General features: G+C 61.0%; 62 protein-coding genes (2 of these 62 cut by a window edge). 58 read left to right on the forward strand and 4 right to left on the reverse strand.

The features are described 5' to 3' along the window. From HKK55_RS04150 to HKK55_RS04260, 23 genes are all read left to right on the forward strand, one after another. Positions 1-979, forward strand: partial view of a sigma-54 dependent transcriptional regulator gene (locus HKK55_RS04150; RefSeq protein WP_169353491.1) — the 3' portion only. It extends 497 nt beyond the left edge of the window; 979 of the gene's 1,476 nt are visible here — the last part of the coding sequence; its start codon lies off the left edge, out of view; the stop codon is at positions 977-979. A 110-nt stretch (positions 980-1,089) separates the two neighbouring features. Beyond that, positions 1,090-2,301 carry a PAS domain-containing sensor histidine kinase gene (locus HKK55_RS04155; RefSeq protein WP_237151356.1) on the forward strand — a complete coding sequence of 404 codons (1,212 nt, stop codon included), beginning with the start codon at positions 1,090-1,092 and terminating at the stop codon, positions 2,299-2,301. Positions 2,302-2,306: 5 nt separating this feature from the next. Next, positions 2,307-3,689 (forward strand): sigma-54 dependent transcriptional regulator, encoded by a 1,383-nt coding sequence (locus HKK55_RS04160; RefSeq protein WP_169353492.1) that lies wholly within the window; start codon positions 2,307-2,309, stop codon positions 3,687-3,689. Positions 3,690-3,820: 131 nt separating this feature from the next. Continuing rightward, positions 3,821-4,150 (forward strand): flagellar hook-basal body complex protein FliE, encoded by a 330-nt coding sequence (gene fliE, locus HKK55_RS04165; protein ID WP_169353493.1) that lies wholly within the window; start codon positions 3,821-3,823, stop codon positions 4,148-4,150. A gap of 16 nt (positions 4,151-4,166) precedes the next feature. Further along, positions 4,167-5,942, forward strand: coding sequence for a flagellar basal-body MS-ring/collar protein FliF (gene fliF, locus HKK55_RS04170; RefSeq protein WP_169353494.1), 1,776 nt, complete (start codon positions 4,167-4,169; stop codon positions 5,940-5,942). Further along, entirely contained in the window at positions 5,935-6,951 is a 1,017-nt protein-coding gene (gene fliG, locus HKK55_RS04175; RefSeq protein WP_169353495.1) for a flagellar motor switch protein FliG, read from the forward strand. Before fliF ends, fliG begins: the two co-directional genes overlap by 8 nt. A gap of 10 nt (positions 6,952-6,961) precedes the next feature. Further along, positions 6,962-7,738 (forward strand): flagellar assembly protein FliH, encoded by a 777-nt coding sequence (fliH, locus tag HKK55_RS04180; protein WP_169353496.1) that lies wholly within the window; start codon positions 6,962-6,964, stop codon positions 7,736-7,738. Further along, entirely contained in the window at positions 7,728-9,086 is a 1,359-nt protein-coding gene (fliI, locus tag HKK55_RS04185; RefSeq protein WP_169353497.1) for a flagellar protein export ATPase FliI, read from the forward strand. The genes fliH and fliI overlap by 11 nt, the downstream gene beginning before the upstream one ends. 3 nt (positions 9,087-9,089) lie before the next feature. Beyond that, complete coding sequence (gene fliJ, locus HKK55_RS04190; protein ID WP_169353498.1) at positions 9,090-9,539, forward strand: flagellar export protein FliJ; 450 nt, start codon at positions 9,090-9,092, stop codon at positions 9,537-9,539. Between the two features lie 128 nt (positions 9,540-9,667). Continuing rightward, positions 9,668-9,973 (forward strand): STAS domain-containing protein, encoded by a 306-nt coding sequence (locus tag HKK55_RS04195; RefSeq protein WP_169353499.1) that lies wholly within the window; start codon positions 9,668-9,670, stop codon positions 9,971-9,973. Continuing rightward, positions 9,970-11,688 carry a fused response regulator/phosphatase gene (locus tag HKK55_RS04200; protein ID WP_169353500.1) on the forward strand — a complete coding sequence of 573 codons (1,719 nt, stop codon included), beginning with the start codon at positions 9,970-9,972 and terminating at the stop codon, positions 11,686-11,688. Before HKK55_RS04195 ends, HKK55_RS04200 begins: the two co-directional genes overlap by 4 nt. 30 nt (positions 11,689-11,718) lie before the next feature. Then, positions 11,719-12,063: an Hpt domain-containing protein gene (locus HKK55_RS04205; protein WP_169353501.1), complete on the forward strand. Its 345-nt coding sequence runs from the start codon at positions 11,719-11,721 to the stop codon at positions 12,061-12,063. An 89-nt stretch (positions 12,064-12,152) separates the two neighbouring features. Further along, positions 12,153-13,493, forward strand: a complete 1,341-nt coding sequence (locus HKK55_RS04210) for a flagellar hook-length control protein FliK (protein ID WP_169353502.1) — start codon at positions 12,153-12,155, stop codon at positions 13,491-13,493. Positions 13,494-13,741: 248 nt separating this feature from the next. Continuing rightward, positions 13,742-14,242 (forward strand): flagellar basal body-associated protein FliL, encoded by a 501-nt coding sequence (gene fliL / locus HKK55_RS04215; RefSeq protein WP_169353503.1) that lies wholly within the window; start codon positions 13,742-13,744, stop codon positions 14,240-14,242. Positions 14,243-14,251: 9 nt separating this feature from the next. Further along, the gene (gene fliM, locus HKK55_RS04220; protein WP_154743732.1) at positions 14,252-15,220 is read left to right on the forward strand and encodes a flagellar motor switch protein FliM; all 969 of its coding nucleotides are present in this window, start codon (positions 14,252-14,254) and stop codon (positions 15,218-15,220) included. A gap of 42 nt (positions 15,221-15,262) precedes the next feature. Next, positions 15,263-15,730, forward strand: coding sequence for a flagellar motor switch protein FliN (gene fliN / locus HKK55_RS04225; protein WP_033900765.1), 468 nt, complete (start codon positions 15,263-15,265; stop codon positions 15,728-15,730). A 16-nt stretch (positions 15,731-15,746) separates the two neighbouring features. Further along, positions 15,747-16,181, forward strand: coding sequence for a flagellar biosynthetic protein FliO (fliO, locus tag HKK55_RS04230; protein WP_169357779.1), 435 nt, complete (start codon positions 15,747-15,749; stop codon positions 16,179-16,181). Further along, positions 16,181-16,924 (forward strand): flagellar type III secretion system pore protein FliP, encoded by a 744-nt coding sequence (gene fliP / locus HKK55_RS04235; protein WP_169353504.1) that lies wholly within the window; start codon positions 16,181-16,183, stop codon positions 16,922-16,924. The genes fliO and fliP overlap by 1 nt, the downstream gene beginning before the upstream one ends. A gap of 3 nt (positions 16,925-16,927) precedes the next feature. Then, on the forward strand, positions 16,928-17,197 hold the full coding sequence (gene fliQ, locus HKK55_RS04240; RefSeq protein WP_071486515.1) for a flagellar biosynthesis protein FliQ: 270 nt from the start codon (positions 16,928-16,930) through the stop codon (positions 17,195-17,197). Position 17,198: 1 nt separating this feature from the next. Next, the gene (gene fliR, locus HKK55_RS04245) at positions 17,199-17,984 is read left to right on the forward strand and encodes a flagellar biosynthetic protein FliR (RefSeq protein ID WP_169353505.1); all 786 of its coding nucleotides are present in this window, start codon (positions 17,199-17,201) and stop codon (positions 17,982-17,984) included. A gap of 3 nt (positions 17,985-17,987) precedes the next feature. Next, complete coding sequence (gene flhB / locus HKK55_RS04250) at positions 17,988-19,124, forward strand: flagellar biosynthesis protein FlhB (RefSeq protein WP_169353506.1); 1,137 nt, start codon at positions 17,988-17,990, stop codon at positions 19,122-19,124. 289 nt (positions 19,125-19,413) lie between these two features. Continuing rightward, complete coding sequence (locus HKK55_RS04255) at positions 19,414-19,617, forward strand: cold-shock protein (RefSeq protein ID WP_169353507.1); 204 nt, start codon at positions 19,414-19,416, stop codon at positions 19,615-19,617. Between the two features lie 349 nt (positions 19,618-19,966). Then, entirely contained in the window at positions 19,967-20,251 is a 285-nt protein-coding gene (locus tag HKK55_RS04260; RefSeq protein WP_336604614.1) for an FKBP-type peptidyl-prolyl cis-trans isomerase, read from the forward strand. A 360-nt stretch (positions 20,252-20,611) separates the two neighbouring features. Here the strand turns inward: HKK55_RS04260 and HKK55_RS04265 are convergent, their stop codons facing one another. Further along, positions 20,612-20,938, reverse strand: coding sequence for a DUF6124 family protein (locus HKK55_RS04265; RefSeq protein ID WP_169353509.1), 327 nt, complete (start codon positions 20,936-20,938; stop codon positions 20,612-20,614). 519 nt (positions 20,939-21,457) lie between these two features. On the opposite strand from HKK55_RS04265, the gene flhA reads away from it, so the two are divergent. The 14 genes from flhA to HKK55_RS04335 all read left to right on the forward strand — a co-directional run bounded on the left by flhA (position 21,458) and on the right by HKK55_RS04335 (position 36,045). After that, positions 21,458-23,587 (forward strand): flagellar biosynthesis protein FlhA, encoded by a 2,130-nt coding sequence (gene flhA / locus HKK55_RS04270; protein WP_169353510.1) that lies wholly within the window; start codon positions 21,458-21,460, stop codon positions 23,585-23,587. An 11-nt stretch (positions 23,588-23,598) separates the two neighbouring features. Continuing rightward, positions 23,599-24,915 carry a flagellar biosynthesis protein FlhF gene (gene flhF / locus HKK55_RS04275; protein ID WP_169353511.1) on the forward strand — a complete coding sequence of 439 codons (1,317 nt, stop codon included), beginning with the start codon at positions 23,599-23,601 and terminating at the stop codon, positions 24,913-24,915. 121 nt (positions 24,916-25,036) lie between these two features. Continuing rightward, positions 25,037-25,870, forward strand: a complete 834-nt coding sequence (gene fleN / locus HKK55_RS04280) for a flagellar synthesis regulator FleN (RefSeq protein ID WP_003192912.1) — start codon at positions 25,037-25,039, stop codon at positions 25,868-25,870. Beyond that, positions 25,867-26,607, forward strand: a complete 741-nt coding sequence (fliA, locus tag HKK55_RS04285) for an RNA polymerase sigma factor FliA (RefSeq protein WP_169353512.1) — start codon at positions 25,867-25,869, stop codon at positions 26,605-26,607. Before fleN ends, fliA begins: the two co-directional genes overlap by 4 nt. A gap of 169 nt (positions 26,608-26,776) precedes the next feature. Continuing rightward, positions 26,777-27,151: a chemotaxis response regulator CheY gene (locus tag HKK55_RS04290; protein ID WP_169353513.1), complete on the forward strand. Its 375-nt coding sequence runs from the start codon at positions 26,777-26,779 to the stop codon at positions 27,149-27,151. Between the two features lie 18 nt (positions 27,152-27,169). Then, positions 27,170-27,958, forward strand: a complete 789-nt coding sequence (locus HKK55_RS04295) for a protein phosphatase CheZ (protein ID WP_169353514.1) — start codon at positions 27,170-27,172, stop codon at positions 27,956-27,958. A gap of 12 nt (positions 27,959-27,970) precedes the next feature. Then, positions 27,971-30,163: a chemotaxis protein CheA gene (locus HKK55_RS04300; protein WP_169353515.1), complete on the forward strand. Its 2,193-nt coding sequence runs from the start codon at positions 27,971-27,973 to the stop codon at positions 30,161-30,163. A gap of 48 nt (positions 30,164-30,211) precedes the next feature. Beyond that, positions 30,212-31,342 carry a chemotaxis response regulator protein-glutamate methylesterase gene (locus tag HKK55_RS04305; protein WP_169353516.1) on the forward strand — a complete coding sequence of 377 codons (1,131 nt, stop codon included), beginning with the start codon at positions 30,212-30,214 and terminating at the stop codon, positions 31,340-31,342. After that, positions 31,342-32,082, forward strand: coding sequence for a flagellar motor protein (locus tag HKK55_RS04310; RefSeq protein WP_155583282.1), 741 nt, complete (start codon positions 31,342-31,344; stop codon positions 32,080-32,082). The genes HKK55_RS04305 and HKK55_RS04310 overlap by 1 nt, the downstream gene beginning before the upstream one ends. A 199-nt stretch (positions 32,083-32,281) precedes the next feature. Next, on the forward strand, positions 32,282-33,169 hold the full coding sequence (gene motD, locus HKK55_RS04315) for a flagellar motor protein MotD (protein WP_169353517.1): 888 nt from the start codon (positions 32,282-32,284) through the stop codon (positions 33,167-33,169). 51 nt (positions 33,170-33,220) lie between these two features. Continuing rightward, entirely contained in the window at positions 33,221-34,009 is a 789-nt protein-coding gene (locus HKK55_RS04320; protein ID WP_169353518.1) for a ParA family protein, read from the forward strand. A gap of 276 nt (positions 34,010-34,285) precedes the next feature. Then, positions 34,286-35,086 (forward strand): CheW domain-containing protein, encoded by an 801-nt coding sequence (locus HKK55_RS04325; RefSeq protein WP_169353519.1) that lies wholly within the window; start codon positions 34,286-34,288, stop codon positions 35,084-35,086. A 77-nt stretch (positions 35,087-35,163) separates the two neighbouring features. Then, on the forward strand, positions 35,164-35,652 hold the full coding sequence (locus HKK55_RS04330; RefSeq protein WP_169353520.1) for a chemotaxis protein CheW: 489 nt from the start codon (positions 35,164-35,166) through the stop codon (positions 35,650-35,652). Continuing rightward, the gene (locus HKK55_RS04335; RefSeq protein WP_169353521.1) at positions 35,653-36,045 is read left to right on the forward strand and encodes a DUF2802 domain-containing protein; all 393 of its coding nucleotides are present in this window, start codon (positions 35,653-35,655) and stop codon (positions 36,043-36,045) included. It begins immediately after the preceding gene. A 155-nt stretch (positions 36,046-36,200) separates the two neighbouring features. Here the strand turns inward: HKK55_RS04335 and HKK55_RS04340 are convergent, their stop codons facing one another. Both HKK55_RS04340 and HKK55_RS04345 read right to left on the reverse strand, forming a co-directional pair. Then, a complete protein-coding gene (locus tag HKK55_RS04340; RefSeq protein ID WP_169353522.1) occupies positions 36,201-36,530 on the reverse strand; it encodes an EscU/YscU/HrcU family type III secretion system export apparatus switch protein in 330 nt (109 codons plus the stop codon). After that, positions 36,527-38,104, reverse strand: coding sequence for a flagellar hook-length control protein FliK (locus HKK55_RS04345; RefSeq protein WP_169353523.1), 1,578 nt, complete (start codon positions 38,102-38,104; stop codon positions 36,527-36,529). Before HKK55_RS04345 ends, HKK55_RS04340 begins: the two co-directional genes overlap by 4 nt. A 198-nt stretch (positions 38,105-38,302) precedes the next feature. On the opposite strand from HKK55_RS04345, the gene ccmA reads away from it, so the two are divergent. The 10 genes from ccmA to HKK55_RS04395 all read left to right on the forward strand — a co-directional run bounded on the left by ccmA (position 38,303) and on the right by HKK55_RS04395 (position 45,655). Beyond that, positions 38,303-38,938 (forward strand): cytochrome c biogenesis heme-transporting ATPase CcmA, encoded by a 636-nt coding sequence (ccmA, locus tag HKK55_RS04350; RefSeq protein ID WP_169353524.1) that lies wholly within the window; start codon positions 38,303-38,305, stop codon positions 38,936-38,938. Next, positions 38,935-39,603: a heme exporter protein CcmB gene (gene ccmB / locus HKK55_RS04355; protein WP_169353525.1), complete on the forward strand. Its 669-nt coding sequence runs from the start codon at positions 38,935-38,937 to the stop codon at positions 39,601-39,603. Before ccmA ends, ccmB begins: the two co-directional genes overlap by 4 nt. A gap of 82 nt (positions 39,604-39,685) precedes the next feature. After that, entirely contained in the window at positions 39,686-40,441 is a 756-nt protein-coding gene (locus HKK55_RS04360; RefSeq protein ID WP_169353526.1) for a heme ABC transporter permease, read from the forward strand. Continuing rightward, positions 40,438-40,614 (forward strand): heme exporter protein CcmD, encoded by a 177-nt coding sequence (ccmD, locus tag HKK55_RS04365; RefSeq protein WP_071487711.1) that lies wholly within the window; start codon positions 40,438-40,440, stop codon positions 40,612-40,614. The genes HKK55_RS04360 and ccmD overlap by 4 nt, the downstream gene beginning before the upstream one ends. Next, positions 40,611-41,066 carry a cytochrome c maturation protein CcmE gene (ccmE, locus tag HKK55_RS04370; protein ID WP_169353527.1) on the forward strand — a complete coding sequence of 152 codons (456 nt, stop codon included), beginning with the start codon at positions 40,611-40,613 and terminating at the stop codon, positions 41,064-41,066. The genes ccmD and ccmE overlap by 4 nt, the downstream gene beginning before the upstream one ends. Positions 41,067-41,069: 3 nt before the next feature. Then, positions 41,070-43,058, forward strand: coding sequence for a heme lyase CcmF/NrfE family subunit (locus HKK55_RS04375; protein WP_169357780.1), 1,989 nt, complete (start codon positions 41,070-41,072; stop codon positions 43,056-43,058). After that, on the forward strand, positions 43,055-43,591 hold the full coding sequence (locus HKK55_RS04380) for a DsbE family thiol:disulfide interchange protein (RefSeq protein WP_169353528.1): 537 nt from the start codon (positions 43,055-43,057) through the stop codon (positions 43,589-43,591). Before HKK55_RS04375 ends, HKK55_RS04380 begins: the two co-directional genes overlap by 4 nt. Continuing rightward, entirely contained in the window at positions 43,588-44,061 is a 474-nt protein-coding gene (locus HKK55_RS04385; RefSeq protein WP_169353529.1) for a cytochrome c-type biogenesis protein, read from the forward strand. Before HKK55_RS04380 ends, HKK55_RS04385 begins: the two co-directional genes overlap by 4 nt. After that, on the forward strand, positions 44,054-45,247 hold the full coding sequence (gene ccmI / locus HKK55_RS04390; RefSeq protein WP_169353530.1) for a c-type cytochrome biogenesis protein CcmI: 1,194 nt from the start codon (positions 44,054-44,056) through the stop codon (positions 45,245-45,247). The genes HKK55_RS04385 and ccmI overlap by 8 nt, the downstream gene beginning before the upstream one ends. Positions 45,248-45,262: 15 nt before the next feature. After that, positions 45,263-45,655 carry a hypothetical protein gene (locus tag HKK55_RS04395; protein WP_169353531.1) on the forward strand — a complete coding sequence of 131 codons (393 nt, stop codon included), beginning with the start codon at positions 45,263-45,265 and terminating at the stop codon, positions 45,653-45,655. A 120-nt stretch (positions 45,656-45,775) separates the two neighbouring features. Here the strand turns inward: HKK55_RS04395 and HKK55_RS04400 are convergent, their stop codons facing one another. Further along, positions 45,776-46,108, reverse strand: coding sequence for a DUF3077 domain-containing protein (locus HKK55_RS04400; RefSeq protein ID WP_169353532.1), 333 nt, complete (start codon positions 46,106-46,108; stop codon positions 45,776-45,778). Between the two features lie 425 nt (positions 46,109-46,533). On the opposite strand from HKK55_RS04400, the gene phnC reads away from it, so the two are divergent. The 11 genes from phnC to HKK55_RS04455 all read left to right on the forward strand — a co-directional run. Continuing rightward, a complete protein-coding gene (phnC, locus tag HKK55_RS04405; protein WP_169353533.1) occupies positions 46,534-47,367 on the forward strand; it encodes a phosphonate ABC transporter ATP-binding protein in 834 nt (277 codons plus the stop codon). Positions 47,368-47,399: 32 nt separating this feature from the next. Then, entirely contained in the window at positions 47,400-48,401 is a 1,002-nt protein-coding gene (gene phnD, locus HKK55_RS04410; RefSeq protein ID WP_169353534.1) for a phosphonate ABC transporter substrate-binding protein, read from the forward strand. Positions 48,402-48,567: 166 nt separating this feature from the next. Then, complete coding sequence (gene phnE / locus HKK55_RS04415; RefSeq protein ID WP_016978496.1) at positions 48,568-49,350, forward strand: phosphonate ABC transporter, permease protein PhnE; 783 nt, start codon at positions 48,568-48,570, stop codon at positions 49,348-49,350. 36 nt (positions 49,351-49,386) lie between these two features. Further along, entirely contained in the window at positions 49,387-50,091 is a 705-nt protein-coding gene (gene phnF / locus HKK55_RS04420; protein WP_169353535.1) for a phosphonate metabolism transcriptional regulator PhnF, read from the forward strand. An 11-nt stretch (positions 50,092-50,102) separates the two neighbouring features. After that, entirely contained in the window at positions 50,103-50,540 is a 438-nt protein-coding gene (gene phnG, locus HKK55_RS04425) for a phosphonate C-P lyase system protein PhnG (protein WP_169353536.1), read from the forward strand. Continuing rightward, positions 50,540-51,130 carry a phosphonate C-P lyase system protein PhnH gene (gene phnH, locus HKK55_RS04430; protein ID WP_169353537.1) on the forward strand — a complete coding sequence of 197 codons (591 nt, stop codon included), beginning with the start codon at positions 50,540-50,542 and terminating at the stop codon, positions 51,128-51,130. Before phnG ends, phnH begins: the two co-directional genes overlap by 1 nt. Beyond that, complete coding sequence (locus tag HKK55_RS04435; protein WP_169353538.1) at positions 51,130-52,206, forward strand: carbon-phosphorus lyase complex subunit PhnI; 1,077 nt, start codon at positions 51,130-51,132, stop codon at positions 52,204-52,206. The genes phnH and HKK55_RS04435 overlap by 1 nt, the downstream gene beginning before the upstream one ends. Continuing rightward, entirely contained in the window at positions 52,199-53,065 is an 867-nt protein-coding gene (locus HKK55_RS04440; RefSeq protein ID WP_169353539.1) for an alpha-D-ribose 1-methylphosphonate 5-phosphate C-P-lyase PhnJ, read from the forward strand. Before HKK55_RS04435 ends, HKK55_RS04440 begins: the two co-directional genes overlap by 8 nt. After that, positions 53,062-53,835 (forward strand): phosphonate C-P lyase system protein PhnK, encoded by a 774-nt coding sequence (phnK, locus tag HKK55_RS04445; protein ID WP_169353540.1) that lies wholly within the window; start codon positions 53,062-53,064, stop codon positions 53,833-53,835. Before HKK55_RS04440 ends, phnK begins: the two co-directional genes overlap by 4 nt. Continuing rightward, the gene (gene phnL, locus HKK55_RS04450; RefSeq protein WP_169357781.1) at positions 53,835-54,554 is read left to right on the forward strand and encodes a phosphonate C-P lyase system protein PhnL; all 720 of its coding nucleotides are present in this window, start codon (positions 53,835-53,837) and stop codon (positions 54,552-54,554) included. The genes phnK and phnL overlap by 1 nt, the downstream gene beginning before the upstream one ends. After that, positions 54,544-54,870 carry the 5' end (the start) of an alpha-D-ribose 1-methylphosphonate 5-triphosphate diphosphatase gene (locus tag HKK55_RS04455; protein WP_169353541.1) on the forward strand. Its footprint extends 819 nt past the window's final position, so 327 of the gene's 1,146 nt are visible here — the first part of the coding sequence; it begins with the start codon at positions 54,544-54,546; its stop codon lies beyond the right edge, outside the window. The genes phnL and HKK55_RS04455 overlap by 11 nt, the downstream gene beginning before the upstream one ends.

Here is a 54,870-nt window from a genome sequence, read left to right on the forward strand (position 1 = left end):
CGACGCCAGCGTGCTGATCCTCGGCGAGTCCGGCACCGGCAAGGAAGTGGTAGCGCGCAACCTGCACTATCACTCCAAGCGCCGCGACGGGCCTTTTGTGCCGGTCAACTGCGGGGCGATTCCTGCTGAGTTGCTGGAAAGCGAATTGTTCGGCCACGAGAAGGGTGCCTTTACCGGGGCGATCACCAGCCGCGCTGGGCGTTTCGAGCTGGCTAACGGTGGCACCCTGTTCCTCGACGAAATCGGCGACATGCCGTTGCCGATGCAGGTCAAACTGCTGCGGGTCCTGCAAGAGCGCACCTTCGAGCGCGTGGGTAGCAACAAGACCCAAAGTGTCGATGTGCGCATCATTGCCGCAACCCACAAGAACCTCGAAAGCATGATCGAGGTCGGCAGCTTCCGCGAAGACCTGTACTACCGCCTCAACGTATTCCCAATCGAGATGGCTCCCCTGCGTGAGCGGGTCGAAGACATCCCGTTGCTGATGAACGAGCTGATTTCACGCATGGAACACGAAAAACGTGGCTCGATTCGTTTCAACTCGGCGGCAATCATGTCCCTGTGCCGTCACGGCTGGCCGGGCAACGTTCGCGAGCTGGCCAACCTGGTGGAGCGCATGGCGATCATGCACCCGTACGGGGTGATCGGCGTGGTCGAGTTGCCAAAGAAGTTCCGCTACGTCGATGACGAAGACGAACAGTTGGTGGACAGCCTGCGCAGCGACCTGGAAGAGCGCGTGGCCATCAACGGTCACACGCCGGACTTCGGCGCTACCGCCATGCTGCCGCCGGAAGGTCTGGACTTGAAGGACTACCTCGGCAGCCTGGAACAAGGCCTGATCCAACAGGCTCTGGACGATGCTAACGGTATCGTTGCCCGTGCCGCCGAGCGCCTGCGTATCCGCCGCACTACGCTGGTGGAAAAGATGCGCAAGTACGGTATGAGCCGTCGTGAAGGTGATGAACAGGCGGATGATTGACGCCTGTTTTTCAACTGACTGAAAACTAAGTCTATTTTTTTAGGCACGGGTATTGCTACAGCACTCGCAACGTTCCGTTTAACTGACGGTCAGCCAAGCGAGAGAGCATGATGCCCCACGCCGCCCAACTATCGCAGGTCCCTGGTATTCAGGGGCCGGCACCTTCCGTAGAGCAGATCAGCCGGCTAGGACTTGAGCAGGCGTTTTCGCTGTTCAATCAGATGTCCAGCCAGTTGACTGACTCCTACAGCCTGCTGGAAGCCCGGGTCTCTGAGCTCAAAGGCGAGCTGGCGGTGGTCAGTGCCCAGCGCATGGAAGAGCTGGCCGAGAAAGAGCGCCTGGCCAACCGTCTGCAAAACCTCCTCGACCTGTTGCCCGGTGGCCTGATCGTCATTGACGATCAGGGCCGCGTGCGCGAGGCCAACCCGACCGCCTGTGACCTGCTGGGCTTGCCCCTGGAAGGCGAGCTGTGGCGTCACGTGATCGCCCGCTGCTTTGCGCCCCGCGAAGACGATGGCCATGAAGTGTCCCTCAAGGACGGTCGCCGACTGTCCATTGCCACGCGCTCCCTGGATGCCGAGCCCGGGCAGTTGGTGTTGCTCAATGACCTGACTGAAACCCGTCACTTGCAGGATCAGTTGGCGCGCCACGAACGGCTGTCTTCCCTGGGGCGGATGGTCGCTTCCTTGGCGCATCAGATTCGCACGCCGTTGTCCGCTGCCCTGATCTACGCCAGTCATTTGACTGACGAGCAACTGCCTGCCGCCACCCACCAGCGTTTTGCCGGTCGCCTCAAAGAGCGTCTGCACGAGCTGGAGCATCAGGTGCGCGACATGCTGGTCTTTGCCCGGGGCGAGTTACCGCTGACTGACCGCGTCACCCCGGCACTCCTGATGCAATCGTTGCAAGCAGCGGCAGCCATCCATATTCAGGACGTCTCGATGCGTTGGCAGTGCGACAGCCGCGTGGGTGAGTTGCTGTGCAATCGCGACACCCTGGTAGGCGCTCTGCTCAATCTGATCGAAAACGCGACCCAGGCCAGCGGCCCAGGGGCGCGGCTCAAAGTGCATCTGTATAACCGTGGCGAAGTACTGCGCCTGTGCATCAGCGACAGCGGCAGTGGGATCGAGCCGGCGGTGCTGCAGCGCCTGGGTGAGCCTTTTTTCACCACCAAGACCAATGGCACTGGCCTCGGACTGACCGTGGTCAAGGCAGTCGCCCGTGCTCATCAGGGAGAATTGCAGCTGCATTCCCGGTTGGGTCGCGGCACGTGCGCATTGATGACGCTGCCGCTGTTTTCAAGCGCGCCAAGCGCGGAGTAAAGGTAATGGCAATCAAGGTTCTACTGGTTGAAGACGACCGCGCCCTGCGCGAAGCCCTGGCGGACACGTTGCTGTTGGCCGGGCATGACTATCGGGCTGTCGGCTCGGCCGAAGAGGCCCTTGAAGCGGTAGGGCAGGAGTCTTTCAGCCTGGTAGTCAGTGACGTCAATATGCCGGGCATGGACGGCCACCAGTTGCTGGGCCTGCTGCGCGCTCGCCAGCCGCAATTGCCAGTATTGCTGATGACCGCCCACGGCGCAGTGGAGCGGGCCGTGGATGCCATGCGCCAAGGCGCTGCGGATTACCTGGTCAAACCGTTCGAGCCCAAGGCCCTGATCGAGCTGGTCGCCCGCCACGCCCTCGGGACTGTGGGAGTGTCAGATGGCGAAGGCCCGATTGCCTTTGAGCCAGCCAGTGCCCAGTTGCTGGAGCTGGCCGCACGCGTGGCCCGCAGCGACTCCACGGTGCTGATCTCTGGCGAGTCCGGCACCGGCAAGGAAGTCCTGGCGCGTTATATCCACCAGCAATCCCATCGTGCCAGCCAGCCGTTTATTGCGATCAACTGCGCAGCGATCCCCGACAACATGCTAGAGGCCACTTTGTTTGGCCACGAAAAGGGCTCGTTCACCGGCGCCATCGCGGCCCAGCCCGGCAAGTTCGAGCAGGCCGACGGCGGCACCATCCTGCTGGACGAAATCTCGGAAATGCCTCTGGGCCTGCAAGCCAAATTGCTGCGGGTGCTGCAAGAGCGTGAAGTGGAGCGGGTAGGGGCGCGCAAGCCGATTCAATTGGATATCCGCGTCGTCGCTACCACCAACCGTGACCTGGCGGGCGAAGTGGCGGCGGGGCGCTTTCGCGAGGATCTGTTCTACCGGCTTTCGGTGTTCCCGCTGGCCTGGCGCCCGTTGCGTGAGCGCCCGGCGGACATCATTCCCTTGGCCGAACGCTTGCTGAGCAAGCACGTCAATAAAATGAAGCACGCCCAGGCGCGACTGTCGGCTGATGCCCAGGCATGTCTGATCAGCTATCCATGGCCTGGCAACGTGCGGGAGCTGGACAATGCGATCCAGCGTGCGTTGATCTTGCAGCAGGGTGGCTTGATCCAGCCTCAGGACTTCTGCCTGGCCGTGGGTGGCAATAGTGCGCCGCTGCCGAGCCTGGCGAGTACCCCTCAGATTGAAACGACGGCAGCCGAATCGGCTGGAGCGCTGGGTGACGACCTGCGCCGCCGTGAATTCCAGATGATCATCGACACCCTGCGTTCCGAGCGCGGTCGCCGCAAAGAGGCCGCCGAGCGCCTGGGCATCAGCCCGCGCACCTTGCGCTACAAGCTGGCGCAGATGCGCGATGCCGGGATGGATGTGGAAGCCTACCTTTTCGCTACCTGATATTTACTTGGGACGACAGGATCAGTCGTCTTTTCTTACGATTAGCCACGGAGCTGGCACCCTTGTTGCTACCACCCCACTAACCGCAGACGTAGTGTCAAAAAATTGCGGGTCGTCGGAGAGAGAAGTTCATGAGCCAAGGTGTTGAGTTCAATCGGTTGATGTTGGATATGCGGTCCATGCAAATGGATGCCATGGCTCGTCCAAAATCCGTCGCCGAAGTGCCGGAGTTGGGCAAGAGCAATTTTGCCGACATGCTTGGCCAGGCCATCAACAAAGTCAGCGATACCCAGCAAGCCTCCACTCAGTTGGCCACCGCCTTCGAGATCGGCAAGAGCGGCGTGGACCTGACCGACGTGATGATCGCTTCGCAAAAGGCCAGTGTTTCCTTCCAAGCCTTGACCCAAGTGCGCAACAAGCTGGTTCAGGCTTATCAAGACATCATGCAGATGCCGGTTTAAGGACGAGATTTAAGTCATGGCAGAAGCAGTCGTGGACAACGCACCCGCCAAGGCAGACGGCAAGCCGCCGCTGTTCGGCCTGTCGTTCCTGGAAAACCTTTCCGAGATGACCATGTTGCGTCAGGTGGGCCTGATGGTCGGCCTGGCCGCCAGCGTGGCGATTGGTTTTGCCGTGGTGTTGTGGTCCCAGCAACCTGATTACCGGCCGCTGTATGGAAGCCTCGCGGGCATGGATTCCAAGCAGATCATGGAAACCCTGGCCGCCGCCGATATCACCTACACCGTCGAACCCAACTCCGGCGCCTTGCTGGTCAAGGCCGATGACGTGGCGCGTGCGCGGATGAAGCTGGCTGCGGCTGGCGTTACCCCTGGCGATGCGAACATCGGTTTTGAAATCCTCGACAAGGACCAGGGCCTGGGTACCAGCCAGTTCATGGAAGCCACCCGCTACCGTCGCGGCCTGGAAGGTGAGCTGGCGCGGACCATTTCCAGCCTGAACAACGTCAAGGGCGCCCGGGTGCACCTGGCCATTCCGAAAAGTTCGGTGTTTGTGCGCGACGAGCGCAAGCCCAGCGCCTCGGTACTGGTTGAGCTGTTTTCCGGCCGCTCCCTGGAGCCTGGCCAAGTGTTGGCGATCATCAACCTGGTGGCCACCAGCGTTCCCGAATTGAGCAAGTCGCAAATCACCGTGGTCGACCAGAAGGGCAACCTGCTGTCCGACCAGGCGGAAAACTCCGCGCTGACCATGGCCGGCAAGCAGTTCGACTACAGCCGTCGCATGGAAAGCATGTTGACCCAACGGGTACACAACATCCTGCAGCCGGTGCTGGGCAATGACCGCTACAAGGCTGAAGTGTCTGCTGATGTGGATTTCAGCGCGGTCGAGTCGACGTCCGAACAATTCAACCCCGATCAGCCGGCCCTGCGCAGCGAGCAATCGACCAGCGAACAACGCACAGCCTCCAATGGCCCGCAAGGTGTGCCGGGTGCCCTGAGCAATCAGCCGCCAGCGCCGGCTTCGGCCCCGCAAACTACCGGAGGCGCAGCCGCTACGGCCGCTGCGATCCAGCCCGGCCAACCGCTGTTGGACGCCAATGGCCAGCAAATCATGGACCCGGCTACCGGCCAACCGATGCTTGCGCCATATCCTGCGGACAAGCGTAACCAGTCCACCAAGAACTTCGAACTCGACCGCTCCATCAGTCACACCAAGCAGCAACAGGGCCGGATCAATCGCCTGTCGGTGTCGGTGGTGGTCGATGACCAGGTCAAGATCAACGCGGCCAACGGTGAAACCACCCGTGCGCCATGGAGCGCCGACGAATTGGCGCGCTTCACTCGTCTGGTGCAGGACGCCGTCGGTTTTGACGCCAGCCGTGGCGACAGTGTCAGCGTTATCAACATGCCGTTTTCCGTCGAGCGCGGCGAAGTGATCGCCGAAGCGTCGTTCTACACCCAGCCGTGGTTCTGGGACATCGTCAAGCAAGTACTGGGTGTATTGTTCATCCTGGTGCTGGTGTTCGGTGTACTGCGTCCGGTGCTCAACAACATCACCGGCCACGGCAAGAAACAGTTGGCCTTGAGTGGCAGCGACGTTGAGTTGGGCGGCATGGGCGGCCTGGATGGCGAACTGCGCAACGACCGGGTCAGCCTTGGCGGCCCGCAAAGCATCCTGTTGCCAAGCCCGAGCGAAGGCTATGACGCTCAGTTGAACGCAATCAAGAGTCTGGTGGCAGAAGACCCGGGTCGTGTGGCCCAGGTCGTGAAAGAGTGGATTAACGCAGATGAATGATCGAGCCGCTGTTGCCAAGCTCTCCCGGGTCGACAAAGCCGCTGTATTGCTGCTGTCCCTGGGCGAAACCGACGCAGCACAAGTGTTGCGCCATATGGGCCCCAAGGAAGTCCAGCGGGTCGGCGTCGCCATGGCGCAAATGCGCAACGTACACCGCGAGCAAGTCGAGCAGGTGATGAGCGAATTCGTCGAGATCGTCGGCGACCAGACCAGCCTCGGCGTCGGCTCCGACAGCTACATCCGCAAGATGCTCACCTCTGCCTTGGGCGAGGACAAAGCCAATGGCCTGATCGACCGCATCCTGCTGGGTGGCAACACCAGTGGCCTCGACAGCCTGAAATGGATGGAACCGCGGGCCGTGGCGGACGTGATCCGCTACGAGCACCCACAAATCCAGGCCATTGTTGTCGCCTATCTGGACCCGGACCAGGCCGGTGAAGTGCTCGGCCATTTCGACCACAAGGTGCGCCTGGACATCATCCTGCGGGTCTCGTCGCTGAACACCGTGCAGCCGGCGGCCTTGAAGGAACTGAACACCATTCTCGAGAAGCAATTCTCGGGTAATTCCAATGCCTCGCGCACCACCCTGGGTGGTATCAAGCGTGCGGCGGACATCATGAACTTCCTCGACAGCTCGATCGAAGGCCAATTGATGGACTCGATCCGCGAGGTCGACGACACCCTGTCCGGTCAGATCGAAGACCTCATGTTCGTCTTCAACAACCTGTCCGATGTCGACGACCGTGGCATCCAGGCCTTGCTGCGTGAAGTCTCCTCCGATGTGCTGGTGCTTGCCCTTAAAGGCTCGGATGAGGGCGTCAAGGAGAAGATCTTCAAGAACATGTCCAAGCGGGCTTCCGAACTGTTGCGCGACGACCTCGAGGCCAAGGGCCCGGTGCGCGTCAGCGACGTGGAAACTGCGCAGAAGGAAATCCTCACCATTGCCCGCCGTATGGCCGAAGCCGGAGAAATCGTTCTCGGCGGGAAGGGCGGCGAAGAAATGATCTAAGGCGCCGCACATGTCGAACAAAGATGAGACGCCCAGCGATCTGATTCGCGCCCGGGACGTCGGCGGGTTCGACGTCTGGTCACTGCCCAGTTTCGACCCGCATCAGCCTGAACCAGAGCCTGAGCCTGTGGAAGAAGCACCGGCGCAGATGGAAGAGGTGCCGCTGGAGGAAGTCCAGCCATTGACCCTGGAAGAGCTCGAGAGCATCCGTCAGGAGGCTTACAACGAAGGTTTTGCCACCGGTGAGAAAGAAGGCTTCCACAGCACCACCCTCAAGGTGCGCCAGGAAGCTGACGCCGCCTTGAGCGTCAAGCTGGCCAGCCTGGAAACACTGATGGGCAGCCTGTTCGAGCCCATCGCCGAGCAAGACTCGCAGATTGAAAAGGCTATGGTCGGGTTGGTGGAGCACATCACTCGCCAGGTGATCCAGCGTGAGCTGGTACTGGATTCCAGCCAGATCGAAAGCGTGATGCGCGAAGCCCTCAAGCTGTTGCCCTTGGGCGTCGGCAACGTGCGGCTGTACATCAACCCCCAGGATTTCGAGCAGGTCAAAGCCCTGCGCGAGCGCCATGAGGAAACCTGGCGCATCGTCGAAGACGCTTCGTTGCAGCCAGGTGGTTGCCGGGTGGAAACCGAACACAGTCGGATCGACGCAACGGTAGAGACGCGCATCAGCCAGATCATGGCCAAGCTCTTTGATCAGTTGCACGAGCAGGCGCTGCATCCGGCGGCGGCGGATCTGCATCTTGAGTTGGGCGACGACCTGGACACCCCTGATGCGCCTTGACCGCACCAGCTTTGCCAAGCGCCTGGGAGGCTACGCTGAAGCCACCCAGTTGCCTGGCCAGCCGATCCTTGAAGGTCGGCTGCTGCGTATGGTCGGCCTGACCCTCGAAGCCGAAGGCCTGCGCGCCGCCATGGGCAGTCGCTGCATGGTAATCAACGACGACAGCTACCACCCGGTGCAGGTGGAAGCGGAAGTCATGGGCTTTTCCGGCAGTAAGATTTTCCTGATGCCCGTGGGCAGTCTCGCCGGCATCGCTCCTGGCGCACGGGTTGTGCCGCTGGCCGACACTGGCCGCCTGCCCATGGGCATGAGCATGCTCGGCCGAGTCCTTGATGGCGCCGGGCGTGCCCTCGACGGCAAGGGTGGGATGAAGGCTGAAGACTGGGTGCCGATGGACGGCCCCACCATCAACCCCCTCAAGCGCAACCCCATCAGCGTGCCGCTGGACGTGGGTATTCGCAGCATCAACGGTTTATTGACGGTCGGTCGCGGTCAGCGCCTGGGCCTGTTCGCCGGTACCGGCGTGGGCAAAAGTGTGCTGCTGGGCATGATGACGCGCTTTACCGAGGCCGACATCATTGTGGTGGGGCTGATCGGCGAGCGGGGCCGCGAGGTGAAGGAGTTCATTGAACACATCCTCGGCGAAGAAGGCCTCAAGCGTTCCGTGGTGGTCGCGTCACCTGCGGATGACGCGCCGCTGATGCGCCTGCGCGCGGCGATGTACTGCACGCGGATTGCCGAATATTTTCGCGACAAGGGCAAGAACGTCCTGCTGCTGATGGACTCCCTGACCCGTTTCGCCCAGGCCCAGCGGGAAATCGCCCTGGCCATCGGCGAGCCGCCGGCCACCAAGGGTTATCCGCCCTCAGTGTTCGCCAAACTGCCGAAGTTGGTGGAGCGGGCCGGTAACGCCGAGGCGGGTGGTGGCTCCATCACCGCGTTCTACACCGTGTTGTCCGAAGGTGATGACCAGCAGGATCCGATTGCCGACTCGGCCCGGGGCGTGCTCGACGGCCACATTGTGCTGTCCCGCCGTTTGGCGGAGGAGGGGCACTATCCGGCCATCGACATCGAAGCGTCCATCAGCCGGGTGATGCCGTCGGTGGTCACGCCCGAGCACATGATCCGCGCCCAGCAGTTCAAACAGTTGTGGTCGCGTTACCAGCAGAGCCGTGACCTGATCAGCGTCGGCGCCTATGTGGCTGGCGGTGATCGCGAGACCGACCTGGCAATCGCCCTGCAACCGCAACTGGTGACCTACCTGCGCCAGGGCCTGAACGACAACATCAGCATGGCCGAAAGCGAGGCGCACCTAGCCTCGATCTTTGCGCCGGCACCTGGCGGTTAAGCCATGGCAACCAGTCGCGCCGCCCGCCTTGCGCCCGTGGTGGAGATGGCCGAAACCACCGAGCGCACCGCCGCCCAGCGCCTGGGGCATTTCCAGGGGCAAGTGCGCTTGGCCCAGAGCAAGCTGGGGGACCTGGAAGGCTTTCGCGGCGAATACCAGCAACAGTGGATCAGTCGCGGCAGCCAAGGCGTTTCCGGGCAATGGCTGATGAACTACCAGCACTTCCTCAATCAACTGGAAACCGCTGTCGGCCAGCAGCGCCAAAGCCTGGCCTGGCACGAGGCCAACCTCGACAAGGCTCGCGACAGCTGGCAGCAGGCCTACGCCCGCGTTGAAGGCCTGCGCAAGCTAGTGCAACGCTACATCGACGAAGCTCGAGCGCTGGAAGACAAGCGCGAGCAGAAGCTGCTGGATGAGCTGTCCCAGCGCTTGCCGCGCCAAGACCACTACTGACCCTGTGCGGTCTTGTAGCCGCTGATGGTTCTGTAGCCGCTGACGAGGTACGAGGCTGCGATGGGTTGCCCATCTTCCCATGAGCTGCTAAACCTTGTGCCTATTGCCAATGACAAGGAAGCAGTCGTATGTCAGTTGATTCAGCAGTGTCCCTGGATGGGAAAAAGTTGACGATCGCGGTCAAGGGGCGGTTCGACTTCGGCAGTCACCAGGCTTTTCGTGATGCTTACGAGCGGTTCTACAAGGTGCCCGAGACCTACGTGGTGGACATGAAAGAAACCACCTACGTGGACAGCTCTGCCTTGGGTATGCTCCTGCTGTTGCGCGATCATGCGGGTGGCGATGAGGCTGAGGTGCAGGTGATCAATAGCAACTCTGACGTGCGCAAGATCCTCGCCATCTCTAACTTCGACAAACTGTTCGACATCAGTTGAGCACCCTGGTGCCAGTCCTTGAAACCCTCACCGTACTGATCGCCGAAGACAGCGCGGCCGACCGGTTATTGCTGTCGACCATCGTGCGTCGTCAAGGGCATGCCGTGCTGACCGCCAGCAACGGTGAGGAAGCGGTGCACGTGTTCACCCGTGAGCGCCCGCAGCTGGTGTTGATGGATGCGCTGATGCCGGTGATGGACGGCTTTGAGGCTGCCCGTCAAATCAAGCAGTTGGCGGGTGAGGAGCTGGTGCCGATCATTTTCCTCACGTCGTTGAGCGAGAGCGAGGCCCTGGCCCGTTGCCTGGACGCCGGTGGCGACGACTTTCTGCCCAAACCTTACAACCAAGTGATTCTGGCGGCGAAGATCAACGCCATGGATCGCCTGCGCCGTTTGCAGGCCACCGTACTGCATCAGCGGGACTTGATCGCCCGACACCACGATTACCTGCTTCATGAGCAGCGTGTGGCCAAGGCGGTGTTCGACAAGGTTGCCCATTCCGGCTGCCTGAACGCGGCCCCCAACATCCGCTACCTGCAATCGCCCTATGCCTTGTTCAATGGTGATCTGTTGTTGGCGGCGTACACACCGTCGGGCGACATACACGTGCTGCTTGGGGACTTCACCGGGCATGGCTTGCCCGCAGCAGTGGGGGCGATGCCCCTGGCGGAAGTGTTCTACAGCATGACGGGCAAGGGCTACGGCCTGGGGCAAACCCTGCGAGAGATGAACGCCCGGCTCAAGCGCATCCTGCCGGTGGACATGTTCTGCTGCGCCACGTTGTTGTGCCTCAGCACGGAGCGACGGGTGGTGGAGGTGTGGAACGGCGGTATGCCCGATGGCTATGTGCATGAGGTGGCTAGCGGGCGACGTACGCCATTGGTGTCACGGCATTTGCCCCTTGGTGTGTTGTCGGCAGAGGCCTTCGATGATCGTACCGAGGTTTGGCCCATGGCCTTGGGTGACCGGATCTTCCTGCTGTCCGATGGCGTGCTGGATACCGCGGATGCCAATGAGCAGTTGTTTGGTGTCGAGCGCCTGCAGCAGGTGTTCGCCGCCAACCGCCATCCGGATCATTTGTTCGAAGAGATTGAGCAGGCGCTGGCACGCTTTCGCGGCCAGGTGCGGGATGACATCAGCATGGTGGAAATCAGCCTCTCGCTGGATCAGCCGTTGCGCTCGCCAACCCTGGTCTATTCCGACAGCGGTCAAGCGAGCCCGCTGGATTGGTCGGTGAGTTTCGAGTTTCGTGCCGAAACCCTCAAGCACTACAATCCGCTGCCGTATTTGCTGCAACTGCTGCTGGAAATCCACGGCTTGCGCGGGCAGAGCGGGGCGCTGTATAGCGTGATGGCCGAAGTGTATTCCAATGCTCTGGAGCATGGCGTGCTGGGCCTCGACTCAAGCCTCAAGCGCGATGCCCGAGGGTTTGCCGATTATTACCGTCAGCGTAATGAGCGCCTGGCGCAATTGAGCAGCGGTTATGTGCGGGTGCATATCCAAGTGCTGCCCACCGCCGTGGGCGGTTGCCTGACATTGCGCGTCGAGGACAGCGGAGCGGGATTCGATGTGGAGAAGGTTCTGGCCCAGCCGCAGGAAGTCGACCGCTTGTCCGGTCGTGGCCTGAGTCTGGTGCGCCAACTCAGCAGCACTGTGAGCTGGTCGGACGGAGGGCGTAGTGTCTGCGTGGAGTTTTGCTGGGAGGCTCTGGCATAATCCGCTGATTCTTGATCAAGGAGAGAGCAAGTGGCTGTGGATCATCTGGACAAAGACGTGTTGACGCATCTACGTGATGTCATGGAAGGCGAGTACCGCACATTGCTGGATACTTTTCTGGAAGACTCGCAAGAGCGTGTCGAAGCCCTGCGCAAGGCCAGGGATACCAAGGTGTTGGGCGAGATTGCCCACAGTTTCAAAGGCAGTAGCAGCAACCTGGGAGCAATACGCCTGGTTGAGTTGTGCCACCGCCTGGAAACCGAAGCGGCGAATCAGTCGCTGCAGGCCCTGGAGCCGCTGGTGGATGAAATTGGCGATGAGTTCGCCTTTGTACGACCGCTCTATGAGCTGGAGCGGCAACGGTATCCGTTCTGATCAAATCGGGCCTGATGCAAAGCTGGCCCGACTTTTGCTCCACCCTCTCTTACTGTGCCCTCGACCCTGTGCAGTGGAGACCCTTATTTATGCCTCTTGCCCCGAATTCGCTCCTTCAGGCTGCCCCTGCGGCCAAGCCTCAAGCCCCCGTTGCCAACTCACCGGCACCGGCTGCGGACCCGCGGAACAAGGCCCCGGCCTTCGCTCAGGTGTTCGCCAAGCAGGCCTCTTTGCCTGTAGCCAAGTCCACCGACATCACCAGCAAGCCTGCGCGTGACAAGGCGGTTGATACTAACGCCAAGCCAGTTGCCAGCAACGATAAGCCTGCCGCCGACGCTCCAGCGGTTGCCGATAGCGGCAAGACCTTGCCTGCCAACCCGCCGGCCAAGACAGACACGTCGGCCAGCAAGGACGATGATGCCGCCACGGATCCAACGGCGGCGCAGCCTCCGGTCGATCCGACGGTCGACCCTGCGCTGATGGCCGCAGTGGTTGCACCGGTCCCCTTGCCGGTGCCGGCTGCAACACCGGCTCCGGTGGCTGCCACCGATGAGAATACCCAGCCTGCTGTCGCGGCGGTGCCGCTGGCACCGTCCGATGAAACCAAGCCAGCCTTCGACCCCGAAGCCGACCCGCTGGATGCATTGCCGGCCGTGCGCTTGGCGATGGAGCAGGGCGGACATGTCTCGGCGAGCAGTCAGGCGCCGCAAAAGAATGCTGCGACTCAGGATCAGCCGACCGCTGCACAGAACTTCACTAACGGCCTGGCTGCCATGGTGGATCAACAGGCCACCAAAGACAGCACCGATCAGGGCGGTGACAAGGCGTTCAGCGGTCTGATCGACGACGGCCTCAAAGACCTGAAAAACGCCAGCAGCGACACCCGTGTCGACGACTTTGCCAATCGCCTGGCCGCCTTGACTCAGGCCGCCACCCCGAAAACCGCCAACGCCTTGCCGCCGGTAGCCAATGCGCCATTGGCCATGCATCAGAGTGGTTGGACCGAGGAGGTGGTGAATCGGGTGATGTACCTGTCCAGCGCCAATCTCAAGTCGGCAGACATCCAGTTGCAACCGGCTGAGTTGGGGCGCCTGGATATTCGCGTGAACATCACGGCGGACCAACAGGCCCAGGTCAACTTCATGAGTGGCCATGCGGTCGTTCGGGAAGCATTGGAAAGCCAGTCGGGCCGCCTGCGGGAGATGTTCGCCCAGCAGGGGATGGGGCAGGTGGACGTGAATGTCTCTGACCAGTCTCGCGGATGGCAGGGGCAAGGGCAGGATCAACAGCAGAGTCAGAGCCGTGGCGTCAGTGGCAATGGCGAACGCGATGATGGGCGTGACGGTGGTATGGCGGCAGATGTGGCTGAAGTCGCAGCGCCTGTTACCCGAACCGTGATCGGCTCCAGTGCTGTGGACTATTACGCCTGATTCCAGGGTAGAGCACCGATCAAAAATGTGGGAGCGGCGGTGCGACGATTCGACTTGCTCGCGAAGGCGGTGGGTCAGTTAATACATGTGCTGACTGACACACCGCCTTCGCGAGCAAGTCGAATCGTCGCACCGCCGCTCCCACATTGGTTTTGTGGTGCTGCCGACATCCGTGACAACTCTGGCATAACACTTGCTCTTGCCTTGCCGTGGATCTGTGAAAACCCGAATAGTGACGGATTATTGGCATGGCAAAGAGTGATGAAGCAGCGCAAGAACCCGCAGGCAAGGGCAAGCTCAAGCTTATCCTGCTGATTGTCCTGGCTTTGCTCCTGGCGATCGGCTTGTCCGTGGGGGCTACCTGGTACTTCATGCACAGCGCCCAGAGCACAGCGCCCGTTGCTGGCGAGGTCAATCCTAACGTCAAGCAACCGGCAATCTTCGAGCCGATGCTCCCGGCCTTTGTCGCCAACTTCAATCAGAACGGCCGTCAGCGTTACTTGCAGGTGAGCATTACCCTGCTGGCACGCAACCAGGCGGACCTGGATGCCCTCAAGGTGCACATGCCAGTGATCCGCAACAACCTGGTGATGCTGTTCTCCGCGCAGAGTTTCGACACCCTGGCCACCCCGGTAGGCCAGGAAATGCTGCGCCAGAAAGCCACTGCCAGCGTGCAGGAAGTGGCTCAGAAGGAAGTCGGTAAAGTCGTGGTCGAGCAGTTGCTCTTCACTAATTTCGTATTGCAGTAGGATCACGACATGGCCGTGCAGGACCTGCTGTCCCAGGATGAAATCGATGCGCTGCTCCATGGTGTCGACGATGGTCTGGTACAGACCGAAATGGCTGCCGAGCCCGGCAGCGTCAAAAGCTACGACCTGACCAGCCAGGATCGCATTGTCCGCGGACGCATGCCGACCCTGGAAATGATCAACGAGCGTTTTGCGCGCTACACCCGCATCAGCATGTTCAACATGCTGCGTCGTTCGGCGGACGTGGCGGTGGGCGGCGTTCAGGTGATGAAGTTTGGTGAGTACGTGCACTCGCTGTACGTGCCGACTAGTCTGAACCTCGTAAAGATCAAGCCGCTGCGCGGCACCGCGCTGTTCATCCTCGACGCCAAGCTGGTGTTCAAGCTGGTGGACAACTTCTTCGGTGGTGACGGTCGTCACGCCAAGATCGAAGGGCGTGAGTTCACCCCGACCGAACTGCGTGTGGTGCGCATGGTGCTGGAACAGGCCTTTATCGATTTGAAAGAAGCCTGGCAGGCGATCATGGAAGTCAATTTCGAGTACATCAACTCGGAAGTGAACCCGGCCATGGCCAACATCGTCGGCCCCAGCGAAGCCATTGTGGTTTCCACGTTCCATATCGAACTCGATGGCGGCGGCGGCGACCTGCACATCACCATGCCGTACTCGATGATCGAGCCGGTGCGGGAGATGCTCGATGCGGGCTTCCAGTCCGACCTGGACGATCAGGACGAGCGTTGGGTCAAGGCACTGCGCGAAGACTTGCTGGACGTCGACGTGCCGCTGAGCGCCACCGTGGCCCGACGTCAGTTGCGCCTGCGGGACATCTTGCACATGCAGCCGGGGGACGTGATTCCCGTCGAGCTGCCGGACGAGTTGATCATGCGCGCCAACGGCGTACCGTCGTTCAAGGTCAAGTTGGGCTCCCACAAGGGCAATCTGGCGTTGCAAGTGATCGAGCCGATCAACCGTCGCTGATCCACCCTAACTCATGAATCAATGCTGCACCGAGGACATGTAATGGCTACCGAACACGAAAACACTTCTGCCGAAGACCAGGCCCTGGCTGATGAGTGGGCGGCTGCCCTGGAAGAAACCGGTGATGTCGGCCAGGACGATATCGATGCCCTGTTGGCGGCCGATGCTGCTACTGCGCCGGCTGGCAATCGCCTGCCCATGGAAGAGTTCGGCAGTGTGCCGAAGAATAACGACCCGGTGACCCTGGACGGTCCGAACCTGGACGTGATCCTCGATATTCCGGTGTCGATTTCCATGGAAGTGGGCAGCACTGAAATCAACATCCGCAACTTGCTGCAGCTCAACCAGGGCTCGGTGATCGAGCTTGACCGCTTGGCCGGCGAGCCGCTGGACGTACTGGTCAACGGCACACTGATCGCCCATGGCGAAGTGGTAGTGGTCAATGAGAAGTTCGGTATTCGCCTGACTGACGTGATCAGCCCGAGCGAACGCATCAAGAAGCTGCGCTGATATGAAGCGTCTGCCGTTGGGTAAAGGGCTGGTGGGGCTGCTATGGGCGCTGCCGTTGAGCGTCCTGGCCGCGGAGCCTGTGGCCCCGGTTGCCGCTGTGGCGCCGGTCAGTGGCATGGCCGGGCAATTGACTCAGTTGGTGCTTGGCCTGCTGCTGGTGGTCGGACTGATCTTCGTCCTGGCCTGGCTGTTGCGCCGGGTGCAGCGCATTGGCCCGGGCAACGCCCAAGTCATCGAGCTGGTGGGTTCGCGAGCCCTGGGGCCGCGTGATCGGTTGGTGCTGGTGCAAGTGGGTGAAGAACAGATTCTGCTGGGCATCACGCCCGGCCGTATTACCCCGCTGCATGTACTCAAGACGCCTGTGGAAGCGGCCCAGACTCAGCCGGCCACGCCGGAGTTCGCCCAGCGCCTGATGGAGCTGTTGGGCAAGGACCAGAAGGATAAGAAGTAATGCGCGTTCTATTGACGCTCATGCTGTTGCTGGCGGCGCCATTGGCGTTTGCGGCAGACCCGTTGTCGATCCCGGCGATCACGCTGGGCACTAACGCGGCGGGCGCGCAGGAATATTCGGTCAGCCTGCAGATCCTGCTGATCATGACCGCGCTGAGCTTTATCCCGGCGTTTGTCATGCTGATGACCAGCTTTACCCGGATCATCATCGTCTTCTCGATCTTGCGCCAGGCCCTGGGCCTGCAGCAGACACCGTCGAACCAGATCCTCACCGGCATGGCGCTGTTCCTGACCCTGTTCATCATGGCGCCAGTGTTCGACAAGGTGAACCAGCAAGCCCTGCAACCTTACCTGGCTGAGAAAATGACGGCCCAGGATGCAATCGACAAGGCCCAGGGCCCGATCAAGGATTTCATGCTGTCCCAGACCCGTTCCAGTGACCTGGAGCTGTTCGTGCGCTTGTCCAAGCGCACCGACATCGCCAGCCCGGACCAGGCACCGTTGACCATTCTGGTGCCGGCGTTTGTGACCTCGGAACTGAAGACTGCGTTTCAGATCGGCTTCATGATTTTCATCCCGTTTCTGATCATCGACCTGGTGGTTGCCAGTGTGCTGATGGCGATGGGCATGATGATGCTCTCGCCGCTGATCATTTCCTTGCCATTCAAGATCATGCTGTTCGTGTTGGTGGATGGTTGGGCGCTGATTATCGGCACTTTGGCGGGCAGTTTCGGTGGGGTATAGGGCATGACACCAGAAGTCGCAGTCGACCTGTTCCGCGAAGCCCTGTGGCTGACCACCATGATGGTCGCCGTGCTGGTGGTGCCCAGCCTGTTGGTGGGACTGCTGGTGGCGATGTTCCAGGCCGCGACGCAGATCAACGAACAGACCTTGAGCTTCCTGCCGCGCCTGCTGGTGATGCTGATTACCCTGATCGTCGCCGGCCCGTGGCTGGTGCGAACCTTCATGGAATACATCCTGCAGCTGTACGGCAGTATTCCGCAGCTGATCGGCTGAGATGAACTCCCTGTTGGCGTTGACCGATACCCAGATCAGCACCTGGGTGGCTTCGTTCATCCTGCCGTTGTTCCGGGTGACGGCGGTGCTGATGACCATGCCGGTGTTCGGTACCACCCTGGTGCCGCGCCGCATTCGTCTGTACTTCGCGGTGGCGATCACAGTCGTCATTGTTCCGGGGCTGCCGCCGATGCCGCCGGTGAATGCCATCGACCTCAGCGCATTGCTGCTGATTGCCGAGCAGATCCTGATTGGCGCGCTGCTGGGCTTCTCCCTGACGCTGTTCTTCCAGGCCTTCGTGATCGCCGGGCAGATCATCTCGATCCAGATGGGCATGGGCTTCGCGTCCATGGTTGACCCCACCAACGGTGTGTCGGTGGCGGTGATCGGGCAGTTTCTGACGATGCTGGTGACCTTGCTGTTCCTGGCCATGAACGGTCATCTGGTGGTGTTCGAGGTGCTCACCGAGAGCTTCACCACTTTGCCGGTGGGGCACGGGTTGGTGGTCAATCAGTTCTGGGAGTTGGTTGGGCGCCTGGGCTGGGTGTTGGGGGCGGCCTTGCTGTTGGTATTGCCGGCCATTACTGCGTTGCTGGTGGTCAACATTGCGTTTGGTGTGATGACCCGGGCGGCGCCGCAGTTGAATATCTTCTCCATCGGTTTCCCGTTGACCCTGGTGCTGGGCATGGGCATTTTCTGGGTCGGCATGGCTGACATTCTCAATCAGTATCAACCGCTGGCCAGTGAGGCCCTGCAGTTTTTACGTGACCTGGCCCGAGCGCGCTGAGCCATGGCCGAGAGCGAGAGTGGCCAGGACAAAACAGAAGACCCCACGGAGAAACGGCTAAAGGACTCCCGGGAAAAAGGCGAGATTGCCCGCTCCAAAGAGCTCAATACCCTGGCGATCATGCTGGCCGGTGCGGGTGGGTTGTTGGTCTACGGCGGCGGCCTGGCCATGGACCTGATGGAGTTGATGAAGCTCAATTTTTCCCTGCCCCGTGAAGTGCTGCTGAGTCCGGGCGCCATGGGCTTGTACCTGCTGCACTCAGGCAAAATCGCGATCCTGGCGGTACAGCCGGTACTGATCACCTTATTGCTGGCGGCATTGATCGGGCCGATCTCCCTCGGTGGCTGGTTGTTTGCGCCTGGCAGCATGGCGCCAAAGTTCAGCCGGATGAACCCGGGTGCCGGGCTCAAGCGGATGTTTTCATCCAAGGCGCTGGTGGAGCTGCTCAAGGCCCTGGCCAAGTTCGCGCTCATTCTGTTCGTGGCGCTGGCGGTGCTGTCGTCCGACATCGATGACTTACTGCGCATTGCCCACGAGCCGCTGGAACTGGCGATCATTCACAGTGTTCAGGTGGTGGGTTGGAGCGCGTTATGGATGGCCTGCGGGCTGATCCTGATTGCGGCGGTGGACGCGCCGATCCAGCTGTGGGAAAGCCACAAGAAACTGCTGATGACCAAGCAGGAAGTGCGCGACGAACACAAGGACCAGGAAGGCCGGCCGGAAGTGAAGCAGCGCATCCGTCAGCTGCAGCGGGAAATGTCCCAGCGCAAGATGATGGCCGCCGTTCCTGACGCCGACGTGATCATCACCAACCCGACCCACTATGCCGTGGCCCTCAAGTACGACCCGGAGAAGGGTGGGGCGCCGATGTTGCTGGCCAAGGGCAGCGATTTCATGGCACTGAAGATTCGCGAAATCGGCGTGGCCAACAACGTGCTGTTGCTGGAATCGCCGGAGCTGGCCCGTTCGATCTTCTACTCCACCGAACTGGATCACGAGATTCCCGCCGGGCTGTACCTGGCTGTGGCCCAGGTGTTGGCCTACGTCTACCAGATCCGCCAGTACCGCGCGGGCAAGGGCAAGCGCCCGGATCCGCTGAAGGACCTGCCGATTCCACCGGATTTGCGCCGGGACTCCTGAGTCTTGCAACGCCCGATCGGGCCTCATCGCGGGCAAGCCCGGCTCCCACATTCGACCGAGTTTGCCTGCCCCGACTCGATCCAATGTGGGAGTCGGGCTTGCCCGCGATGGCGTCAGTCCCGGCAACCTATCCCTTCAGGCCAGTCTTGGAAGGGGGCTACCATTCGTCGTAATTCCCCGCCTACCTGTCAACTTTGACAGTAGCCACCCGATTGCCTTCACGGTTTGATAAGGCGGCGATGCTGCGTGTTTTGCGTAGATATTCGAACTGGATGTAGGGAGAAGAGCTATGGCAACGGGTACGGTCAAGTGGTTTAACGAGGACAAGGGCTTTGGGTTTATCAAGCCGGACGATGGAAGTGCTGATGTGTTTGTTCACTTTTCAGTAATTGAGGGTACAGGCATCTCAGTCCTTCACGAGAATCAAAAGGTGCAGTACAACCTCACGCAGGATCTAAAAGGACTTCAGGCAACGGATGTTCAGCCTCTATAGCGATGATCGTTCCCGCGCAGGAGCGTGGGGCCGCCCCATCAACCCTTGTGGCGAGCGGGCTTGCCCCGTGTTGGGCTGCGCAGCAGCCCTGAAACCAGCAACCGCGGTCTTTCTGGCGGATCACTGTGATCTTCATGGGGCCGCTTTGCAGCCCAGCGCGACGCCCGACCGTTCGTCTTAAGCCAGGCCTTACCTGTCAACTCTCACAGTAGCCACTGCCGCGACTTCGCAGTTTGATAGGACGGGGTGCGTGTTCTGCGCCGTTCAAGTCTTCTCAGGGTTAAAGGAGTATCAAATGAGCGTTATCACCACTGAAAGCGGTCTTCAATATGAGGATATAGAGGAGGGTATGGGTGACGTCGCAAAAGCTGGCCAGACCGTTGAGGTTCTCTACACCGGTTGGCTGGCGGATGGGACGGAATTCGACTCAAGCAAGAGTCGCGGCGAGTCGAGCACCTTCTCGCTGTACGCCGTAATATCTGGTTGGAGGGAAGGAATACCAGGGATGAAGGTCGGAGGGAAACGCAAGCTGACAATCCCGCCTGAACTGGGTTATGGCGCGAAAGGAGCCGGAGGGGGGATCCCGCCGAATTCAACGCTTGTCTTTGATATTGAGTTGCTTGGGGTTGAATAGCCTGGCATGGCGCAACTCCACTCATTAGTAAGTTCCCACTCGCGAACGATCTGCCCCTTCAAGCAAAAGTTCAGAGGAAAAGAGGGGAAAAGGGACTAATGCCGATCAGTTAAGCGAACACAAGACCTCAAGACAGAGAAGATCAAAGGTGGGAGTTGTCGAGCCCCAGCGAGGCTGCGATAGCGGTGGGTCAGGCAGCATCAATGTTGACGGTGCCGACGCCATCGCAGCCTCGCTGGGGCTCGACAGCTCCCACATTGGATCTGCTTCGGTTGTTGGATCTCCATTCCTTAACTGACTGGCATTGGGAAAAGGGGATGCATTTATTTAATCGAAAATAAATGCGTCCCCTTTTTCGCCTCATGCGTGCATCGAAGTTGATTGCTCAACACCTTCCAGCACTCGATCAGCCTGTAACCGCGCCAGCTCAATCAACTGCGCGATCCCTAGCGCTCTCTCACGGCGCGATCCCTCCAGCTCAAAGGCCAGGTCGCAGATAAGCGCGTTGGCCGACGCCAGTGTTTCGCTGAGATTGACCAGCAAGTCTTCGGTGCCGATGCCGTCGGTCACGGTAAACATCTTGATGGGCGGATGGTTGGAGGGCTGCAAGTGAAAGTCGAGTGCCCGGTTTGCGGCTTTGCGCAAAGTGTCGGCGTTGAGCGGAGGGTTTGGGGTCGGTTTAATCATTGTGAAGCTCCTCAGGAAAGTGGAGCTGCCACTGATTCGCCGCGATGCGATGGGGTGGCAGCTGTGCGCAGGTTCGCGGACCGGTCCTAAGGCAACCCGGCATACCCGAAGGTATCCCGCGCACAGCCGCCATAGCGCCGCACAGTAGACGATAAAAAAGCGTCAACTGAAAGCGGGCGATAGCGCTTTTGCTCTTAGAAAATCGCGGACCGCGAAGCCCGACCGCTGCGTTTGCAGCGGTGTACGGAGACTAGAGAGCGGGTTTCCTAGGGGCAACCCCAAAACCCTGTCGGAAATTTCCTCGGTAGCAGCGGATGTACACAAATCTAAATGTGGGAGCGAGCAAGCCCACATTTGGATTTGTGTATCCCCAGGAGGCTCGGTCGCTTGTAAAGGTCATCAACGCTCAAGCCTGCAGTGATCTGGCCGGGAAAGCAAAAGTTGGAAGGCTTCTTGCAATACCGCCTCCAGGACGCCTCCCGGCGTCAAAAGTTTGCTTCAAGGACACGAGGAATACCGGTGGATCGCTCTCAAATGTTCAACAATGCCCGTGGCACGCTGACAGACCTTTCGCGAGGCAATCTGGGTGTGCCGCTGTTGCTGTTGGTCATGCTGGCAATGATGATGTTGCCGATGCCGCCGTTCCTGTTGGACGTGTTTTTCACCTTCAACATTGCCCTGTCCATTGTCGTGCTGCTGGTCTGCGTGTATGCCCTGCGACCACTGGATTTCGCGGTCTTTCCGACCATTCTGCTGATCGCTACCTTGCTCCGGCTGGCGCTCAACGTGGCCTCCACCCGGGTGGTGATGCTTCACGGTCAGGACGGTCACGCGGCCGCGGGCAAGGTGATCCAGGCCTTCGGTGAGGTGGTGATCGGCGGTAACTACGTGGTCGGTATCGTGGTGTTCGCGATCCTGATGATCATCAACTTCGTGGTGGTGACCAAGGGCGCCGGGCGGATTTCAGAGGTGAGTGCGCGTTTCACCCTCGACGCCATGCCCGGCAAACAGATGGCCATCGACGCTGACCTCAACGCCGGCCTGATCGATCAGAGCCAAGCCAAGTCCCGCCGCCTGGAAGTGGCCCAGGAAGCCGAGTTCTACGGCTCCATGGACGGTGCCAGCAAATTTGTTCGCGGCGACGCCATTGCCGGCCTGCTGATTCTGTTTATCAACCTGATCGGCGGCATGGCGGTCGGCATCTTCCAGCACGGTATGACCTTCGGCGACGCAGGCAAGGTTTACGCCTTGCTGACCATCGGTGACGGTTTGGTGGCGCAATTGCCATCACTGCTGCTGTCCACCGCTGCCGCGATCATGGTGACCCGTGCTTCCGGCTCCGAAGACATGGGCAAGCAGATCGGTCGGCAGATGTTCGCCTCGCCCAAGGCCTTGGCGGTAGCCGCTGGCCTGATGGCGGTGATGGGCGTAGTGCCGGGTATGCCCCATGTGTCCTTCTTGAGCATGGCGGCCCTGGCAGCTGGCGGCGCGTATCTGTTCTGGAAAAAACAGAACACCATCAAGGTCCAGGCCCAGCAAGAGGTCGCCCGTCAGCAGGAACTGCTGCCGTCCCCGGCTCGCGCCCAGGAAACCAAAGAACTGGGTTGGGACGACGTGACCCCGATCGACATGATCGGCCTGGAAGTGGGCTACCGTCTGATTCCCCTGGTGGATCGCAACCAGGGCGGCCAATTGCTGGCGCGGATCAAGGGCGTGCGCAAGAAGCTGTCCCAGGACCTGGGCTTCCTGATGCCCACCGTACACATTCGCGACAACCTCGACCTGGCGCCGAGTGCCTATCGTCTGACCCTGATGGGCGTGATCCTGGCCGAAGCCGAGATCTACCCGGACCGCGAACTGGCGATTAACCCGGGCCAGGTGTTCGGCACCCTTAACGGCATAACCGCCAAAGATCCGGCTTTCGGCCTGGAAGCGGTGTGGATCGAAGTCAGCCAGCGCAGCCAGGCACAGTCCCTGGGCTACACCGTGGTGGACGCCAGTACCGTGGTCGCCACCCACCTCAACCAGATTCTCTACAAGCACTCCCATGAGCTGATCGGCCACGAAGAAGTCCAGCAACTCATGCAATTGCTGGCCAAGGCCTCGCCGAAACTGGCCGAAGAGTTGGTGCCGGGCATTTTGTCGCTGTCGCAACTGCTCAAGGTGCTGCAAGCGTTGTTGGCCGAACAGGTGCCTGTACGGGACATTCGCAGCATTGCCGAGGCTATCGCCAACAATGCCGCCAAGAGTCAAGATACTGCCGCCCTGGTGGCTGCGGTGCGCGTCGGATTGTCGCGTGCCATCGTCCAAAGCATTGTAGGGCTTGACTCCGAGCTGCCTGTGATCACCTTGGAGCCCAGGTTGGAACAAATATTGCTCAACAGTATCCAGAAGGCCGGACTTGGCCAGGAAGAGGGCGTTCTGCTGGAGCCAAGCATGGCTGAAAAGCTGCAGCGCTCATTGATCGAGGCGGCACAACGCCAGGAAATGCAGGGCCAACCGGTGATTCTGTTGGTGGCAGGCCCGGTTCGAGCGATGTTGTCGCGGTTTGGACGCCTGGCAGTACCGAATTTGCACGTTTTGGCTTACCAGGAAATTCCTGACAATAAGCAAGTGACTATCGTCGCGACAGTAGGGCCCAACGGCTGAGGTAGTGGGTTATGCAAGTGAAGCGTTTTTTCGCCGCCGATATGCGTCAGGCCATGAAGCTGGTTCGTGATGAGCTGGGCGCCGACGCCGCGATTATCGGAAACCGCCGCATTGCCGGCGGTGTCGAGCTGACGGCTGCCCTGGATTACACACCCTCGGCGCTCGCGCCGCGGGTCCCGAACATGGAACTGGAAGACGAACTGCGCAAGACCGCCTCGCGCATTGTCTCGGCCCAGGCCGAATTGAGCATGCGTGGCGACAGCGACGCCAGCACCAACCGTCAGTTGTTTGCCGGCCTGCCGCTGACCGCTGCCGAGCCTCTGGTAGAGCCGACGTTCGTCGAGCCGCCGCGTCCTGCTGCGCCGGCGCCGGCAGCCGCAGTTGATCAGCGGGTCTTCGACTCGATGCGTTTCGAACTCAATGGCCTGCGTGAGCTGCTGGAAGTGCAGTTGGGCTCCCTCGCCTGGAACCAGTTGCAGGGCAGCAAGCCGCAACAGGCCAATCTCTGGCGTCGCCTGCAACGCATTGGCCTGTCTGGCCCGTTGTCCCGCGACCTGCTGGCGCTGACCACTGAAATTGAAGAACCTCGCCAGGCCTGGCGCATGTTGCTGGCCCACCTGGCGCGGATGATCGTTACCCCGGAAATTGAACCCCTGGAAGAAGGTGGTGTGATTGCCATGGTCGGCCCCGCCGGCATGGGCAAAACCACTACTCTGGCCAAGCTGGCTGCCCGTTATGTGCTTAAGTACGGCGCACAGAACATCGCTTTGGTGAGCATGGACAGCTACCGCATCGGCGCCCAGGAACAGCTCAAGACATTGGGCCGGATCCTCAACGTGCCGGTAACCCATGTCGACCCGGGCCAGTCCCTGGCCAACGCCCTCGATCCGCTGCTGCGCAAGCGCGTGGTGCTGATCGACACCGCCGGCCTGCAAGCCAGCGATCCGGCTCTGCGCATGCAGCTGGAAAGCCTGGCCGGGCGCGGGATCAAGTCCAGGAATTACCTGGTGCTGGCCACGACCAGCCAGAAGCAGGTACTCACCGCCGCCTATCACAGCTACAAACGATGTGGGCTGGCGGGCTGCATTCTGACTAAACTGGACGAAACGGCCAGCTTGGGTGAAGTATTGAGCCTGGCTATCAGTCATGAGTTACCGGTTGCTTACCTGACCGACGGGCCGCGGATCCCGGATGATTTGCATCTGCCGCGCCGTCATCAGTTGGTCAGCCGGGCAGTGAGTGTGCAAATGCAGGAAGAGCCGAGCGAGGAAGCGATGGCTGACATGTTTGCTGATCTGTACCACAGTCCGGCCAAACGGGTCGGCTGAGGTGAATCTGAACACGCAACATAAAACGACAGTGCAATGTATCTACATTGATGGCCTGCAAGCTCCTACCGCAGCCAACCTATGTAGCCTGCGTCTAAGCAAGACAAGGTAAAGAACGAACATGGGCAGCATGCATCCCGTACAGGTGATCGCGGTGACCGGCGGCAAAGGTGGCGTCGGGAAAACTAACGTGTCAGTGAATTTGTCCCTGGCCCTGGCAGAGCTTGGCCGTCGCGTCATGCTGTTGGATGCCGACCTGGGCCTGGCGAACGTTGATGTTCTGCTGGGACTGACACCCAAACATACCCTGGCCGATGTCATCGAAGGCCGCTGTGAGCTGCGCGACGTATTGTTGCAGGGCCCTGGTGGTATCCGCATCGTGCCGGCTGCCTCAGGCACCCAGAGCATGGTGCATCTGAGCCCGGCGCAGCATGCCGGCCTGATCCAGGCCTTCAGTGACATTGGCGACAACCTCGACGTGCTGGTGATCGACACCGCCGCCGGGATCGGTGAGTCCGTGGTCAGCTTCGTGCGCGCCGCGCAAGAAGTACTGCTGGTGGTGTGCGACGAACCCACCTCGATCACCGACGCTTACGCCCTGATCAAACTGCTTAACCGTGACTACGGCATGAACCGCTTCAGGGTGCTGGCCAACATGGCCCAAAGCCCGCAAGAAGGGCGAAACCTGTTCGCCAAGTTGACCAAGGTCACGGATCGCTTCCTCGATGTCGCCTTACAATACGTCGGCGCAGTTCCCTATGACGAGTGTGTGCGCAAGGCTGTGCAAAAGCAGCGTGCAGTCTATGAAGCGTTCCCTCGTTCGAAGTGCGCACTGGCGTTCAAGGCTATTGCCCAGAAGGTCGATACGTGGCCACTGCCCGCCAATCCCCGGGGGCATCTGGAGTTTTTCGTCGAGCGATTGGTGCATCAGACGAGCGCAGGACCGGTGCTATGACATCCAGCGGCTACAACCTTTACAAGAAGTCGGCACGTGACAGCCAAGGCGAATTGATCGAGCGCTATGCGCCACTGGTCAAGCGCATTGCCTATCACTTGCTGGCCCGATTGCCCGCCAGTGTCCAGGTCGAAGACCTGATCCAGGCCGGGATGATCGGCTTGCTTGAAGTGTCGACCAAATACGACGCGAGCAAGGGTGCGAGTTTCGAGACGTATGCGGGTATCCGCATCCGTGGTGCGATGCTCGACGAGGTCCGTAAAGGTGATTGGGCGCCGCGTTCGGTCCACCGCAATACCCGGATGGTGAGTGACGCCATTCGCTCAATTGAAGCAAAAACCGGTCGCGACGCTAAAGATCACGAAGTTGCGGCCGAACTCCAATTGAGTCTCGACGATTACTACGGGATTTTGAACGATACCTTGGGCAGTCGCCTGTTCAGTTTCGACGACCTTTTGCAGGACGGCGAACATGAGGGGCTGCACGAGGACGGCGCGAGTGCTCATCTCGAACCGTCACGCGATCTGGAAGATGAACGCTTCCAGAGCGCACTGGCGGACGCGATTGCCAATTTGCCGGAGCGTGAGCGACTGGTGTTGGCGCTGTACTACGACGAAGAGCTGAACCTCAAGGAAATCGGTGAAGTCCTGGGGGTCAGCGAATCGCGGGTCAGCCAGTTACACAGCCAGTGCGCGGCCCGCTTGCGGGGGCGTTTGGGAGAGTGGCGAGCGCGCTGACAGGCAGTGTGGGGACACTGCGAATGATACCGTCCGGGCCAAAAGCCCTGGCGGTTTCAACCCGTGGTGCGCCTCAGTAGTCCTTATTTGTAACGCCTGAATGATTGAAATGGCGCGCCCAGGTGCTGGACGCGTTTAAGACTGCTTGGAGGTCGAATTGGACAAGAACATGAAAATCCTCATCGTTGATGACTTCTCAACGATGCGGCGGATCATAAAAAACCTGTTGCGTGACCTTGGGTTCACTAACACGGTCGAGGCGGATGACGGCACCACGGCGATTCCGATCCTCAACAGCGGGAGCATCGACTTTCTGGTAACCGACTGGAACATGCCGGGCATGACCGGTATCGACTTGCTGCGCCACGTGCGCGCCGATGAAAAACTGCGCAGCCTTCCTGTGCTGATGGTGACCGCCGAAGCCAAGCGTGAACAGATCATTGAAGCCGCCCAGGCTGGGGTCAACGGTTACGTGGTCAAGCCATTCACTGCATTGGCCTTGAAAGAGAAGATCGAAAAAATCTTCGAACGCATCGGTCATTGATGTCGCCACGGGGGAGCTATGGAGCATAACGAATCATCACAGGCCGACTTCGAGTCGACCCTGAAAAAGCACGCTCACCAGTTGGTTGAAAGCCTTGAAAAAGGCCAGTTCGGCGACGCGGTGCAGTTGATCCATGAGCTCAATCAGACCCGTGATCGTGGCCTGTACCGGGAAGTCGGCAAGCTGACACGCGAGTTGCACAGCGCCATCGTCAACTTCCAGATTGACCCGCACATGCCGCAGGCCGAGGAAGTCTCGCAGATCACCGATGCCACCGAACGCCTGTCTTATGTGGTCAGGCTGACTGAGGCGGCGGCCAATCGCACCATGGACCTGGTGGAAAACGCCACGCCGCTGGTCAATGGCATCGCCAACGAAGCCAAGGCCCTGAGCACCGACTGGGGCCGCTTCATGCGCCGGGAAGTGGGCGCCGAAGAGTTTCGCGAATTGGCACGGCGAGTCGAAGGCTTTCTGGCGCGCAGCGAGCAGGACAGCCGCACGGTGTCGAGCAACCTCAACGACATCCTGCTGGCCCAGGATTACCAGGACCTCACCGGCCAGGTGATCAAACGCGTGACCCAACTGGTCACCGAAGTGGAGAGCAACCTGCTCAAACTGGTGCTGATGGCCAGCCAGGTCGACCGTTTTGCCGGCATCGAACATGACCGCGAAGCGATCCTCTCGGAAAAAGATCCACAAAAACACCTCGCCAAGGGTGAAGGTCCGCAGATTCATGCCGATAAACGTGAAGACGTTATGTCAGGTCAAGATGACGTAGACGATTTGCTGTCCAGTTTAGGCTTCTAAGGAGCACGCAATATGAGCTTCGGCGCCGATGAAGAAATCCTTCAGGATTTCCTTGTAGAGGCCGGCGAAATTCTAGAGCAGTTGTCCGAACAACTGGTCGAGCTGGAAAGCCGACCGGATGATGCGAACCTGCTCAATGCAATTTTTCGCGGTTTTCACACTGTAAAAGGGGGCGCCGGCTTCCTCCAGCTCCACGAGCTGGTGGAGTGCTGCCATATCGCCGAGAACGTGTTCGACATCCTGCGCAAGGGTGAACGGCACGTCGACTCGGAACTGATGGACGTAATTCTCGAAGCACTGGATGCGGTCAACGGCATGTTCAGTGAAGTGCGCGAACGTGCACCGATCACGGCGGCCACCCCGGAACTGCTGGCGGCTCTGGCACGCCTTGCGGAACCGGCTGACAATGCGCCGGCCGCAGTGGCCGTCGTTACGCCTGAACCTGCCGGTGATGTGACGGATAGCGAATTTGAACAACTGCTGGACTCGCTGAACGCCGTCAAGGCCCAGGCCGAAGCCCCAGCAGCAGTGGCCCCGGCGATGGTGCCGACCACCGAAGACATTACCGATGCCGAGTTCGAGTCCCTGCTCGACCAGTTGCACGGCAAGGGCCAGTTCGCCCCCGACGCGGTGGCCGCTGTGTCGGCGCCAACGGAAGCCGCAGCGCCCGTCAGCAATGAAATCACCGACGACGAATTTGAAGCCCTGTTGGACCAGTTGCATGGCAAAGGCTCATTTGCCGCCGAGGCACTGCCAGAGGTAGCGGCTGCCGCTGCGCCAGCTGTTCCGGCGGCCAGCGCTGCCCCGGCTGCCGATGGACTGATCTCCGATCACGAATTTGAAGCCCTGCTGGATGAGTTGCACGGCAAGGGCAAGTTCACCGAAGTTGCGCCTGCCGCCGTTTCCACGGCCGCCGTTGCTGCACCGCCACCGGTGGCTGCCGCGAAGGCGCCTGCGCCAGTGGCCGCCAAGCCGGCTCTAGCTCCAGCCCGGGCACCTGCCGCTTCGGCGCCAGACAAACAACCCGCCAGCGAAGCCGAAACCACCGTACGGGTCGATACCGCACGCCTGGATGACATCATGAACATGGTGGGCGAGCTGGTGCTGGTGCGTAACCGCTTGGTGCGCCTGGGCCTTAACAGCGGCGATGAAGCCATGCAAAAGGCCGTGTCCAACCTGGACGTGGTCACCGCTGACTTGCAAACCGCCGTCATGAAGACCCGGATGCAGCCGATCAAGAAAGTCTTCGGCCGTTTCCCGCGCCTGGTTCGCGACCTGGCACGCCAGTTGAAGAAAGAGATCAACCTGGAATTGGTGGGCGAAGAAACCGACCTCGACAAGAACCTTGTCGAAGCCTTGGCCGACCCGCTGGTCCACTTGGTGCGCAACGCCGTCGACCATGGCATCGAAACCCCGCAAGAACGTGAAGCGTCGGGCAAGTCCCGTGGCGGCAAGGTGATTCTGGCGGCGGAACAGGAAGGCGACCATATCCTGCTGTCGATCACCGATGACGGCAAAGGCATGGACCCGAACGTGCTGCGATCCATCGCGGTCAAGCGTGGGGTGATGGACAAGGATGCCGCCGATCGCCTGAGCGACACCGAGTGCTACAACCTGATCTTCGCGCCGGGTTTCTCGACCAAGACCGAGATTTCCGATGTGTCCGGGCGTGGCGTGGGCATGGACGTGGTGAAGACCAAGATCAGCCAGCTCAACGGCTCGATCAATATCTACTCGACCAAGGGTCAAGGCTCGAAGATCGTCATCAAGGTGCCGTTGACCCTGGCGATCATGCCGACGCTGATGGTGATGCTGGGCAACCAGGCGTTCGCCTTCCCGCTGGTCAACGTCAACGAAATCTTCCACCTCGACCTGTCGCGCACCAACGTGGTGGACGGCCAGGAGGTGGTGATCGTGCGCGACAAGGCGTTGCCGCTGTTCTACCTCAAGCGTTGGTTGGTGGCGTCGGCCAAGCATGAGGAGCAGCGCGAAGGCCATGTGGTGATTCTCTCCGTGGGCACCCAGCGCATCGGCTTTGTGGTCGATCAACTGGTGGGCCAGGAAGAAGTGGTCATCAAGCCTTTGGGCAAAATGCTGCAGGGAACCCCGGGCATGTCGGGCGCGACCATCACCGGTGACGGTCGGATCGCGCTGATTCTCGATGTTCCGAGCATGCTCAAGCGTTACGCCGCACGGCGTATTTGATTCTGGTGGGGCAGGGCGGTATTGCCCGTCCCGCCTAACGGAGTGTTTATGGTAGTCAAGGTCCTGGTGGTGGACGATTCGGGTTTCTTCCGCCGCCGCGTCTCGGAAATTCTTTCAGCCGATCCAAGCATCCAGGTGGTCGGTACGGCCACCAACGGCAAAGAGGCGATCGATCAGGCCCTGGCACTCAAGCCGGACGTGATCACCATGGACTACGAGATGCCGATGATGGACGGCATCACAGCGGTGCGGCACATCATGCAGCGCTGCCCGACTCCGGTGTTGATGTTCTCCTCGCTGACCCACGAAGGCGCCCGTGTCACCCTGGATGCGCTGGACGCCGGTGCGGTGGACTTCCTGCCGAAGAACTTCGAAGACATCTCGCGCAACCCCGAGAAGGTCAAGCAGATGCTCTGCGAGAAGGTGCACAGCATCTCCCGCAGTAACCGTCGCAGCCTCTTCAGCGCGCCAACTCCTGCTCCTGCACCCATTGCGGCACCTGTGGCGCCGAGCCCCTTTGGTCGCCCGGCCCCTGCCCCGGTAGCGCGTCCCGCGGCTGCCCCCGTTCGTGTACCTGTAACCGCACCCAGCGCGCATTCGCCTGCGCCCAAGCGCAAAGCCTACAAACTGGTGGCTATCGGTACGTCCACCGGCGGCCCGGTGGCGCTGCAGCGGGTGTTGACCCAACTGCCGGCCAACTTCCCGGCGCCGATCGTATTGGTCCAGCACATGCCTGCCGCGTTCACCAAAGCGTTCGCCGAGCGCCTGGACAAGCTGTGCCGCATCACCGTCAAGGAAGCCGAGGACGGCGACATCCTGCGCCCTGGCCTGGCATTGCTGGCCCCAGGCGGCAAGCAGATGATGGTCGACGGCCGTGGCGCGATCAAAATCCTGCCGGGTGATGAGCGCCTCAATTACAAGCCTTGCGTGGATATCACCTTCGGTTCCGCTGCCAAGTCCTACGGCGACAAAGTTCTGGCGGTGGTGCTCACTGGCATGGGCGCCGACGGTCGCGAAGGCGCGCGCCTGCTCAAGCAGGGCGGCAGTGCGATCTGGGCCCAGGATGAGGCCAGTTGCGTGATCTATGGCATGCCCATGGCCATCGTCAAGGCGGACCTGGCAGACGCCGTCTACAGCCTGGATGACATCGGCAAGCACCTGGTGGAGGCCTGCCTCTGATGGATGTATTGAGCCTGATTGGCATCATCATGGCCTTCGTCGCCATTATCGGTGGCAACTACCTCGAAGGCGGCCACCTTGGGGCCCTGGCCAACGGCCCGGCGGCGCTGATCGTGATCGGCGGCACCGTGGGCGCGGCATTGCTGCAGTCGCCCATGAGTTCGTTCAAACGTGCCATGCAGATCCTGGTGTGGATTATTTTTCCGCCACGGGTCGATCTGCCGGGCGGTATCGACCGTGTGGTCAACTGGAGCCTGACGGCGCGCAAGGAGGGCCTGCTGGGCCTGGAAGGCGTGGCCGATGCAGAACCCGACAGCTACGCGCGCAAAGGTTTGCAATTGCTGGTGGACGGTGCCGAGCCGGAAGCTATTCGTAGCATTCTCGAGGTGGACTTCTACACTCAGGAAAGCCGTGACATCAACGCCGCCAAAGTCTTTGAGAGCATGGGCGGCTACGCGCCGACCATCGGTATCATCGGCGCGGTCATGGGCTTGATCCATGTGATGGGCAACCTGGCCGATCCCTCGCAACTGGGCAGCGGTATTGCCGTGGCGTTCGTCGCCACCATTTACGGCGTGGCCAGTGCCAACCTGGTGCTATTGCCGGTGGCCAGCAAGCTCAAGTCCATCGCCATGCGCCAGTCCCGTTATCGTGAGATGTTGCTCGAAGGCATCCTGTCGATTGCCGAGGGTGAGAACCCGCGCTCCATCGAATTGAAGCTCCAGGGCTTCATGGATTGATGAACATGGGGATTTGCACGGCCCACCTGTGGCGAGCGGGCTTGCCCGCGTTGGGGCACGAAGCGGCCCTGAAAGCCGCAAGCCGGTTTCTTCTGGAGACGTGTGGCGATTTTACTGGGGCCGCTTTGCAGCCCAACGCGGGCAAGCCCGCTCGCCACGGATCTTGTGTGCATGGGAGTGGTGTGGGAGGTATCTGTCTGTGAGTCGTCGCCGCCGCGAGCCTGAAGAACACGTCAATCATGAACGCTGGCTGGTGTCCTACGCCGACTTCATTACGCTGCTGTTCGCGTTTTTCGTGGTGATGTATTCCATCTCGTCGATCAACGAAGGCAAGTACAAGGTCATCTCCGAAGCGTTGGTGGGAGTGTTCAGTGATTCGGACCGTGCCCTCAAGCCGATTCCCATCGGTGACGAGCGGCCCAAGACCGTGACCCCGGCCAAGCCGCTGGTCAAGGACAGCGACGAAACCGATGCTGGCCTCAGTGGTGCCAGCGACCCGTTGAAAAGCATTGCCGACGACATCAGCGCAGCCTTTGGCGACCTCATCAGTTCCAACCAGATGACCGTGCGCGGCAATGAGTTGTGGGTCGAGATCGAGCTCAACTCCAGCCTGCTATTCGCCAGCGCCGATGCGATGCCCAGCGATCAGGCGTTTACCATCATCGACAAGGTGGCGGCGATTTTGAAACCCTTCGACAACCCGATCCACGTCGAGGGCTTTACCGATAACCTACCCATCAGTACGGCGCAGTACCCAACCAACTGGGAGCTGTCTTCTGCACGTTCGGCGAGTATCGTACGCATGCTGGCGATGCAGGGCGTGAACCCCGGGCGCCTGGCGTCGGTGGGGTATGGCGAGTTTCAGCCGGTGGCCAACAATGCCACTGCCGAAGGCCGTGCACGCAACCGGCGGGTAGTGCTGGTGGTGTCGCGCAACCTGGATGTGCGCCGCAGCCTGACGGGTACCGGCACCGCCAATGCGCGACCGGATGCCGCACTGAAGCGGGCTGGCACACAAACTGCACCGACGCCCGTAAAGCCGCCGGTACGTGAGAGCGCCGTCAATTCTCCGTCGCCGGCCCTATAACCTCGTGCTATTTCTCGGTCGAGCTAAAGCCTTCCGGGAGGAACAATCCGAATGAGAGTCTGGGCAGTTGCCAATCAAAAGGGTGGAGTCGGCAAGACCACCACCTCCATCGCCTTAGCCGGCTTGCTGGCCGAGGCGGGCAAGCGTGTGGTCGTGGTCGATCTGGACCCTCACGGCTCCATGACCAGTTATTTTGGCTACGACCCGGATGCCCTGGAACACAGTTGCTACGACCTGTTCCTGCACAAGGGCAGCGTGCCGGACGGCTTGCCCGGGCAACTGCTGATGCCCACCAGCAACGACAATATTTCGCTGTTGCCCTCCAGCACTGCCTTGGCCACCCTTGAGCGCCAGTCGCCGGGGCAGAGTGGCCTGGGCCTGGTGATCGCCAAGAGCCTGGCGCAACTGTGGAAAGACTTCGACTACGCGATCATCGACAGCCCGCCGTTGCTCGGGGTGCTGATGGTCAACGCGTTGGCGGCCAGCCAGCAACTGGTGATCCCGGTGCAGACCGAACACCTGGCGGTCAAAGGCCTGGAGCGGATGGTCAGCACCCTGGCGATGATCAACCGCTCGCGCAAACAGGCGCTGCCGTTCAGCATTGTCCCCACCTTGTTCGACCGCCGCACCCAGGCGTCTCTCAGCACTTTGCGGGTATTGCGTGACGCGTATCCGGAGACTATTTGGCAAGGCTATATCCCGGTGGACACCCGTTTGCGCGACGCCAGCCGAGCCGGGCTGACACCGTCGCAGTTCGACGGCAAGAGCCGTGGCGTGTTGGCGTATCGGGCGTTGCTCAAGCATCTGCTGTCCCAGCAGCTTGTTGCGCAGGTGGCTTGAGATGAGCACGGATAACACGCTGATTTCGCTTCACCGCAACCCCTGTAGCCGCTGGCGAGCCTGCGAGCCTGCGATCGAGCGCGAAGCGCTCGCAAAGCCCGACGCTATGCTGTTTCAGGTAAACCGAGAGCGCAGGTTTTACGGCCGCTGCGCAGCCGATCGCAGGCTCGCAGGCTCGCCAGCGGCTACAAGGGTCGTATTGTATTCAAGTCGACGGGACATCAGGCCGATAACCTCTGAGTACAGAGGTAATGGGACTTGCGCGTGGGCATACAGATGAATCGTCCAGTCGATCTCAAGACCCGGCCACAGCTGGCGCTGGAGTCCTACCTGGACGCCTTGCTGCAGGATGCGACCGAGGAGCAAATGCCGGAGCCGATTCTGGTTCTGGATGAAGTCGTTGAGCCAGAAACCACGCTGGATGACTTTCAACTGGCAGTGCTGGAAGAGCAGGCCCGCGATGCAGTGGTAGTGCCGGTCGCGACCCCGGCCCCGGAGCCCGTTCAACCTGCGGTGCTGGTGATGCCCGCGGTGATCGCACCCGTGGTGGAAGTTCACCTGCCGCCGAGCATCACGCCACCACCGGTTGAACGTGATGGCCGCCCGGCGTGGGCCGCTGAACCGTTCGAATGCCTGTTGTTTGATGTGGCCGGCCTGACCCTGGCAGTGCCGCTGGTGTGCCTGGGCTCGATCTACTCCCTGGAAGGCCAGGAACTGACGCCGCTGTTTGGCCAGCCCGAATGGTTCCTCGGGATTCTGCCGAGCCAGGCCGGCAACCTGAAGGTGCTGGACACCGCGCGCTGGGTGATGCCCGACCGTTATCGCGATGATTTCCGCCAGGGCCTGCAATACGTTATTTCGGTCCAGGGTTACGAGTGGGGGCTGGCGGTGCATCAAGTCAGCCGCTCGCTGCGTCTGGACCCCAACGAAATCAAATGGCGCAGCCACCGGGGCCAACGGCCATGGCTGGCGGGCACCGTGATCGAACACATGTGCGCGTTACTGGATGTCGCCGAGCTGGCGGAGTTGATTGCCAGCGGAGCGGTGAAAGATATGCCGGGTAACAAACGTACTTGAACAAGCATGAGCAGCACCTTCGTGCTGCTTAGAGAGAACACACACCGTTACCAACGGTTTTTGAAGGGGTCAGGGGTATGAACAAGTCAGCGTCCGCGTCCGCACAAGGTTTGGATGATCCGATCCTGCAATGGGTGACCTTCAAACTGGACAACGAGACCTACGGCATCAACGTGATGCGCGTGCAGGAAGTGCTGCGCTACACCGAAATCGCCCCGGTGCCGGGCGCGCCGAGCTATGTGCTGGGCATCATCAACCTGCGCGGCAACGTCGTCACCGTGATCGACACCCGCCAGCGTTTTGGCCTGGTGCCGACCGAAGTCAATGACAACACCCGTATCGTCATCATCGAAGCCGACAAGCAAGTGGTCGGGATCATGGTCGACAGCGTGGCGGAAGTGGTTTACCTGCGCCAATCGGAAGTCGAAACCGCGCCGAACGTGGGCAATGAAGAATCCGCCAAGTTCATCCAGGGCGTGTGCAACAAGAACGGCGAACTGCTGATTCTGGTTGAGCTGGACAAGATGATGAGCGAAGAAGAGTGGCAGGAACTGGAGAGCATCTGATTGATCCTTGAGCTGGCAGTGATTGTCCTGGCCATCCTATGGGCCGGGACGTTGGGCTTTGTGCTGCGCTACGTGCGCCAGCAGCGCGAATTGGCGACGCAGCAGGCCGAGCGCGATACCGCGCGCGACCGGCGCTTTATCGAATTGACCAAGCGCGTCGACCACTTTCAGCAGAGCGCTGTGCAGGTGGGGGATGAGGTGCATGAACTGCGCGCGATCATTGCCCCATTGCCGGACAAATTGTCGGCGCTTGAGCAGCGCGATCCGTCGAGCCTGTCCTTCGCCCAGGCGGCGAAGCTGGTGGGCATGGGGGCCACGGTGGATGAGTTGACCCAGAGTTGCGGCTTGACCCAGGCCGAGGCGCAGTTGATGAGCAAGTTGCACAAGAACTGAGCCGTGCGAGTCAATCCAGCCTTGCACGGCGCAAATGTGGGAGCGGCGGTGCGACGATTCGACTTGCTCGCGAAGGCGGTGGGTCAATTAACACCTCAGTGACTGACACTCCGCCTTCGCGAGCAAGCCCGCTCCCACATTTTAGTCTGCGTACATCAGTAATCATCCCCTCTATCCGTCACATCCCGCTCCACCGGCCCCGCATCCGGGTCATACCCCACCGGAAACTTGCCCTTCAACGTCCAGGCAAACGCAATAATCTCGGCAACCGTGCGGTACAGCTCCTCGGGAATGCTGTCGCCCAACTCCATCCGTGCCAGTAATTTGACCAGTTCGGCATTCTCATAAATCGGCACTTCATGTTCCCGCGCCAACTTCAAGATGGCTTCGGCCAAGGCATCGTCACCTTTAGCGCTCAGGGTTGGCGCTTGCTGACCGTCATACTTGAGGGCGATGGCCTGACGGGGCGGATTAGCGTTTTTCATGCGGTTTCATCCACCCAGCGTTGATCAAGCCCGGTTTTTGGACCTTGGGGTGGTGCGCCGAGGTGGCAATCGAGGTCGCCAACGTTGAGTCCCGAGGCCACCAGGCGTTCGCGCAGGTTACCCAGGTGACTTTCGATCAGGTTGGCGGTGTAGGGGCGGGTAGCCCACAACTGGCTGGATAACTTGCCCTGGCTCAGTTGCGCCTGGACCTGCAGCGGGCCCAGAGGCTCCATATCGAAGGCCAGTTCCACGCGCCAGAGTATCTGCTTGGGTTCCTTATTGGCCTTGCGTTCGGGCTGTTCCTTGTCCGGTGCCGGTTCTTCGCGCTGGAACCTGACCTGAAGCGGCACGATGTCTTGCAAGGTGCGCATCGGGATCTCCAACTGCCAGGTGGTCAGCAGTTTGCCGTCGGCGGTGGTACCGGTTTGTTCCAGGCTCGACAGTTGATGACTCTGCAATCGGGAGATGGCTGCGGCAGCCAGGCGCAGCAGGTTTTCCAGGCTGTTTTCGCCGTCCAGGGATTGCATCAGCCGCTCCGGCAAAGGGAAACCGGCTGGAGCGGTGCGGGCGCCGACTTGGCCAAGTGTGCCCAACGGGCTGCGCACAAAGCTGGGCAGTACCTGGGCCAGGGTGTTGGCGGCGAGGATGGCATTCAGGTTGGTGCTGGCGGGCAGGGTGGGCAGTAATTGCGCCACCAGGCGCAGCAGGCTGCCTTTCATATCCGGCGGCTCCACCAGCGGGTTCTGCCCGGCCAATAGCTTGGCTTCCAGGAACACCCCACTGTTTTGCAGGGCCTGCGCCAGGCCCTTGGGGGTGCTGATCTGCGCCAGGTCCGGCAAGCCTGAGAGCAACCGTTCGACCGCTGCGCGCAGGTCGGCTGAGGTACTGTCGCTGCGGGGCAGGTTTTGCAAGGCGTTGAGTACGCTGTCCAGGGATCCCTGACGGCTTTGCTGGGTGGAGAGTTGCTGAGCGATGGCCAGTTGATCCTGACGCCCGCTCAGTGGCACGAAACTCAAGGTTTGCGCGTTCTGCACCACGGCACTGAGCAAGCTGCCGATGCGCAATGGTTGCGGGCTTTCAATCGCCAGGGTGCTCCCGCTCATAGCGCTGTTCAGCACACTGACCATGGAACGATAGAGGGTCGCCTGGCCCGTGCCTTGGGGCAGCGGTTGGGTGGTGATCACCTTGCCCTGCAGCAACGTACCCACCGGCAATTGGTTGGTGTCGATACGGGTCAGGGTGGCGACTGTGGAACTCAGGGCCTGTTGCAGGCTGATGGTCAGGTTGCCCGAGGGTGCCTGGCTGACCGCTACATTGCTGCCCAACGGCAGTGGCTGGTTGCTGGAGGCCTGGACCAGGGTCTGGCGGCCGCCTTCAAGGGTCAACTTGAGCAATAACTGAAAGGCATCGCCGCCTTGCTTGAGCGCCAGTACCTCGGCATTCGCGGTTTTTCCGGGGTCAATCAGTCCGGTCTGGGGCTCCAGCAATTTCAGCAGTTCACCCACCGGCGGAGCAGGGCGAGGCGCGGCCGGGGGCGTCGGGGGAAGCACAGGAAGGTTGATGTCACCGGTCATCGCGCGCGCCGTCTCAAGGGAAATTGCCCTCTTTAGAGTAGGGCATCACATGTATAATGCCGCCCGTCTTCAAAGAGAGCGGCTAAAACCTTACAACTATTTGATCCAGCTCTCTAAAACAGGCCGTCAAAGCATCTATTCTGCATCTCTTTAACGGCCGCTCCACCGCCGACTTGAACCGTAAAGGCACGCGATCTCTTGACCAGCCCTCTTCTAGAAGCCGTAGCGCTCGCTTGTGAACGCGATCTGCGGATGCTCTTCGAACACTTCGAACTGCGTCTGGCGGGCGGCGACATGGTGCAGATCAGCGGGCCCAACGGCAGTGGCAAGACCAGCCTGTTGCGCCTGCTGGCCGGCTTGATGCAGCCGACGGCCGGGCAAGTACGCCTCAACGGCAAACCCTTGAACCAGCAGCGCACGGAACTGGCCCGCAATCTGGTATGGATCGGCCACGCCGCCGGGATCAAGGATGTGCTGACCCCTGAAGAAAACCTCAGCTGGCTCAGTGCCCTGCATCATCCAGCCACCCGTGACGCCATCTGGCAGGCCCTGGCTGCCGTTGGACTCAAAGGTTTCGAGGATGTGCCTTGTCACACCCTTTCAGCTGGTCAGCAGCGCCGTGTGGCCTTGGCCCGCCTGTATCTGGAGGGCCCGCCGCTGTGGATTCTCGACGAACCGTTCACTGCCCTGGATAAACAGGGTGTTGCGCAACTGGAAGAACACTTGGCCAAGCACTGCGAGCAGGGCGGCATGGTGGTGCTCACTACCCATCACACCCTGGCCCGGATGCCCGCCGGTTACCGTGACCTTGATCTGGGCAGGTGGTCGGTATGAGTGTCTTCGCCCTGTTGGTTGCCCGTGAAGCACGCTTGCTGTGCCGTCGTCCGGCTGAATTGGCCAATCCACTGGTGTTCTTCGCGATTGTCATCGCCTTGTTCCCTTTGGCGGTCGGGCCCGAGACTAAACTGTTGCAAACCTTGTCCCCGGGACTGGTCTGGGTAGCGGCCCTTTTGTCGGTCCTGCTCTCGCTGGATGGGCTGTTTCGCAGTGATTTCGAAGATGGTTCCCTTGAGCAGTGGGTCCTTTCGTCGCACCCCCTGCCTCTTCTGGTTCTGGCCAAGGTACTGGCACACTGGGCGTTTTCCGGCCTGGCGCTGGTATTGCTCGCGCCACTGCTGGCGATGATGCTGGGATTGCCCTCCGAGTGCCTGCCGGTGTTGCTCCTGTCATTATTGCTCGGCACTCCGGTGCTCAGCTTGTTGGGCGCTGTCGGTGCGGCACTGACCGTCGGTTTGAAACGGGGTGGCCTGCTGTTGGCCCTGTTGATCTTGCCTTTGTATATCCCGGTGTTGATCCTGGGCAGCGGCGCTTTACAAGCTGCGCTCCAGGGCATGCCGGCGACCGGTTACCTCCTGTGGCTTGGCAGCCTGGCCGCCCTGGCGGTAACCCTGACACCCTTTGCTATAGCGGCTGGCCTGAAGATCAGCGTCGGCGAATAATGAGGTCTGGCTAAGTTATTACTTAACCAGTAAAGACCCTTGGCTTCTTGCAACGACAAGAAGCACCGTGATGGAAACAGCAATGAACTGGACCTGGTTTCACAAGCTCGGCTCGCCCAAGTGGTTCTATGGCATCAGTGGCAAACTGCTGCCATGGTTGAGCATCGCCGCCGTTTTGCTGATCGGCATCGGCCTGGTGTGGGGCCTGGCCTTCGCGCCGCCGGACTATCAGCAAGGCAACAGCTTTCGCATCATCTACATCCACGTTCCTGCCGCGATGCTGGCCCAGTCCTGCTACGTGATGCTGGCGGTATGCGGCATCGTCGGCCTGGTGTGGAAGATGAAACTGGCTGACGTCGCCCTGCAATGCGCCGCGCCCATTGGTGCCTGGATGACGGCCGTGGCGCTGGCCACCGGTGCGATCTGGGGCAAGCCGACCTGGGGCTCGTGGTGGGTGTGGGATGCACGCCTCACGTCCATGTTGATCCTGCTGTTTCTGTACTTCGGCCTGATCGCACTGGGCAACGCCATCAGCAACCGCGACAGCGCCGCCAAGGCCTGCGCCGTGCTGGCCATCGTCGGTGTGATCAATATCCCGATCATCAAGTACTCGGTGGAGTGGTGGAACACCCTGCACCAGGGCGCGACGTTCACCCTCACCGAAAAGCCGGCCATGCCTGTGGAAATGTGGGCGCCGCTGCTATTGATGGTGCTGGGGTTCTACTGTTTCTTCGGCGCCGTGCTGCTGATGCGCATGCGCCTCGAAGTGCTCAAGCGTGAAGCCCGCGCCAGTTGGGTCAAGGCCGAAGTACACAACAGCCTGGGAGCCCGTGGATGAGTTTTGCTTCTTTCAGTGATTTTCTCGCCATGGGGCATCACGGCCTGTACGTCTGGACGGCCTATGGCATCTGCCTGGCGGTGCTGGCCCTTAACGTCGCCGCGCCGATCCTGGCCCGCAAGCGTTACCTGCAACAAGAGGCGCGTCGTCTGCGCCGGGAGACCGATAAGTGAATCCGCTGCGTAGAAAGCGTCTGTTAATCATCCTAGCCATTCTGGCCGGCGTCGGCATTGCCGTGACCCTGGCTTTGAGCGCCCTGCGGGAGAACATCAACCTGTTCTACACCCCGACCCAGATCGCCAACGGCGAAGCACCGCTGGACACGCGCATTCGCGCTGGCGGCATGGTGGAGAAGGGTTCACTGCAACGTTCCGGTGATTCCCTGGACGTCAAATTCGTGGTCACCGACTTCAATAAATCCGTGACCATCACTTATCGCGGCATCCTCCCGGACCTGTTCCGCGAAGGCCAGGGCATCGTCGCCTTGGGCAAGCTCAACGCCGACGGCGTGGTGGTGGCTGATGAAGTACTGGCCAAGCACGATGAAAAATACATGCCGCCAGAAGTGACCAAAGCGCTGAAAGACAGCGGTCAATCAGCCCCAACCCCTGCCAAGGAGGGCTAAGTGATGACGTCTGCACTGTTTATTCCTGAGTTGGGCCAACTGGCGATGATCCTCGCCCTGTGCTTCGCCGTGGTCCAGGCCATCGTCCCGCTGCTGGGCGCCTGGCGCGGTGACCGCCTGTGGATGAGCCTGGCCCAGCCGGCCGCCTGGGGGCAGTTCGCCTTTCTGGCGTTTGCTTTTGGTTGCCTGACCTATGCCTTCATGACCGACGACTTTTCCGTCGCCTATGTCGCCAACAACTCCAACAGCGCCTTGCCCTGGTACTACAAGTTCAGCGCCGTGTGGGGTGCCCACGAAGGTTCCCTGCTGCTGTGGGCCTTGATTCTCGGCGGCTGGACCTTCGCTGTATCGGTCTTCTCCCGGCAACTGCCGCAAGTGATGCTGGCGCGGGTGCTGGCAGTGATGGGCATGATCAGCATCGGCTTCCTGCTGTTCCTGATCATGACCTCCAACCCATTCACCCGCATCCTGCCGCAAATCCCGGCGGACGGGCACGACCTCAACCCGCTGCTGCAAGACATCGGCCTGATCGTCCATCCGCCGATGCTGTACATGGGTTACGTCGGTTTCTCGGTAGCCTTCGCCTTTGCCATCGCCGCCTTGCTTGGCGGGCGTCTTGATGCGGCCTGGGCACGCTGGTCGCGGCCGTGGACGATTGTTGCCTGGGCCTTTCTCGGTATCGGTATCACCTTGGGTTCGTGGTGGGCCTACTACGAACTTGGCTGGGGCGGCTGGTGGTTCTGGGACCCGGTGGAAAACGCCTCCTTCATGCCTTGGTTGGTGGGTACGGCGCTGATTCACTCGTTGGCGGTGACCGAGAAGCGCGGTGTGTTCAAGAGCTGGACGGTGTTATTGGCCATTGCTGCGTTCTCCCTGAGCCTGCTGGGTACCTTCCTGGTGCGCTCGGGCGTGCTGACGTCGGTGCACGCGTTTGCCTCCGACCCCGAGCGAGGCGTGTTCATCCTGATCTTCCTGCTGTTTGTGGTGGGCGGTTCGTTGACGCTGTTCGCCCTGCGCGCGCCGGTGGTCAAGAGTCATGTCGGCTTCAACCTGTGGTCCCGGGAAACCCTGCTGCTGGGCAATAACCTGGTGCTGGTGGTGGCTGCGTCGATGATCTTGCTGGGCACCCTGTATCCGCTGGTACTCGATGCCTTGACCGGCGCCAAGCTCTCCGTTGGGCCGCCGTATTTCAACGCGCTGTTCATCCCGCTGATGGGCTTGCTGATGGTGGTGATGGCGATCGGCATGCTGGTGCGTTGGAAAGACACACCGGTGAAATGGCTGGTGGGCATGCTGACGCCTGTATTGTTGGGCAGCGCCGCCCTGGCCGTGGTTGCCGGGATCGCTTACGGCGACTTCAACTGGGCCGTGCTGGCGACCTTCATGCTCGCCGCCTGGGTATTGCTGGCCGGCGTGCGCGACATCTTCGACAAGACCCGCCACAAAGGCCTGATCAAGGGCCTGCCGAGCCTGACTCGCAGCTACTGGGGTATGCAGGTGGCGCACCTCGGCATCGCCGTTTGCGCACTGGGCGTGGTGTTGTCCAGCCAGAACAGTGCCGAGCGCGACCTGCGCCTGGCCCCGGGCGAGTCCATGGACCTGGCCGGTTATCACTTCATTTTCGAGGGCGCCAAGCACTTCGAAGGGCCGAACTTCACATCGGACAAAGGTACCGTGCGCGTCGTGCGCAACGGCAAGGAAGTGGCCGTGCTGCACCCGGAAAAACGCCTGTACACCGTGCAAAGCTCGATGATGACTGAAGCGGGGATCGACGCCGGGTTTACCCGAGATTTGTACGTCGCCTTGGGCGAGCCGTTGGGTGATGGCGCCTGGGCCGTGCGGGTCCACGTCAAACCGTTCGTGCGCTGGATCTGGTTCGGCGGTTTGCTCACCGGTTTTGGTGGATTGCTGGCCGCGATGGACCGACGTTATCGGGTCAAGGTCAAGAGCCGGGTGCGTGAAGCCCTCGGCCTGCAAGGGGCAGCCGTATGAAGCGTTGGTTGATGATGTTGCCGCTGGCCCTGTTTTTGGTGGTGGCCGTGTTCTTGTATCGCGGTCTGTATCTGGACCCCGCCGAGCTGCCGTCAGCGATGATCGGCAAGCCGTTCCCGGCGTTTTCCCTGCCGACGGTGCAGGGCGACCGAACCCTGACCCAGGCCGATTTGCAGGGTAAGCCGGCACTGGTCAATGTCTGGGCCACCTGGTGCATTTCCTGCCGGGTCGAGCATCCGGTGCTGAACAAGCTGGCCGAGCAGGGCGTGGTGATCTACGGCATCAACTACAAGGACGACAATGCGTCGGCCTTGAAGTGGTTATCGGAATTCCACAACCCGTACCAGATGGATATCCGCGATGAGGACGGCAACCTCGGTCTCAACCTCGGTGTCTACGGTGCTCCGGAAACCTTCTTCATCGATGCCAAGGGTGTGATCCGCGACAAGTACGTAGGGGTGATCGACGAAGTGGTCTGGCGCGAGCAACTGGCCGCCAAGTATCAGGCGCTGGTCGACGAGGCCAAGCCATGAAGCGTTGGTTAGCCGCTGCGGTATTGGGCTTGAGCATGGCCGGCGTGGCTCACGCCGCCATCGACACCTATGAGTTCGCTAAAGACGGTGACCGCGAGCGTTTTCGCGAATTGACCAAGGAACTGCGCTGCCCCAAGTGCCAGAACCAGGACATCGCCGACTCCAACGCGCCGATTGCCGCCGATCTGCGCAAAGAGATTTTTCGCATGCTGGGCGAGGGCAAGGACAATCAGCAGATCATCGACTTCATGGTCGACCGCTACGGTGATTTCGTCCGCTACAAGCCGGCGCTCACCGGCAAGACCGCGCTGCTGTGGTTTGGCCCCGCGGGGTTGCTGTTGGGTGGCCTGGTGGTCATCGCCGTGATCATCCGCCGTCGTCGCGCCGCTCCGGCCGAAGGCTCGGACTCGCTTTCCGCCTCCGAGCGTCAACGCCTCGACCAACTGCTGGACAAAAACACTGATGATTGATTTCTGGCTCGCAGCAGGTCTGCTGCTTTTGGTTGCCTTGAGTTTCCTGTTGATCCCGGTTTTGCGCGGACGTCGTGCCCAACGTGAAGAAGATCGCACCGCGCTGAACGTAGCGTTGTACCAGGAACGCGTGGCGGAATTGCAAACCCAGCAGGACGAAGGCGTGCTTGATGCCGCGCAGCTGGATAGCGGTCGCGCTGAAGCGGCCCGTGAATTGCTGGCCGATACCGAGGGTGTGGAAAAACCTCGGGAATCACGCCTTGGCAAGCCGTTGCCATTGCTGGCCGCGATTCTCGTACCGGTGTTGGGTCTTGGTCTTTACCTGCATTACGGTGCCAGCGACAAGGTCGAGTTGACCCGCGAATTCTCCCAGCCACCGGTGTCCATGGAAGACATGACACGACGTCTGGAGCGGGCAGCAGCAGCGCAGCCGGATTCGCCGGAAGGCCTGTACTTCCTCGGTCGCGCCTACATGGCCCAGGACCGTTCGGCCGATGCCGCAAAAGTCTTCGAGCGCACGGTGGCATTGGCCGGTCGTCAGCCGGAGCTGCTGGGGCAGTGGGCTCAAGCACAGTACTTTGCCGACAACAAACAATGGTCGCCCAAGGTCCAGGCCTTGACCGATGAAGCGTTGAAGCAGGACCCGAAAGAAGTCACCAGCCTCGGGTTGCTGGGTATCGCGGCCTTTGAAGGCCAGCGTTATCAGGAGGCGATTGATTACTGGAACCGCCTGCTGGCGCAGTTGCCACCCCAAGACAACTCGCGTGCGGCACTGCAAGGCGGGATTGATCGGGCGGCGCAGAAGCTGAAAGAAAGCGGCGGTACTGTGGCGCCCGTTAAGGCACAAGCGCAAATGAAGGTCCGCGTTGACCTCTCAGCGGACATTAAAGCCAAGGCCTCGCCAAGCGACAGCGTGTTCATCTTTGCCCGCGCGGTAAACGGCCCGCCGGCGCCTTTGGCCGTCAAGCGTTTCACTGTGGCCGACCTGCCGGTCACCGTCGAACTGGGTGACGCTGATGCGATGATGCCGCAGTTGAAACTGTCCAACTTTCCCGAAGTCCAACTGGTTGCGCGCATATCCCGGGCCGGTCAACCGACCGCTGGCGAGTGGATCGGCCGCAGCCAACCCTTGGCCAGCAGCACCACGGCCTTGCAGCAACTGACCATCGACAGCCCGGATAAATAACGTGAGGAAGTGCCCATGACCGCCATCGCTCGTATCACCCTGCTTAGCCTGGTTCTGGGCTTGAGTGCTTGTGCGGTTCATCGGCCTTCGGCGCCTACCGGCCCAACTATTCCACCGTCCGGGCCGTCAACCCATCCGAGTACTAAACCGTCCGGGCCGGTGACCGCACCGCCCAAGGCGCCACCGAGCACCTCCGCCACCTTCGCCCCGCCGCCTGGGGCTGCCAGCCATTGGGATGGGAAGATGCAGGTGTATGTGCTGGAGGAGCAGCCGGACACGTTTTACCGCCAGCGCACGTACTACCGCTGGAGCAACGGCTGGAGTCGTTCCATCAGCCCTAATGGGCCTTGGGAAGAGACCGATATCCACGGCGTACCGCCGGGGTTGAGCAAGCAGTACGCGCAATGACAAAAGGCGACCATCGGGTCGCCTTTTTTGTGCCTGTTTGGAATGTATTCTGAAGAGGGGCAAACACCTTGTGGCGAGGGGGCAAGCCCCTCGCCACAGGAACTCATTCCCACTCGGTAATCAGGCTGCCGGATACTCTCTGTTCAGCGCCGCATCCACCAACAACTGTGCCATCTCGATCAACTGCACCACTGCCAGTACTTGCTTGCGGCTGGAGCCTTCAAGATGTCCGGTGCAGTCGTACGCGCTGACCGCCGCCGACTCAAGAATCTCGCTGGCATTGCTCAACGCTTCCTCGGTGCTGAGGCCGGTACGTACGGTGAAGAGTTTTTCTGACGCAGGGGAGGCGGGTTGTGAGTGCAGTTCGTAATGCTTGAAGGCGCGCTGGGCGGCGTCGTGGAGTTTGCTGTCGTTCAAGGAGTAGGGCGGTGGGTTCGGGGTCACTTTTTTCATGGTGAAGCTCCTCTATGAGTAAGCACCTCCATCTCGCTACCACACGATGTAAGGAGGCGACTGTACACGGGGTGGTAGACCGGTCATAGAAACCCGGCAGGCCGAAGCCTCCCATGCACAGCCGCCACAAAGCAGCCCGCACGAAAAAACGCCCTTGAGCGTTTTGGGGTCTATGAAAGAACCGGGCTACCACACCCGTTCGCTGATTTTGCAGCGACTCGCGAAGGTTCGCGGTGAGATCGACCGCAAGCAACCCTAAATCTGTGTGGGAACGGTCCCTCGGCCAGTTCCAACCTTTCACAAAACCTTAACCAAACCGTTTCACTCCCGTCATGTGCAAGTCATAGGCCTGACACCTCCCGCGCCTACTGTCGTTTGAACTCAAATACAGCCACGGATGGCTGTTCAACCAGACAGAGAAGCCCATGACTCCAGCTATCCATGTCGATCATCTGAACAAGACCTTTGCCAAGAAGTCCGCACTGGTCGACCTCGAACTCACCATTGCATCCGGTGAGATGGTCGCGCTGATTGGCGCTTCCGGCTCCGGCAAGTCCACCTTGTTGCGTCACCTCGCGGGCCTGGCCTGTTGCGACAAGGGCAACGGCGGCAGGGTCAAGGTGCTGGGCCGGGAAGTACAGGCCAGCGGGCGGTTGAATGGCAAGGTGCGGCGGTTGCGGGCGGATATCGGCTACATCTTCCAACAGTTCAACCTGGTTAATCGCCTGAGTGTGATCGACAACGTACTGCTCGGTTGCCTGGGCCGCATGCCGCGCTGGCGTGGCAACCTCGGCTTGTTCAATGCCGAGGAAAAACAGTTCGCCATGGAGTCCCTGGCCCGTGTTGGTCTCGCCGACCTGGCTGCACAGCGCGCCTCGACGTTGTCCGGCGGCCAGCAGCAGCGGGTGGCGATTGCCCGGGCACTGACCCAGCGTGCCGAAGTCATCCTCGCCGACGAGCCCATCGCCTCCCTCGACCCGGAGTCGGCGCGCAAGGTCATGGAGATCCTCGCCGACATCAACGGCCGCGACGGCAAGACCGTGGTCGTCACCCTGCATCAAGTCGACTACGCCATGCGTTATTGCCCGCGAGCCGTGGCGCTCAAAGGTGGGCGGATTCATTTCGATGGCCAGGCCACGGAGATGAGCAGCCAGTTCCTCAATGATTTGTACGGTGCCGACGTCGACACCAGCCTGATGTTTTCCGACCAGACCCGCCGTACCGAGCCCCCCACTCGGCTGGCCCTGGCGCGCGCTTGAAACCTCTCCCACGACCCACAGGAATCCATTCCATGTTGAACCGTATTGGTCACGTGTTTCTGTCTGCCGTCCTGTTGGCCAGTTGCGTTTTGGGCAACGCCCAGGCCGCCGACAAGGCCATCAACTTCGGCATCATGTCCACCGAGTCTTCGCAGAACCTCAAGAGCATCTGGCAGCCGTTTCTGGATGACATGCACAAGAAAACCGGCCTGACCATCAACGCCACCTTCGCCTCCGACTATGCCGGTTTGATCCAGGGCATGCGCTTCAACAAGGTCGACGTGGCTTGGCTGGGTAACAAGGCTGCCATGGAGGCAGTGGACCGTTCCAACGGTGAGATCTTCGCCCAGACCGCCGCTGCCAATGGTGCCGCCGGTTACTGGAGCGTGTTGATCGTGCGCAAGGACAGCCCGATCAACAACGTCGAAGACATGCTCAAGAACGCCAAGAACCTGACCTTCGGCAACGGTGATCCGAACTCCACTTCGGGCTACCTCGTGCCGGGCTACTACGTGTTCGCCAAGAACCACGTCGATGCTGCCACCGCGTTCAAACGCACGCTCAACTCCAGCCATGAAGTCAATGCGTTGAGCGTGGCGAAAGGGCAGTTGGACGTCGCCACGTTCAACACCGAAAGCTGGGACCGCCTGGAAGTCACCCAGCCGGACAAAGCCGCTCTGCTCAAGGTGATCTGGAAGTCGCCGCTGATCCCCGCCGACCCAATGGTCTGGAGCAAGGCCCTGAGTGACAGCGAGAAAACCAAGATCCGCGATTTCTTCGCCAACTACGGTGACACCGACGAAGAGAAGGCGGTGCTGAAGAACATGCAACTGGGCAAATTCCTCAAGTCCAGCGACGACCAGCTGTTGCCAATCCGCCAACTGGAACTGTTCAAGCAGCGCACCACCATCAGTGCCGACAGCAAGCTGGAAACCGCCGACAAGGCCAAGAAGCTCGCCGATATCGACGCCGACCTGGCCAAGCTGCAACAGCGCATCACCGAACTGGACAAGAAGACTGCCGCCAACGGCTAACCCTTGTGAGAGCTGGCTTTTGTGGCGAGGGAGCTTGCTCCCGTTGGGGTGCGAAGCGCCCCCAAAAGTCGACGACTGCTGCGCAGCCGAACGGGAGCAAGCTCCCTCGCCACAACAAGCCCGCTCCCACACAAGCCCGGTTCCCACATTTACTGAGAGTGACCCCATGACTACGTTGCACGCTGAAGCCGTAGGCAAACGCACTTGGCCGCAATACCTCGGTTGGGGCCTGTTTCTGGTCCTGCTGGCCTGGGCCTGGCACGGCGCCGAAATGAACCCGCTGGCGCTGTACCGCGATTCCGGAAACATGGCGACCTTCGCCGCCGACTTCTTCCCGCCTGACTTCCACGAATGGCGCTCCTACCTCAAGGAGATGATCGTCACCGTGCAAATCGCCCTCTGGGGCACGGTGCTGGCGATTGTCTGTTCGGTGCCGCTGGGGATTTTGTGCGCTGACAACATCACGCCGTGGTGGATTCACCAGCCGCTGCGTCGGGTGATGGATGCCTTCCGTTCGATCAACGAAATGGTGTTTGCGATGTTGTTCGTCGTCGCCGTCGGCCTCGGTCCTTTTGCTGGCGTATTGGCCCTGTGGATCAGCACCACCGGCGTGCTTGCCAAGCTGTTCGCCGAAGCCGTGGAGGCCATCGACCCAGGCCCTGTGGAAGGTGTTCGCGCTACCGGCGCCAGTGCCTTGCAAGAGGTGATCTACGGCGTGATCCCGCAAGTCATGCCGCTGTGGGTCTCTTACGCGCTTTACCGTTTCGAAGCCAACGTACGCTCGGCCACGGTGGTGGGAATGGTCGGCGCTGGCGGTATCGGCGTGATCCTGTGGGAGAACATCCGCGCCTTCCAGTTCGTCCAGACCTGCGCGGTGCTGCTGGTGATCATTGTGGTGGTGAGCCTGATTGATGTGCTTTCCCAACGACTGCGCAAGCAGTTCATCTGACGTCGGAGGGGTGCCCCTGGGCGCTTTTTTTTAAGCATGCAGTTGTCTAGACAAGATGAGCCGGTTTACCGCGAACTCGCGGATATCCTGCGCCGGGAACTGAGCAGCTACCAGGCCGGTGACTTTCTGCCGGGCGAGGTGCAGTTGGCCGAACGCTTCGGCGTCAACCGCCACACCTTGCGCCGGGCCATCGACGAGTTGGTGTTCGAAGGCAGTCTGTTGCGCTTGCAGGGCAAGGGCACGCAGGTACTGGATCGGCCGTTGATTTACCCGATGGGCGCCGAGACCTCTTACAGCCAGTCGCTGTCGGCCCAGGGCGTCGGTGTGGAGGCGGTGCTGCTCAAGCGTCGCTATTGCTACGCCAGCCGCGACGAAGCCCAGCAGTTGGGCATCGCCGAGATGGCACCAATGATCGAGCTGCAAACCCTGCGCAAGCTCGACCACCAGCCTGTCAGCCTGATCCGCCATCGCTATTGCGCCAGCCATGCGCCGCTCTTGGCGGACTACAACGGCGGCTCCCTGCGCCAGTACCTGCGTGAGCGCGACCTGCCGTTGACCCGCACCCAGAGCCTGATCGGTGCCCGTTTACCCAACCGTGACGAGGCCGCGCTGCTGCTGATGCCCCGGCATTTGCCAGCCTTGACCGTGTTCACCCTTTCCCGCGATCGCGATGGCCGCCCGGTGGAGCTGGCGCAGTCCACCAGCCGTTCGGATCGCTTCCAGTACCAGGTGGTGACTTGATGGAGACCTTGATGAGCCCGTCTCAGCGACAACACTGGATAGGCGTGCTGGCCCGCGCCCGTCGCAGTGAATTGCAACCCCATGCAGACGCTTTGCGCGATGTGGATTACCAACTGATTCGCGCCCCGGAAATCGGCATGACCCTGGTCCGTGGCCGCATGGGCGGGAATGGCGCGCCATTCAACGTCGGTGAAATGAGCGTGACCCGCTGCGTGGTGCGCTTGGCCGACGGTCGCACCGGCTACAGCTATCTGGCGGGGCGCGACAAGGTCCACGCCGAATTGGCAGCCCTGGCCGATGCGCATTTGCAAGGCACGCAACCGAGTCTTTGGCTCAGCGGATTGATCACCTCGCTGGCCGCTGCCCAGGTTGAACGCCGGGCGCAGAAAGAGGCGGATACCGCCGCCACCAAGGTCGAGTTCTTCACGTTAGTTCGAGGAGAAAACTGATGAATGCCCAACTCTTGCAACCGGCGTTTGTGGATCCGGTGCTGGACGCACAGCGTGGTTTTCGCGGGGCGCTCAAGGCGCTTGCCGAGCCTGGCCTGATCCAGTCGCTGCCTGCCGCACCCAACCTTGAGGGCTTGGCGCCGGCCACTTACGCGCTGTGCCTGGCGCTGTTGGATGTAGACACGCCGTTGTGGCTGGCGCCGGCGTTCGACACGCCATTGATTCGCGCCAACCTGGCTTTTCACTGCGGTTGCCCGCTGACCGCTCGCCGAGAGGAGGCTGCATTCGCCTTGCTCGGTGAAAAGGACCTGTCGGACCTCGGTGGCTTCGACCACGGCAATGACCGCTATCCGGATCAGTCCTGCACCTTACTGGTCCAGTTGCCTGATCTGGAGTCAGGCGATGGCCTGAACTGGCGCGGTCCAGGAATCGAGACTGTGCGCCGGGTCAGCCTGCCGCTGCCCCATGACTTCTGGCAGGAACGCCAACGCCGCGAAGCCTTCCCTCGCGGCCTGGACGTGCTGTTCGCCGCCGCCCACCAACTGATCGGCCTGCCTCGCAGCACCCGCATCGCTGAGGAGCTTGCCTGATGTACGTAGCCGTCAAGGGTGGCGAACAGGCCATCGACAATGCCCACCGTCTGCTGGCGAAAAAGCGCCGGGGCGATACCTCCGTTACCGAGCTGGGTGTCGAGCAGATCCGCCAGCAGTTGCCCCTGGCCGTGGCCCGGGTGATGAGCGAAGGCTCGCTGTACGACGAAGAACTGGCCGCGCTGGCAATCAAGCAGGCGGCAGGGGATCTGGTGGAAGCGATCTTCCTGCTGCGGGCCTACCGCACTACGTTGCCGCGCTTTAGCCCAAGCGTGCCGATTGATACGGCGCAGATGGTGCTGAGTCGGCGTTTGTCTGCCACGTTCAAGGATGTGCCCGGCGGCCAATTATTGGGCCCGACGTTTGATTACACCCATCGCCTGTTGGACTTTGCGCTGTTGGCCGACGGTGAATACCCAGGCCCGCAAACCACCACTGAGGCGAGCCTGGAACCGTGCCCACGGGTCCTCGGCTTACTCGCGAAGGAAGGCCTGATCAAGAACGAATCCGACGACACCGGCAGCATCGCCGACATCACCCGCGACCCGCTGGAATATCCCGCCAGTCGCGCCCAGCGCTTGCAGGCCCTGGCCCGTGGCGATGAAGGTTTCCTGCTGGCGCTGGGGTACTCGACCCAGCGCGGTTACGGCCGCAATCACCCATTCGCCGGTGAGATCCGCATCGGCGATGTCGAGGTGTGGATCGACCCAGAAGAACTGGGCTTTCCCGTCTGCCTGGGCAGTATCGAAGTGACCGAGTGCGAGATGGTCAATCAGTTCGTCGGCTCGGGCACGGAGCTGGCGCAATTCACGCGCGGTTATGGTTTGGCCTTCGGTCACGCCGAACGCAAGGCCATGGGCATGGCGCTGGTGGACCGCTCGCTGCGTGCGGCGGAGTTCAACGAAGAAGTCGTCTCGCCGGCCCAGCAGGAAGAATTTGTCCTGGCCCACTGCGACAACGTCGAGGCCGCAGGCTTCGTCTCGCACCTCAAATTGCCTCACTACGTGGACTTCCAGTCCGAGCTGGAACTGATCCGCAAACTGCGCCAACCGGCCGAGAGCACCCGCCATGAATGACCTGACGCAAGCGCCTGTGCGTGACCCGGCATACAACTTCGCCTACCTGGATGAGCAGACCAAACGCATGATCCGCCGCGCCTTGCTCAAGGCCGTGGCGATCCCTGGTTACCAGGTGCCGTTCGGCGGCCGGGAGATGCCGTTGCCTTACGGTTGGGGCACCGGAGGTATGCAATTGACCGCCGCGATTCTGGGTGCTGATGACGTGCTAAAGGTCATCGATCAAGGTGCGGATGACACCACCAACGCTGTCTCCATCCGCCGCTTCTTCGCCCGCACCGCCGGCGTCGCCACCACCGAAAGCACACCTGATGCGACGGTCATCCAGACCCGCCACCGCATCCCGGAAACCCCATTGCAGGCCGATCAGATTATGGTCTACCAGGTGCCGATTCCCGAGCCGCTGCGCTTTATCGAACCCTCGGAAACCGAGACCCGGACCATGCACGCCTTGAACGATTACGGGGTGATGCACGTGAAGCTCTACGAGGACATCGCGACCTTCGGCCATATCGCCACCAGCTACGCCTACCCGGTGATGGTCGATGAACGCTACGTGATGGACCCTTCGCCGATTCCCAAATTTGATAACCCGAAACTCGACATGAGCCCGGCGCTGATGCTGTTCGGCGCCGGGCGGGAAAAGCGTCTGTACGCGGTGCCGCCGTACACCCAGGTCATCAGTCTGGACTTTGAAGATCACCCGTTTGAAGCCCAGAAGTGGGAGCAATGCTGCGCCATTTGCGGCAGTCGCGATTCGTTCCTCGACGAACTGATTCTCGACGATGCCGGTACCCAGAGTTTTGTCTGTTCCGACACCTGGTACTGCGCCCAGCGGGTCAAGGAGAACAACCAATGAGCCAACCACTGTTGCAAGTACGTGACCTGTCGCTGCTATACGGCGAGGAGAAGGGCTGTCAGGGCGTGAGCTTTGATCTGTACCCCGGCGAAGTGCTGGGGATTGTCGGCGAGTCCGGCTCGGGTAAATCCACCTTGCTTTCGCTGCTCAGCGGGCGCTTGCCGCCGCAGGGCGGGCACATTGGCTATCGCGGCAAGGATGGCGAATGGCTGGACCTCTACAGCGCCAGCGAAGCGGAACGCCGCACCTTGTTGCGCACGGAGTGGGGCTTTGTCGAACAGAACCCACGGGACGGCCTGCGCATGGGCGTCTCCGCCGGCGCCAATATCGGTGAGCGCCTGATGGCCCAAGGCGTGCGCAACTACCAGCAACTGCGGGGCGCCGGGCTCGACTGGCTGAGCCAGGTGGAAATCGACCCGCTGCGCATCGACGACTTGCCCCGGACCTTTTCCGGCGGCATGCAACAGCGCCTGCAAATCGCCCGCAACCTGGTGTCGAGCCCGCGTCTGGTGTTCATGGATGAGCCCACCGGCGGGCTTGATGTGTCGGTGCAAGCGCGCTTGCTCGACCTGCTGCGCGGCTTGGTGCGCGAGCTGGACCTGGCCGTGGTGATCGTCACCCACGACCTGGCGGTGGCGCGCTTGCTGGCCGACCGCTTGATGGTGATGCGCCGCTCCCGTGTGGTGGAAACCGGGCTGACGGACCAGATCCTCGACGATCCACAGCACCCTTACTCTCAACTGCTGGTGTCTTCGGTATTGCAGCCATGATGAATGCCTTGATCGAGGTCCGTGACCTCTCGAAAACCTTCACCTTGCATCAGCAGCACGGCGTGGTATTGAACGTGCTGCGCGGGGTGGAATTCAGTGTGCGAGGCGGCGAATGCCTGGTGCTGCATGGCCAGTCCGGCGCCGGTAAAAGCACATTGCTGCGCACTTTGTACGGTAACTATTTGCCGGCGAGCGGCAGCATTCGTGTGCAGCATGCCGGTGCCTGGCTGGAGTTGGTGGGCGCCGAGCCTCGGGATGTGTTGCAGGTGCGTCAGCAGACCCTTGGCTACGTCAGCCAGTTTCTGCGGGTGATTCCCCGGGTGGCCTGCCTGGACGTAGTGATGGAGCCGGCCCTGGCTCGTGGGTGGTCCAAGGCTGATGCGCAAGCACGGGCCGAACACCTGCTGACCCGCCTCAATATCCCGCAACGTCTGTGGCAGTTGGCGCCCGGCACCTTCTCCGGTGGCGAACAACAGCGGGTCAACATTGCTCGCGGTTTCATGGTGGCCTGGCCGGTGATGCTGCTGGACGAGCCCACCGCATCGCTGGATGACAGCAACCGCCAAGTGGTGCTGGAACTGATGAACGAAGCCAAAGCCGGCGGCGCTGCGTTGATTGGTATCTTCCACGACCGCGCCGCCCGTGAGGCGGTCGCCGACCGCCATTTCGACATGACTCCCACCGCCGTCGCCGAAGAGGAATACGCCCATGCCCGCTGAACAGATCCTCAGCAATGCCCAACTGGTCACCGCTGATCGCGTGTTTCTCGGCACGGTGGTCCTGCGCGACGGGATGATCGTCGACCTGGCCGAAGGCCGCAGCCAGTTGCCTCAGGCCCAAGACCTCAACGGCGATTTTCTGCTGCCTGGCCTGGTGGAATTGCACACCGACAATCTGGAAAAACACATGACTCCGCGCCCCGGCGTGGACTGGCCTTCGACCTCGGCGGTGCTCAGCCATGATGCGCAGATCATCGCGGCCGGCATCACCACGGTGTTCGACGCGGTGTCCATCGGCGACGTCAATCCCAAGGGC

Source organism: Pseudomonas sp. ADAK18, from assembly GCF_012935695.1.
Classification (GTDB): Bacteria; Pseudomonadota; Gammaproteobacteria; order Pseudomonadales; family Pseudomonadaceae; genus Aquipseudomonas.

Coding starts and splice junctions, on each gene's coding strand:
- HKK55_RS04155 (WP_237151356.1), top strand. CDS start 1,090: ATGCCCCACGCCGCCCAACTATCGCAGGTCCCTGGTATTCAGGGGCCG.
- HKK55_RS04160 (WP_169353492.1), top strand. CDS start 2,307: ATGGCAATCAAGGTTCTACTGGTTGAAGACGACCGCGCCCTGCGCGAA.
- fliE (WP_169353493.1), top strand. CDS start 3,821: ATGAGCCAAGGTGTTGAGTTCAATCGGTTGATGTTGGATATGCGGTCC.
- fliF (WP_169353494.1), top strand. CDS start 4,167: ATGGCAGAAGCAGTCGTGGACAACGCACCCGCCAAGGCAGACGGCAAG.
- fliG (WP_169353495.1), top strand. CDS start 5,935: ATGAATGATCGAGCCGCTGTTGCCAAGCTCTCCCGGGTCGACAAAGCC.
- fliH (WP_169353496.1), top strand. CDS start 6,962: ATGTCGAACAAAGATGAGACGCCCAGCGATCTGATTCGCGCCCGGGAC.
- fliI (WP_169353497.1), top strand. CDS start 7,728: ATGCGCCTTGACCGCACCAGCTTTGCCAAGCGCCTGGGAGGCTACGCT.
- fliJ (WP_169353498.1), top strand. CDS start 9,090: ATGGCAACCAGTCGCGCCGCCCGCCTTGCGCCCGTGGTGGAGATGGCC.
- HKK55_RS04195 (WP_169353499.1), top strand. CDS start 9,668: ATGTCAGTTGATTCAGCAGTGTCCCTGGATGGGAAAAAGTTGACGATC.
- HKK55_RS04210 (WP_169353502.1), top strand. CDS start 12,153: ATGCCTCTTGCCCCGAATTCGCTCCTTCAGGCTGCCCCTGCGGCCAAG.
- fliL (WP_169353503.1), top strand. CDS start 13,742: ATGGCAAAGAGTGATGAAGCAGCGCAAGAACCCGCAGGCAAGGGCAAG.
- fliM (WP_154743732.1), top strand. CDS start 14,252: ATGGCCGTGCAGGACCTGCTGTCCCAGGATGAAATCGATGCGCTGCTC.
- fliN (WP_033900765.1), top strand. CDS start 15,263: ATGGCTACCGAACACGAAAACACTTCTGCCGAAGACCAGGCCCTGGCT.
- fliP (WP_169353504.1), top strand. CDS start 16,181: ATGCGCGTTCTATTGACGCTCATGCTGTTGCTGGCGGCGCCATTGGCG.
- fliQ (WP_071486515.1), top strand. CDS start 16,928: ATGACACCAGAAGTCGCAGTCGACCTGTTCCGCGAAGCCCTGTGGCTG.
- fliR (WP_169353505.1), top strand. CDS start 17,199: ATGAACTCCCTGTTGGCGTTGACCGATACCCAGATCAGCACCTGGGTG.
- flhB (WP_169353506.1), top strand. CDS start 17,988: ATGGCCGAGAGCGAGAGTGGCCAGGACAAAACAGAAGACCCCACGGAG.
- HKK55_RS04255 (WP_169353507.1), top strand. CDS start 19,414: ATGGCAACGGGTACGGTCAAGTGGTTTAACGAGGACAAGGGCTTTGGG.
- HKK55_RS04260 (WP_336604614.1), top strand. CDS start 19,967: ATGGGTGACGTCGCAAAAGCTGGCCAGACCGTTGAGGTTCTCTACACC.
- HKK55_RS04265 (WP_169353509.1), bottom strand. CDS start 20,938: ATGATTAAACCGACCCCAAACCCTCCGCTCAACGCCGACACTTTGCGC.
- flhF (WP_169353511.1), top strand. CDS start 23,599: ATGCAAGTGAAGCGTTTTTTCGCCGCCGATATGCGTCAGGCCATGAAG.
- fleN (WP_003192912.1), top strand. CDS start 25,037: ATGGGCAGCATGCATCCCGTACAGGTGATCGCGGTGACCGGCGGCAAA.
- fliA (WP_169353512.1), top strand. CDS start 25,867: ATGACATCCAGCGGCTACAACCTTTACAAGAAGTCGGCACGTGACAGC.
- HKK55_RS04290 (WP_169353513.1), top strand. CDS start 26,777: ATGAAAATCCTCATCGTTGATGACTTCTCAACGATGCGGCGGATCATA.
- HKK55_RS04295 (WP_169353514.1), top strand. CDS start 27,170: ATGGAGCATAACGAATCATCACAGGCCGACTTCGAGTCGACCCTGAAA.
- HKK55_RS04300 (WP_169353515.1), top strand. CDS start 27,971: ATGAGCTTCGGCGCCGATGAAGAAATCCTTCAGGATTTCCTTGTAGAG.
- HKK55_RS04305 (WP_169353516.1), top strand. CDS start 30,212: ATGGTAGTCAAGGTCCTGGTGGTGGACGATTCGGGTTTCTTCCGCCGC.
- HKK55_RS04310 (WP_155583282.1), top strand. CDS start 31,342: ATGGATGTATTGAGCCTGATTGGCATCATCATGGCCTTCGTCGCCATT.
- HKK55_RS04320 (WP_169353518.1), top strand. CDS start 33,221: ATGAGAGTCTGGGCAGTTGCCAATCAAAAGGGTGGAGTCGGCAAGACC.
- HKK55_RS04325 (WP_169353519.1), top strand. CDS start 34,286: ATGAATCGTCCAGTCGATCTCAAGACCCGGCCACAGCTGGCGCTGGAG.
- HKK55_RS04330 (WP_169353520.1), top strand. CDS start 35,164: ATGAACAAGTCAGCGTCCGCGTCCGCACAAGGTTTGGATGATCCGATC.
- HKK55_RS04340 (WP_169353522.1), bottom strand. CDS start 36,530: ATGAAAAACGCTAATCCGCCCCGTCAGGCCATCGCCCTCAAGTATGAC.
- HKK55_RS04345 (WP_169353523.1), bottom strand. CDS start 38,104: ATGACCGGTGACATCAACCTTCCTGTGCTTCCCCCGACGCCCCCGGCC.
- ccmB (WP_169353525.1), top strand. CDS start 38,935: ATGAGTGTCTTCGCCCTGTTGGTTGCCCGTGAAGCACGCTTGCTGTGC.
- HKK55_RS04360 (WP_169353526.1), top strand. CDS start 39,686: ATGAACTGGACCTGGTTTCACAAGCTCGGCTCGCCCAAGTGGTTCTAT.
- ccmD (WP_071487711.1), top strand. CDS start 40,438: ATGAGTTTTGCTTCTTTCAGTGATTTTCTCGCCATGGGGCATCACGGC.
- HKK55_RS04375 (WP_169357780.1), top strand. CDS start 41,070: ATGACGTCTGCACTGTTTATTCCTGAGTTGGGCCAACTGGCGATGATC.
- HKK55_RS04380 (WP_169353528.1), top strand. CDS start 43,055: ATGAAGCGTTGGTTGATGATGTTGCCGCTGGCCCTGTTTTTGGTGGTG.
- HKK55_RS04385 (WP_169353529.1), top strand. CDS start 43,588: ATGAAGCGTTGGTTAGCCGCTGCGGTATTGGGCTTGAGCATGGCCGGC.
- ccmI (WP_169353530.1), top strand. CDS start 44,054: ATGATTGATTTCTGGCTCGCAGCAGGTCTGCTGCTTTTGGTTGCCTTG.
- HKK55_RS04395 (WP_169353531.1), top strand. CDS start 45,263: ATGACCGCCATCGCTCGTATCACCCTGCTTAGCCTGGTTCTGGGCTTG.
- HKK55_RS04400 (WP_169353532.1), bottom strand. CDS start 46,108: ATGAAAAAAGTGACCCCGAACCCACCGCCCTACTCCTTGAACGACAGC.
- phnC (WP_169353533.1), top strand. CDS start 46,534: ATGACTCCAGCTATCCATGTCGATCATCTGAACAAGACCTTTGCCAAG.
- phnD (WP_169353534.1), top strand. CDS start 47,400: ATGTTGAACCGTATTGGTCACGTGTTTCTGTCTGCCGTCCTGTTGGCC.
- phnE (WP_016978496.1), top strand. CDS start 48,568: ATGACTACGTTGCACGCTGAAGCCGTAGGCAAACGCACTTGGCCGCAA.
- phnF (WP_169353535.1), top strand. CDS start 49,387: ATGCAGTTGTCTAGACAAGATGAGCCGGTTTACCGCGAACTCGCGGAT.
- phnG (WP_169353536.1), top strand. CDS start 50,103: ATGAGCCCGTCTCAGCGACAACACTGGATAGGCGTGCTGGCCCGCGCC.
- phnH (WP_169353537.1), top strand. CDS start 50,540: ATGAATGCCCAACTCTTGCAACCGGCGTTTGTGGATCCGGTGCTGGAC.
- HKK55_RS04435 (WP_169353538.1), top strand. CDS start 51,130: ATGTACGTAGCCGTCAAGGGTGGCGAACAGGCCATCGACAATGCCCAC.
- HKK55_RS04440 (WP_169353539.1), top strand. CDS start 52,199: ATGAATGACCTGACGCAAGCGCCTGTGCGTGACCCGGCATACAACTTC.
- phnK (WP_169353540.1), top strand. CDS start 53,062: ATGAGCCAACCACTGTTGCAAGTACGTGACCTGTCGCTGCTATACGGC.
- phnL (WP_169357781.1), top strand. CDS start 53,835: ATGAATGCCTTGATCGAGGTCCGTGACCTCTCGAAAACCTTCACCTTG.